The organism is Ruegeria sp. CH6, assembly GCF_056537005.1.
On the sequence record NZ_JBQFQS010000008.1, the window covers coordinates 57,672 to 115,342 of the forward strand.

Consider the following 57,671-nt stretch of genomic DNA (forward strand, 5'->3'; position numbering starts at 1 on the left):
TCAGCTTCTGAATTGCTGATTGAAACTTGGGGCAGACTGTTGGGTATGCTCGACCGTCCAGATGAAATACAAGCGCTTGGACCTCTGTATGAGCAAGAACTTCTGTACAGGTTTCTCGTTGGACCAATGGGTCCATTCTTACGTCAAATTGGCACAGCAGATTCCGATCTATCCCGCATTCGTCAGACGATGGAATTCATACGCCAACATCATGCCGAACGATTGGAGGTCCGTGAATTGGCTGAATTGGCGGGCATGAGCCTTACGACCTTCCACCGTCGCTTTAAGAAAGTCGCAGGTATCAGCCCACTCCAATATCAAAAGCAGTTCCGGCTGCATGAAGCCAAGCGTTATCTGGTCGCCCGTGAAGGCAACGCTGCGTCGGTGGCTTACCGTGTAGGCTATGAAAGCACGTCCCAATTCAGCCGCGAATATCGACGACTATTTGGATTACCGCCGCTTCAAGATGCTGCTGCGGCACGAGAATTGGCGAAGGTTTGCGCAAGTCAGTAAACTTACCTCCGAAGCAAACAAGTGCTTTGGAGGCGTTTTAAGTCTGCCCTTTTGGCCTGATTAGCGCGAAATATGCGAACTAGATTGCTAGATACTCTTCACGGAGATTGGTGTCCTCAAGCACCTCTTTCGCCGTACCATCAAATACAATGGTCCCGGTATCTAGTATGATCGCACGGTCCGCCAACTCCAAAGCGCGTACGGCGTTTTGCTCAACAATGATCGTGGTCATACCCTGTTGCTTAACGTGAATAAGGGTCTTTTCGATTTCATCGACAATGACAGGAGCCAGTCCCTCATATGGTTCATCCAAGAGTAAGACCTTGATGTCCCTCGCCAAGGCTCTGGCGATTGACAGCATCTGCTGTTCGCCTCCTGACAGTGTAATTCCCTCTTGTTTTCTACGCTCACCCAAACGCGGGAACAGTTCGTAAAGCCGTTCCAGTGACCATCCGATTGGCGGGGCAATCTGAGCAAGCTGCAGGTTTTCTTCAACAGTCAGGCCGGGAATAATTCGCCTGTCTTCCGGTACCAGACCAAGGCCTGCCGCGGCGGCTTCGTAGCTAGTCATGTTGTGTAACGGCTTATGGTCAAGCCAGATTTCACCATGTCTTACTTCAGGCTCTCCAACTCTCGCGATCGAACGAAGTGTTGAGGTTTTACCCGCGCCGTTGCGCCCGAGAAGAGCAAGAATTTCACCTTCGTGCACGTTGAAGCTGACGCCTTGCACGATGTAGCTTTCTCCATAGTAGGAGTGCATATCCCAAACGGAGAGAAACGCAGGGGCCGTGCTGGCCAAATTGGCGTTTTTCGAAAAGTCAGGTTTCTCGTTCATAGCTTTTCCTTACGCAGCCTCGCCTAGATAGGCCTCGCGAACCTTGGGGTTACCGCGGATGTTTTCAGGAGTATCTTCAACCAGGGGTGTACCCTGAGCCAGAACAGTGATGCGTTCGGCAAGGCTGAAGACCACATGCATGTCATGCTCGATGATTGCGATGGTGATGTCGCGCTCATCTTTGATCTGTTTCAGCAGGTCGATCGTGTTGTTGGTATCCGCCCTCGCCATCCCAGCCGTGGGTTCATCCAGTAGAAGTAGCCGCGGATTTTGGCTGAGGCACATGCCAATCTCAAGCCGCCGCTTGTCACCGCGCGACAGCGAGGCAGCATGCATTTCGCGTTTGTCTGCCATATTCATCTCTTCCAGCATGGCTTCGGCTTGATCGACGATGTCGCGCTCGTTTGCGATGGTCTCATATGCATGCATTCGGAATGCACCGTCCCGCATTGCAAAAATCGGGATCAACATGTTCTCCATCACTGTCAGCTCACCAAAAATCTCCGGCGTCTGGAACACGCGACTAATACCCATCTGGTTGATCTGGTAGGGTTCACGCCCCAACACCGAGGCGTTGTCGAACAATACGGAACCGGTGTCTGGCATAAGCTTGCCCACCAGACAATTTAGTAAAGTCGACTTGCCGGCACCATTGGGTCCGATGATCGCGTGAACCGAGTTTTCCTCAACACTGAGATTTACGTCCGTTAGTGCCTTGAGACCGCCGAAGCGCTTGCTGACGTCTTTGACTCTTAGAATTGCCATGGCGCGCCCCTTATTCCGCCGGTTCCGTTTTGCCTGACGTTGCATCGTCGGCTTTTGATTTCTTGCGCTTGATCCGGTTAAGCAAACGCTGGCCACCTTCGACAAGACCACCTGGCAAGTAGATAACGACCAGCATGAAAAGGATGCCGAGCGTCAGATGCCAACCTTTTCCAATGAACGGATGGATCACGAACACTACCGCGTCCTCCAAACCGTCAGGCAGGAAAGCAAACCAACTGTGCAACACGTTGTCATTGATCTTCGAGAAAATATTCTCGAAATATTTGATGAAACCTGCACCCAGTACTGGACCGATCAAAGTGCCTGTACCACCCAGGATCGTCATCAGAACGACTTCACCCGAAGCGGTCCACTGCATACGCTCTGCGCCTGCCAGCGGATCCATTGCCGCCATCAGGCCACCAGCTAAACCGGCATACATGCCAGAGATTACAAACGCCGCCAATGTGTACGGCTTTGAATTTAGGCCGGTATAGCTCATCCGTTGCTGGTTTGATTTGACCGCCCGTAGCATCATGCCAAAAGGTGAGCGGAAGATGCGGATGGACAGATAGAATACCATCATCATGATTATCGCACATAGATAGTATCCCGCATTAAAATCAAAGCTCCACGCTCCCACGTCCATTGTATAGGTTGCGCGCATCGGCAGCCCGAATAGATGCGGCAGGTCCGGTGAGTTGGCGCCTTGCAAGATTTGCGGATCGTCTGCGTAAACCTGCAGACCGGTTTCCCCGTTGGTTAGGTTGAACTTGGGGTTCGACAAGACAGAGTAGGCCAACGCAAAACTCATCTGCGCAAAGGCCAGAGTCAGGATCGAAAAGTAGATGCCCGACCGGCGCAGACTGACATAACCAATCAGCAGTGAGAACACCCCGGCAACCACAACGCTGAGTGCGATCGCTGGAATGATATTGTAGCTCAGCAACTTGAACATCCATACCGCTGAATACGATCCGACACCTAAAAAGGCTGCGTGACCGAATGACAGGTATCCTGTAAGGCCGAATAGGATGTTGAACCCGATGGCAAAGATGCCAAAAATCACGAAACGCTGCATCAAGTCCGGATAACCCGCGTTAAATTGCGCCATGGCGCTGCCTTCTGGGAACGGGTTCAGGATGAATGGGGCCAGCAGAGTGAGAAGGCCGACGATGATCAGAAGGCTGGTGTCTTTTTTGTTCAGTCCAAACATCGATTATTCCTCCATCACGCCTTTGCGTCCCATCAACCCGCGTGGGCGTGTCAGAAGCACAATGATGGCAACAAGGTAGATGATGATTTGGTTGATCCCAGGGATTGTCGTGGTGGCCCAGGTTGTTGAAGCAAAACTCTCCAGGATGCCCAGTAGAAAGCCAGCCAGCACGGCTCCGGGCAGCGAGCCCATGCCGCCGACAACAACCACAACAAAGCTAAGAACCAGAAAGTCCATCCCCATGTGATAATTTGGCGGGTTCAGCGGCCCGTACATTACACCGGCCAAACCGGCCACTGCGGCAGCGATACCGAACATGATCGTAAAGCGCCGGTCGATGTTTATTCCCAACAAGCCTACGGTCTCGCGATCCGCCATTCCGGCGCGCACGACCATGCCGAACGTGGTGAATTGCAGGAATGAGAAAACAGCACCGATGATCGCGACGGCAAATCCGAAGTAAACCAGACGCCAAATTGGATAGATTATGGCGTTGGGGTCAAATCCAACCATTGTGCCAAGGTCGATAGAACCGCTCAGCGCGTCAGGCGGTGGAGTTTGGATTGGATTGGCACCGAAGAAATACTTTACGATTTCCTGCAACACGATCGCTAGGCCAAACGTCACAAGGATCTGGTCAGCGTGAGGGCGCTTGTAGAAGTGCTTAATCAACCCGCGTTCCATCACGTAGCCCACTGCCAACATGATCGGGATCGCAAACAGGACAGCCAGTGGAACAGACCAATCGATGATCGCCGCACCGGTCTCTGGGCCGAACCAAGCCTCGACGTAGGGTGTTTCAACCTTCAGTGGGTTGCCCAAGAAGTCGGTCTGGCTCTCGTCGATGGTCACAAAGCTCAGGTTCATGAGCTTTTGCAGAGTAACGGCACAGAACGCACCGATCATGAACAGTGCCCCGTGGGCAAAGTTCACAACGCCCAGTGTTCCAAAAATAAGCGTCAGCCCCAGCGCAATCAACGCATAGGCCGACCCTTTGTCCAGACCGTTCAAAATTTGCAATAGGATGGCGTCCATTGGCCCCACCTCAGGGTTGGTCAGTGTGAATTAAGTGGTTAACAGGATCAGCCCTGTTGAAGGTGTCTGGCCACCTTCCTGGCAGCCAGACTTAGACACGAGGACTTACGCGCCCGGGTTACACTCACCCAGTGAGCCACCGGCGAACATCGGATGCTCGGGGTCGTATTCGACCTGCGCGCGCGGCGTGATCTCGACGATTTCCAGAGTGTCATAGGCGTTGGTCGGGTTCTCGTTGCCACGAACGACCAACACGTCTTTGAAGCACTGGTGGTCCGCACCGCGGTACCAGGTCGGACCGTTGCCCAAACCGTCAAACTCGAAGTCTTCCAGAGCTTCGACAACGCCGCACGGGTTAAATGTACCAGCACGCTCACAGGCATCCGCATAAAGCAGAACTTGTGCATAGCAGGTCTGTGCAGAGTTGGACGGCGGTTTGCCGTACTTTTCACCAAACGACTTCACAAAGGCCTTGGTGCCCTCATCTTGCAGCTGCCAGTTCCAGTTCATCGAACCCAGCACGCCTTTGATGTTCTCGCCTGCACCAGCGGCCATCAGTTCCGAATACAGCGGAACGACGATCTTGAAGTCTTTGCCGTTGGCCACCTTGTCAAGCAGGCCGAACTGAATAGCGTTGGTGAGCGAGTTCACCATGTTGCCGCCGTAGTGGTTCAGAACCAGAACATCAGCGCCCGAATTCAAAACCGGAGTGATGTAGGACGAAAAGTCCGTGGACGCGAGCGGCGTTTTGACAGTGTTGACCGTTTCCCATCCCAAAGCTTCTGTCGAGGCAACAATGGACTCTTCCTGAGTCCAACCCCAGTTGTAGTCAGCCGTCAGGTGATAGGCGCGGCGCTCATTGCCCATCTCGGCGGCCAGCACCGGTGCAAGGGCAGCACCCGACATGTAGGCGTTGAAGAAATGGCGGAAACCATTGGCCTTCTTGTCTTTGCCAGTCGTGTCGTTGGCGTGGGTTAGGCCCGCCATGAAGATCACACCTGCTTCTTGACAGAGGCCCTGCACAGCAACGGCCACGCCCGATGACGAACCGCCATTGATCATGATGGCGCCGTCTTTTTCGATCATCGATTTTGCCGATGCACGCGCAGCGTCTGACTTGGTCTGCGTGTCGCCTGTGACGAACTCGACCTTCTTGCCAAGGATACCGTTGCCCTTCAGTGCCTTCGAGGTGAAGGTGTTCAAGCAACCGCCATCTCCCTCACCATTGAGATGTTCGACGGCCAGCTGTTGCGCCAGCAACTCGTCGTTACCCTCTTCAGCATACGGCCCAGTCTGGGGAACATTGAAGCCCAGGGTTACGGACCCTCCGGTTGGTTCGTTGGTGTAAGCAGCAGCCGACGAAGCCGTGAAGATCGTAGGCAGGGCCAGACCGGTACCTGCGACGGCACCAGACTTCAACACGCCGCGGCGTGTGACAGATTTATTGGTCATTAATTCCTCCCATTTCCCTTTCTTTCGTCATTTGGCTCCTCTTCCAGCAGACGAAAGCGCACTTATGTGCAAATCAATAATGGAAAGCCGAAGGAAAATTTCACAACAAATTGCTGGATTTGAAATAAAATTTTGTAAATTTATTCACCAATTGCAGCTATATCTGTAAATTTTTTGCTGACTGGTAGTGCTAACTAATATGATTCCTGACAGTTAGGTGCAAAAAAGCTATTCCTAGTGCTTTGTCCTGAATGGCTTCGCACGCTTTAGTGGGCAGAAGCTGAGGCTAATTCGCAAGTGCGAGGCAGTATTTTCTGTTTCAGTTTGATACTAGATGTTCACAGAGGCTGGGGTCTGCCGTCAAAGGAGCCTGATTTATCATTTGCCTGTTTTGGGCTCCATGCCGCATTTCGCTGCATTGTTGTTCGGCGACCTGTCACAGCCCGAAGCGGATATTCGCAAGTAAACTTCGCAGATTAAACGATGCGTAAAGAAACTTACCGTACAGCGGCAAAAACCACGTATCGGACGACCAGCGGCTAACGTGATTCATGTCAACAAACGCAAGGATCAGAGAAAGAACTCTGCCCTTTCCACTACCCAAACCATTGCGATTAAACTTGCGCACGCGGCAACGACAGCGCGAGAGCTGACCCAGATGCGACCTGGTTGTTTACGCAGCAACAACACCAGGGGCCAGACCAGTAGAACGATCATGACTTGTCCAGCCTCTACTCCAACATTGAAGGCCAGCAAGCTGTGCCAAACGTTTGGTGCATCAACTCGTAGAATTTGATGCAACATGAAGGAGAAACCAAACCCGTGCAGCAACCCAATCCCGGACGTGATGGCAAAAGCCTTCAGGTCGCCATGTCCTTTCTCTGGTGGCCAAACCGCCATCGCAGCAGCGTAGATAATTGAAAGTGCTATTGCCAGTTCGACAGTTGGGATGAACCACGCTCCGCTCGGCGCGAAGCCGAAAAAACCCAAAATTAGTGTTACCGTGTGGCCCAAGGTAAAGCCTGTGACGCGGGCGAGAAGGCTGTGCAAGTTCAATGCACCGATGATCATGCAAAGCACAAACAGAACGTGATCGGGACCTTCCAAAATATGCCGAATACCTTCGACAAAGAAGGTCGAAGCGGCTGCGGTTGCCGATCCGGAAACTTCGAACGGGGTATGCATCAGGCCCCGCGCACGAAATGTCCGAACATCCTGTCCGTTATAGTCGAGAATCAGGTTCGCCGTTTCTTCTTGTTCAGGAAGTCCCGGATCAGAAGTGTAGGATAAACTGTATGCTCCAACTTCTCCCGTCACAAAGCGCAGATGTACGTCAACCATCACCTCGCCAACATAAATCTCCTCGGTTGTTGGAAACACATCTCTTGGCGCAAGTGCTGAACGCGCCTCATCAAGCGTGGCAAAGCCGGGTTCTTGTCCCGACGGATGCAGTCTTATCGAGACGATTTCTGATGTTTGTTGGTGACCGTCGATAGATAGCACAAAGCCGTTTTCAGCAATACGAGCCAAGCGGGTTGGATCTTTTTGCAACGCGACCTGATCCAAGTAGTGCATCAGCACCCCATCTTCGATCAGATTGTATGTGTAAGGAGCTGGTTCGGGCAAACCGTCCGGGCCTTCGGGACCGACGAGTTCCGCAACCAGATACGGCATCGGAAGGCGCAAATAGACATCTAAGCCATCTTCCGAATGGGCCACATGATGAATGCGGACATTCTGGTTTAGATTGAAATGCGCCTCTGCTCTGCCTGCGCACAAAAAGATCATGGCAAACAGGAACGTGGCAAAAAACAATCTAACCACTACCACAGAATTACCCTCCTGTTTTGGCGCTGATAATCGTCAGCTCATCAAGCATCCAATGGTCGCCATGCTGCGAAACGTCTAGCAAGCCGCGATAAGAAACCGTTTGCCTGTGTAGGTGCCCCCAATGACCTCCGCTTACACGGGCAGTCCAATTGGCGAGGGCCTGATGCTGATGTCTGTCTTCGCCGGGCGAGAAGCTTTCGACGTTCAGGTCTGAAATCGCTTCGACTCGTGCCAAGGCGCCAGAGGGCAGGGTAACCGACAAGCCACGACGCATCTCTGCTTGAACCTTTTCGCGATTGATTGCTTCGACATATGGCTCCATCGCCGCCACGGTATTGTCATCTCGCGTCTCAAGCATCGTGGTTCCGATGTTGGTCAAAAGGCCTTCTACGATTTGATGCGTCGCGATCTCATCCGGCTCAGGCGCTGTCGACAAGTTGTTCAGTGAGTAAGTGACAATCGCAGCGGCACCGAATGCCCCGGTCAGGCCAAGCAAGATCAGACGCTGACCGTTTGCACGTTGCGACGAATAATAGGCGCATACCAAACACAGAAAACCTAAGCCGAACGCAAGCGAAGGCACCTGAGCTACACCTGCGACTTTGACGACGACCGGGCTCGTTTTCGGATTAACCCAAGTTGTCAGATGATTGTTCCAACTTATAACAGGATCGGATGCATAAATCTGCGAGGGAACCGCCCCTGCCGGATCGGAGAGGGTGATCGGAATAACTTCCAGACCATCTGGGAAAAGCTCCCAAGCCAGGTCAACTCGGCTCGGCAAGGTCTCAACCGGATAGGAAAGGACAACACCCAATAGCATCGTCTTTCGGTTAGCCTCTGCTTCATCCGGAAGAGCACGCAAACCTTCGGCACCAACTTTGATACGTGAAACCTGCACCGTTTCCGGTTTCATCGGCTTGTCGTCTACGGCGAGCGGGTTTCTAGTCGCAAGAAAGTCCGATACGCCAGACTTGATCCTGGCGACATCATCTGAGGTTAATCGCTCTGCGCCTTCAAAGTCCAAATCCGCCCAAGTTTCGAAGTCTTTCAAACGCAATATGATCTCGTGCCGGACGACACGCGGTTCCATGGCCAAGAACGACATCATTGGAGACTTGTGGTGGCGGGTGAGGTTTGGGTTCTCAAATTTGCTAAACCAAGGATCATCCCAATCTGGCAGCATTGTCTCAGCCTGAGAAAGGTAACGATAGTCTGTCACCGGAACGCCCATGTGCTCGACCACAACGCCGAGTGAAGCCAGGGGGATCCCGTCTGGACTTAGGGGGGGAATGAATGTGATCCGTTCAGGCTTGCCATTGAACGGAAACTCCATATCCACGAAGACGACATTTTCGCTGCGTGGTCGCGGTCGAAACTGAGCGCTCGCTGCAGTTTGCCGGGAAATTCTGGGGCGTACATCAATCGTATTCGTTGTGCTGGTCAGTTCCTCTTCGTCTGCCCAGATCTGAAGGTTTCGACCCGTACGCTCGGCCAGTGTCGTACCCGAACCATCGTCTGGAATGACGAATATGGGATAGTCGTTCAAATCGACCTCAAGGGTTACTCGCACATGATCGGGCTGCACCGAAAGCTCGACAAAGTTTGGGGCGGTTTCCCCGCCGTAGGGGGACACGAGGTCAGCAATCGATTGGTTCGCGCTAAACGTAAGACTGGCGAGCACCGAGCCCAACCAAACGCATATTGTGCCGCATTCTCCAATCTTAGAAATGGAACGCGACGGCAGCATAGATACCATTCTGGTCAACATCATAGGCAAACTCCCCGCCCGAGCGGTCAGTGGAATAGTCAATTCCATAGAACTGATAGCCAAACCGCAGGGACGTGTTCTCCCAGCCTTTCCAGTCAAAACCAGCCAGAAGCAGATATTGCAGGTCATCGCCATTCACGCCGAAACCACTCAGTTCAGCGCGACTGGCGAAACTCCATTTCTCGTTGATTTCCATCGCATAGCGGAGTGCGATCATTGGCTCGAACCAATCTTCCGTTCCGCCCAGCGTTACGCCGGGTCCGGGGCCTGCAATGTTGATCTCTTGTTTAAGTCGGTTCCACTGAACGCCAATTGCGGCGTCTGCTGCATAGCGTCGGCCCGAAGCAAGGACCCCGTTTGCGAACCGGTAAGCCCCCTGAACGTTTACAAAGGTCTGCCGGACATCAACATCAACGCCTGCTCTTCCGCCCGGTAGAGTTCCGTCTTCACCAAGCCTTACATAGTAGAGTTCAGAGATGATCCCAAAGTCTCCGTTCCAACCTTCGTAGCGCACTGAGGCGGCACCTTGGAGAACATCGAGTACCTCGCTCAGGCTCAGATCCAGATCGACGCTTGTACCATCAATTGTTGATGTACCCGTCGTGCTGAGCGGCAGGAACAGATAGGGCGTAATGGAATGTCGCCACCCGCCTTCATCATCTTCTGAACGCGCAAGAGATTGAGCGCTCGCCGCATGGGATGTCGCTATAGTCAACCAACCCACACAAACCAAATGGCGATAAATCAAAGATGTGTGTCGCATAAGGAAACCCGATCAGATTTAGGTAAAGCCGGCGCGTGTTGCAGTCGCGCCGGTCAAATTTGACTTTATTGATCGCCGGGATACGGGAACTCTTGGCCCAACACCTCTGACGCTTCCTCGTAGATCGGTCGCAAGACGTCATCCACGTCGTCAACACCCCCGAGAGTGAACTCTGAGAACGTGAGAACATCTTGCGGCACACCAGCTTTTTCAGAGAAATTGACTCGATCCTGCATGTCTGGTGCTTGCGCCGGAGCAGCCAATGGAGGTGCCCAAGTTCTTTCTTCGGTTGCGGCCATACGGATGATTATGTCGTCCTTGGTGACGTTCCATACCATAAAGTCGTCTGCCAGACTGAGCGGGCCGTCATAGGTTGATCGAATACGCTGGTAGACCGAGTTGACCGTGTCGAAATCGTTAAAGAAATGATACGCGACGGCCAATCTTGGTTGGATGTCACTCATCACCTTTCCAAAGGCTTCAGGTGCTGTGTGGACTTGGGTTCCGACCAATAGTGCCGATTCAGGTGTAAACTTCATTTTGGTGACCAGTTCAGGTACGGCGATGAAACACTCGTGGATCGCGAGATCTGCATTCTTTGCGTATTCTTTGAACCATTTGTTCGGATAGGTGTCCGAGCTGAACACAAATTTCAGCCCATTCCACTCCAAAGCATAACTAACCGAGCCATCAATTGCGTGGATTGCTGGAAAGGACCGGATCGTTACACCATTGTTCTCGTAGACCACTTGGTTTTCACCTTTGTAGTCGAATTCGTTGATTTCCAAGCTGTATCCGCGAAAATCTGTATTACCGGCACGCGCGGCCAGATCCCAGGTCAACATCCGACGCATATTTTCAAGCGCATAGGCTGTCCCTAACTCTTCCACAGGACCGCTTGGCCCCCAAACCCGCAACGGAACATTTCTGCCCATCAACGCTCCACCGATGAACAGGTCATGCAACGCGCCGAAATGGTCAGTATGCAGATGGCCGATGAAAACCTTGTCCAAATAATTGTACGGGATTTGCAGGGAAGAAATTCGCTCGGCCGATCCCGAACCAATGTCGAACAAGAATTTGTCTCCATTGCCCAGTTCCACAAGGAAACACGCAGCAGCCTGAGCAGCCCGCGTTGTAGGCATTCCGGTTCCGCAGGCAATTACTCGCATCTCGTCTTCGGCGAGATCTTCGGTATTGGGATAGTACACATCGCGCGGGCGATCACGCACCATCGTCGGAGAAACCTCTTCTGTTTCCTGCGCGTATGCTGCCGAGGGGGCAACTACATCAAATACCGCGTCGGTAATCGCTTGAGGGGAGACAGCCCAAGCGCCAAACATCACACCAATTGCGAAGTGCTTGCTAAGACTCCTGTAATTCAGATGTTGAGCCATGTGTCATCCTCCAGTCGCTTGGTGGTTTGGCAAGCTGGAAATGCGGATTTTCGCGCTCCGGCCCGCTGTTTTGGTTACAAGCCTGAGGCTTAGGGAACATACACGTAAGTGACTCACGGTGAATAACGGGGTGACTCACGCACCGATAATTGCAAAAATACGAATATGGTACGGCATCCTGAAATCGTTTCGGACGGTGAGAAACGCGCTGCCTTAGGCAGGTTGCTTGCTGACGCTCATCTAGATGGATCCGATAGACTTCAGGCGTTCCTGACGTACATCGTCGAGGAAGAACTCGCTGGGCGCGGCGAGGAAATCCGCAGCAAGACTATCGCTCAAGATGTTTACGACCGCGATACCTCGGAGGGAACTGATCCGGAGAACATCGTTCGCGTCGATGCTCGGCGGCTTCGCCAGTTCTTGGAACTGCATTACGAAGGTATTGGAAAAGGTGATCCAGTACGACTGTGTATCGATAGCGGTGGATATAGGCCGCGTTTCGAAGCCGTTTCAGGCATCGGTACAGTATCAATCTCGACTGAAGTTAAACGTTTTGGACTACCCATAGGCGCGTTCGCAATAGGGGCTTTCGTTGGTGCATTGGTCGCAGTCGGTCTTGCCCAAGATGGACAGGAAACTGCTTCTGCTGAAGTGGGCGGTTTGCCTGCAGGTGACTCGAACGCGTACTTGCAGCGCGCTGCAATTTACGAAAAATCCCCGGCCGCACTACAAGCGTTCAATTTGGCGCAACAGGCGCGGACAATGATATTTCCGATCTTCGACCAACAGCGCCAGTTATTGGTTCTCACCGTGTTCGAAGGCGTGATCGAAATCGACCCAGAGTATTTCGGCGGATATGCGGGTGCAGCGCAGGCACTCGCGTCCCTTGCGGTGATAACTCCACCGTCCGATGCCAAGACCGAATACGCTGATGCCGCCATGAAGCTGGCGAACCAAGCAGTTAGCCTTGCTCCGGACCAAGCCTGGAGCCAGTCCGCTAAAAGCTGGGCCTTTTTCGCCAATCGCGATTACGACGCAGCTTTGCAACTCGGTAGACGGGCCTCAAAACTTGATCCGAATGATGGAGCGGTTCTCGACTTTCTTGGCGCTGTGGCTTTGTTTTCCGGCGCATTCGAGGAGGCTATCGAGACCGCAGACAGGCTCACGTTGCTGGATCCCAGCAACCAGAGGTTTGCCAATCGAAACATTTCGGGCGCGACGCACTTTCATCTGGGTGAATATCAAACAACGGTAGAGCGCTTTGAAGAGGCTAAGCAACTTGGCGATCCGCTTAGCGCTCCTTCTTTGGCTTATGTGACGGCAGCGCTGTCAGCCATGGGGCAAGACCAAGCGGCTAAAGCCAAGCTGGCTGAACTTGAGCGTGCATGGCCGGACGCGCCAATAGACGCGATACTCAAAAGTATCCACAAAGACGTCGAGAACGCAGAAGCCGTGCTACGCGAGTTACGAAAACAGGGATGGGTAAGCCTTGTCCGATAGGGTGATGAACGACGGCTGATAGCGGTGCCAAGGTCATAGTTTTTCCGTGTGTGGGTGCTCAAGTCGAAACTCACTCCACCTATCCGCCAGCAGCAGAAATTGTTCATGACTGTCCTGATAGCGCAGCCGGTTTGCAAGCGAGCCTGCATAGTGTCCGATGTGAAGCGGCCCCGTGGTGCGGTCACCTGTCAGAATGGTTGGTTTGTTCGTTTGCGTCTTCTCAAGAAAATGGAGGCGGCGCATCGGGAGGCTCGGAAAACAAAAGGCCGCCCATGCGGCGGCCTCGGAATACGTTTGGTAATCCGGCCACCCTGTCAGGAGGCCAGCCACCAAGTCATTGTGATGATCGTAGTGTTTTCCATGGAACACTTACTATCGTCTGTGAGATTACTGGTCAATCAATTGGTAGAGAGGGCTCGGGGCTGACCTTAGATGCGGTGCCGCACGTTCGCTGTAGGGGGCGCTGTGCGATGCAAGTACGGTCCAATGCGGACCTTCACCACATGGTCTCTATGCTGCGGCGCGGCCTGCTAAACCGGACCTTCACTGCATCTGTAACATCGGGATACTTGCGAACTCACAAAACGCAGGACTTCGCAGGTATTCAGGTGTGACAACCAATTGTCAGCTTTGGAAGGTCAGTAGTCAGAATTCGCCACTTCTTTTGGTAGCAAATCGATGCAACCTTTAGCACATCCCAGTGCGCTAACTACGTATTTCCACTGTTTCATTCAGCTATGGGCATAGTAAATGACTTGAAAAACAGTTTTGGACTTAGAATTGACATGAATTAGTCCAAAATTTCGATGACTTGAGTGGTGTTGGAGCCCATGTCAGCCCGCCAAGTTGGCTGCAAACCAGAGAATCTCGAGCAACGAGCACATGATCAGAGTCACGAACTTCAGCAAACAATACAAAGGCTTCACGGCCGTGAAGAACCTTAGCTTTTCGGTTGAACCCGGCCAAATCCTCGGGCTGGTTGGTTCGAATGGTGCAGGCAAGACGACGACCCTACGTGCCTTGTGCGGAATTGTCCCTCCGACCTCGGGGCGCCTCTTGGTTGCGGGCCATGACATCGTACGCGAGCCGATCGAAGCCAAACGGAACATTGGTTATATTCCTGATGACCCACGGCTTTTTGACACCATGACGGTCTGGGAACATCTGGCCTTTACTGCGGCGGCTTACCGACTCGCTGATTTTGAGGAAACCGCCGAAGCGCTTCTTGTGTCCTTCGAGCTTACCCATAAGCGCGATACGCTCGTCCATAACTTGTCTCGCGGTATGCGCCAAAAGGTGGCGATCGCCTGTGCCTTTTTGCACGATCCCAAGGTGATCCTGTTCGATGAGCCTCTGACGGGGCTTGATCCGCAGGGGATTCGGGGCATCCAGCAGGCGATCCGAGAACGTGCGCGTTCTGGTGCCGCCATCATCATCAGCTCGCATCTTTTGAGCCTGTTCGAGAACTTGTGCACGCATATTATGGTGTTGAACCTTGGTGAGTGCCGCAGGTTTGGCACGATGAGCGACGTGCTGAGCGAGGTCGGCGAGACCGACAGTAATTCGGCCCTAGAAGAGGCGTATTTCAGCATCACCCAAGACAAAGAAATGGCTGAAGTTTAAAAATATGGATTCTGCGCTTTTTCGTCTTCTTTTGATGCGCTTGCGTGGCGGCATCCGCCTGCGTCTGATCCAATTGACAACTTTGCGCGGCCTGCTCTTTTCTGTTGCTTTTTGCGGGATCGTTTGGCTGCTGCTGGTTGCAAACGGCTCATCTATGGAAACGGGGTTCTTGGTAGACGCCGCCTTGGATCGGCAAGCTTTAAACACGCAGATCAGCACTTACATGCCGATCGGAATGCTTGCGATGTCCCTGCTGACGGTCGCGCTGTCTGTCGGTCCTACGTTTCATTTTTCGCCGGCAGAGATCAATTTTCTTTTCACCGGGCCATTCCGTCGGCGCGACCTGATCATCTACAAATTCGGCGCCTACGTTGCCGGTGCCACATTAAGCTGTGCGCTCATCACCATCTTTGCACAGGCGCAAACGGGGTCCGCACTGACTGCGTTTATCGCCTCGCTCCTGACGCTCGTCTTCGTTCAGTTGAACAGCGCCGTCATCGGCATGGCTGGGCAAGTACTGGAAGGCAGCAGGTTTGCGCGGCTTCGATGGCCCGCAATTGCGCTGCTTTCCGCCGCTGCGACCGCCACCGCAGTCTACGCTTGGACAACGCCCGAGCGCAGCCTATTCGACTTGCTGTTCGAGTTTCGCCACTCGTGGATCGGCACCATTGTCCTGTCACCCTACATCGTGTTTGCCGAACTCTTCGTAGCGCCATCGCCATTTCCGCATCTGTTCTTTTGGGCCTCAATCGCGGTCCTCATCAACGCTGCACTATTGCACCTTGCAATCAAGCTCGACGCGCGCACGACTGATCGTGCCTTAAAGGAAAACGCCCGACAGAGCGACCGATGGGAGCGCATAAAGCAAGGAGGTTCGTTCTGGGCCACTGAACGGGCCGAAATACCTTCGATCCGTCGTGCGCCGATTGTAAGTGGTTTGGGGCCGATTATCTGGCGTCAGGCCCTCAACGTTGCCCGCAGTTCATTCAGGGTCGTTGCCGTGTTTATTGGTATGGCTGCCTGCGTCGGGCCGGTCCTTTCCGCGGCCGGTATATCAGTCACGGACTCGCGGGCCGTGTTGTTTTTCTACATCTTTTTTGTGTTCATCCTGCCTCGAACACTGGTTTGCGACTTTCGCGGCGACCTGAGCCGGATGGAAGTCTACAAGACCTTGCCCATCCCACCATGGCGGATCTGCACAGGTCAGCTCGTGACTCAGGTGGTTCTGGCCTGTGTCGTTGCTGTGACCATGATCGTCAGCATCGTCGTCTTTCAAGATGGACTCGGCATACCCGATGCACTGGTTCTTGCGGCTTTTGTATTCCCGTTGACCGTGCTTCTCTATACCGTTGAGAACACGATACATCTCTTGTTTCCGACAAAACTCCTCCCGATGGGACGAGCAGACTTCGAATTTCTTGGTCGTTCACTTGTCGAGTTCATCGCGAAGTCGATTGCCATCTTTGCGGCTGTGGCGGCTTCGGCTGCCGTGGGGCTATTCACATTCACAACGATAAGACCCTCTTGGGTTCTATTGGGGTTGGCCAGCTGGATCACATTGACCTTGTTCGGGCTTTTTGCGTTGGCCGCGATGCAATATGCGTTCCGTCGGTTCGCAGTGGCAGAAAACGTCGACTAAAGCGAAGAATGGTAACCGCCGGCCGAGGCCTTCAACCTACTTGAGGCCCCAGCCGTCGGAATGGCGGATTAGGGCCTATTATCTGTAAACATGGTGCGGACTCATTGAAATTAGCCATGTCAAGAATTGCAGTTCACTAAGTTCCGTTCCCAGCACACCATCGAATAGGCGTATCTAAAACCGCACTGCCGATGATCAAAAGTATGGGCCGACAACGAGGACCAACGTGAGTGATAGTACTGGAAATACCTGCCAGCAGCGTAAGCGGACCAATATAGGTTAAGCGCCTCTGAAAAGGGGTTGGCGCATTCACTATTCGGAAACCTCAAGTCGCCGTATTTTCTGGCGCAGGATTTCAGGTTTGAATGCCCACGCAAATATCAAGCGCGCGAGAACAAAATTATTGTCGCGCGCAAAAATACTTGAATTGTTGCATTTTAAGTTCAAGTATTCGAATGCGTGGCAAGTCTGTATTACCTCTGTTGCTCGCGCATTTGCCAGACCTGTCTGGTTAACCTCCTGGAGATGACGTGAGTGGCGTCGCCAGGAGGTTACTTTTTCGTTGAGACAATCTTCCACAGGAACGCCTAATGAAGCTAGCAAGGTTGAAATACCCCACTTGTGAGCGAAGTTCATTTTGTCCGTTTGCCTGCTATTTGTTACCTGGTTCTGAACGTTCGGAATGAGCGGTTTGCGACTTGCCGCACTCGCGAAAGACTGAAGCGTGATCAAAGGCGGCTTTGGGCTCGTTGCAGACATTCGAAGTCAGAAAAAAGTCGACTTATGTCTGGGCTGAGCACGGAGCAGACGTTTGAAGTGCCTTTTTCTGTGCCTTCAAAAGGGGAATGGCTAGGTTTCCCGACTACTCCTCGAATGAGCGTGAGATCGCGTCCATTGCAGCCCACCCCAACGCGATATTCTCCTTGTCTGCACTCACTGGAAGCGATGAGAATTTAACGATTACTGTCCGGGTCGTGGGGTTAATCCAAATGTGCTGACCGTTGACCCCGACGGCGAAGAACGAACCGTGGTCGTCCTTGGTCACATACCACTGATTTCGGTAGAAGCCGTTGGGCCAAGTCTTAGAGTAGATTGTTGGCTGCCAAGCCGCGTTGTCCCCGTTAAAGCGGATATCATCGATCCACCCAGGCGGTATAATCTGTCGATCATTGAAGAAACCATCGTCCAGGACCATTTGCGAGAACCTAGCAAGGTCGCGCAAAGTCAGAACGAATCCGCCGTTTGCAGCGGCAGCGCCCTTGTAGTCGACCGTGATGTGGCCATCGTGGTCGACTCCAAGCTGCGACCAGATCGCGGTGCTCATGTAGTCCGCAAACCGCTGTCCCGAAGCTCTTTCGATTAACCAGCCAAGAACGTCGGTGTTGATCGATGCATATTGGAACTGCTGACCGTGCGGTCGCGACGTTTCTTTTTCAATGGTAGTGGCAAAGGCATAGACCCCTTCCTCGGCCATGGGTGCATTTTCGCCGCGCCAAGCTGTTGAGGCCTCGTGTGCGACAACCTCTGCTTCTGGGTCGGCGTAGTCCTCGCTGAAGACTATAGAGGTTGTCATATCAAGAACTTGCCGAACCGTCGCATCACCAAAACCTGGCGCGCCATCCATCTCCGGGATATAGTCCGTGACCTTCGCTGTCGGGTTCAGTCGTCCGTCATTCACGAGTATCCCGGCCAGAGTACCTGTAACGGACTTCGACACGGACATCAGAAGGTGCCTCGTGTCCGGAGTCATTCCATTGAAGTACTTTTCAAAGACGATATCGCCGTTGTGCAGAACGATGAAACCATCAGTATACGTCCGGACCAGCATGTCCGCGACTGTCATCGGTTGACCGTCCAAGCCGTCAAACTGAAGCCCTGAGAGGTCTTGAGGCGTGAGATTGAGAGGCGCGGCCGGTCCTGAACCACGGCTGATATTTGCAACGTGCAGGAACTCACTGATATGCTGGAACGCCCAACGATTGTCCGGGCCCTTGTCCCAAGCAGAAATATCGATGGTACGTGTTGGAGGATTCCCTTGCATGATCCCCATCTCGGCCGCGGTCATCGGCCGTCCTTCGACAATGTTGTCTTGCGCAAACGCCGCACTGGCAAATGCTAAGGCGCAGAAATAGCATAGTGTTTTCATCGTTCCCTCCCCCATTTCTTCGAATTTATAACGAGAACCCAAAACCACCAAATTTGTGCGAATGTGGCGGTCTGCTTTGTCCGCAGTCCTTCCATCGGCAAAGCGATAGGGAATGTCCGGTTTGCACGGTTCAGAACTTTCTGCACGGGCGAAGCCTCAAAGTGCGGTGAAGGTCTGGTAAGGGCTCCTATCGCCAGTACAAGTGCACTGCTGAAAAAACGTCCATTCTGAGCCCGGAGCTGCCGTTAGTCGCGCTTCGGGCCTATGCAAGTACGGCGCGTAGTGAACGCGTAAAGCGGACATTGAGCGCAATTTTGTGAAAGGCAGGGGAGTGGGAAAGTTGTCGTTGCTGATTTTCGTTACTTGTGAAGGTATTGGCAACGACCATCAGAATTCAACTGAAAGCCAATAGTCTATGTATTCGATACCTACTTTGGAAACTGAGCGCGTCATATTGCGTGTGCCCACGATGGAGGACTGGCCAGAATACTCTGAGTTGATGGTGTCAGAACGCTCGGTTTTCATGGGTGGTCCTTTCTCTCTTGCTGCTGCCTGGGGATTGTTTTGTCACGACGTTGCGCAATGGGCACTGATGGGATTTGGCGCGCTGATGATCGAAGAACGTTGGTCGGGGCAGTGTTTAGGGCAAGTAGGAGTTAATTCCGGTCCTCTGTTTCCAGAGTATGAACTGGGCTGGCTTATCTATTCACACGCAGAGGGTAAAGGATTTGCCTACGAAGCTGCACAGGCGTTGAAACGCTGGGCGTATCATGAAAGGAAACTTGAGACACTGGTCAGTTATGTGGATCCACTTAATATTCGATCCCGTTCGCTTGCAGAAAGGCTCGGCGCTAATCTGGACGCAGCAGCACCTCGTCAAGATCCGACGGATCTAGTTTATCGCCACCCCTTTGAATAGGTCACCTAGGCTCAGGACTCATAGCTAGAACATGATGAGAGCTGCGATGGCGATTGCTGAGAGGAAAACTGTCGGGCACCTGTCGTACCGTGTTGCGCCGCGCCGCCAATCCTTCAATCGACCGAACATGATCTCTTTGCGGTAGCGGCGTTTGTAACGCCACATGTCATACCTCGCGGGTTTCTTGCGGTGCTTTCGACCTAGTATGCAGGGGCGTGCCATTGTCGTACAAAGCTTTCCTGAACCAAACAGCATCATAGCCGCGATCCCGAGCAACCAATCGACATCTGGCAAGCTACTGAGCAAGACGCATGCACCGATGTAATTGCTGACCTATCCGGCGATTACAAAGAGGTTCGGTGGACGACCTCAGCTGTCGCAGATCGCATGCAACTTTGTGTTCATGCCGCCCTTGGTTCAGCCGCCCGCGCGCCCCTGTTTGACGTCAAAACTGGATGCAGTTCGATGAGCCTTCAGGTAAGTCGCATCAATCATCAGAGTTATTTCCTCGCCTTGATAGGCGGCCAGAGCAGCCATCATCTCGCCAAAGCCACCCGTCTTGCAACAAGAAACGTTTTGCTGAAAACCCACAACACCGGTACTGTTTACGCCAATCCAATCACAGCAAACCCAACGCTCATGAATCCACAACCAAACAACGCATCATTTGCACCGCTTGTGCGGGCAAATTTGCGTTCGCGATCCGTGGAAGGGTTTTCTCAAGATCTTGAAAAGGTCTGCGGGCAGTTTGCCGTCGAGTCTGGGTCTGCCTCACGCGGGCGCATTGATGGAGACGTTTCCACATTACCAGTGTCACGATTTGAAACGGCAATTGTATCTCTAGACGCTCAAAGAGTTTTTCGAGACGAGCGTATGATACGGAAGGACCCCGGAGAGCACTTGTTTCTACTCATACAGGACAAGGGAAACTGCCGCATTCACCAGAACGATACGTCGGTTTTGTTGACGCCCGGCGACATGTATCTTGTTGATAGCGCAAAACGCTCCGAGTTTGTCTATGACGGGATGAACTCTCGCCAAATCTCGATCCACCTGCCGCGTGATGAGATGCTGCACAGATTCGGGGCAATTTGCACCGGCGGGATTGGGGTGGACCACAATGATCCCTTGTTTGTGGCAATGCGCGCCGTTCTGGCCAAGATATTTGCGGAAGATAACGCAGTTACACTGCAGCTGGGTGAGGCGTTCTTGAGTTTGCTGGGGGCCTATTTCCGGTGTGTCAGCCATCAGGAAGATCAAAACGGACGAGAGGCTAACGCAGTTCTGTCACGTGCCTTGCAACTGATAGAGCGCAAAGCGACCGACCCTGCATTCGGGCCGCAAGCGTTGGCAGAAGCTTTGCAAGTATCGTCCCGGACCCTTCAGCGCCATTTTGGAACGATTGGTGAAACGGCGAGTAAGCGTATCTTGTCTGTGCGGCTTGAGACCGCAAAAGCCCGACTGAAGGAAGTGAACTCTGACGCCGGACGCGACACGATCGCCGTCGTGGCGTATGATTCCGGGTTCAACGACCTGTCGCATTTTTACAAGGTCTTTCGGGAACGATTTGGTGTCTCCCCGGGGGCTGCGCGAAAGAATATGTCGCCTTGACCCAAATCTTGTGGCGCAAAACCCCAAGACTCGACCGACCGGTCGGCTAAACTTTCTCTCTATGATTGATGGTCGTGTACGAGCATCGAGATTCAGGGAGGACGAGACATGATCGAATACGATCTGACCATCGATGGTCAGCCAATATCCACGGCAACCATGTTTGATGTGCTGAACCCATCGACGGGTGAAGTTGCAGGACGGGCGCCCAATGCGACGACAGCCGAACTGGAGACGGCAGTTGCAGCTGCAAAAACAGCATTTGAAAGCTGGTCGGCCAGATCGGACGAAGAATTACAATCCGCCTGCGAGGCTGTGGCACAGAAGATCGGAGATCATTCCGATGAGCTTGCCAAAATCATTACCGCCGAACAGGGAAAGCCGCTGAGTGGTCTGGGATCGCGCTGGGAAATGGGTGCGGCAGGGGCCTGGGCCGGATATACTGCTGGCCTGTCTTTGCCGATGAAGGTTCTGCAGGACAGTAATGAAGGACGGGTCGAGTTACATCGCAAGCCACTTGGTGTTGTAGGATCGATCACACCCTGGAACTTCCCGGTGATGATTGCGATTTGGCACATCATGCCGGCATTGCGTACCGGCAATACTGTCGTCATCAAGCCATCACCCCAGACGCCATTGTCAACATTGCGTCTTGTTCAGATTATGAACGAAGTTCTGCCTGCGGGCGTTGTGAATGTTATCACCAGCGATGACATGGGTGATAATATCGGTGGCGCGATGTCAGCCCATCCCGATATCCGTAAGATCGTTTTTACCGGGTCTTGCGCCACCGGGCAAAAGGTCATGGCGTCGGCCGCCGAAACCATGAAACGCCTGACGCTCGAACTGGGCGGCAATGATGCGGGCATCGTTCTGCCTGACGCCGACCCACACGCTATTGCCGAAGGTCTGTTCTGGGGTGGATTCATCAACAACGGCCAGACTTGTGCCGCGATGAAGCGCCTATATGTTCATGAAAGTATCCATGACGAGGTCTGCGACGCGCTTGTCGAATTTGCCCGCAATATCCCGGTGGGTGATGGCATGGACGACCATGCAATACTCGGCCCGATCCAGAACAAAATGCAGTTTGACAAGGTCAGCCGCCTGGTCGCCGACGCGAAACAGCGTGGCCGGGTGCTACTGGGTGGCGCACCGGGCGATGGGTTGTTCTTCCCTCCTACGATCATTGCGGGGCTGAATAACGGCGACCCATTGGTTGATGAAGAACAGTTCGGCCCGGCGCTGCCGATCATCAAGTACTCGGACGTGGAAGATGCGATTGCCGCTGCGAATGACAGCCCGAATGGGCTGGGTGGCTCGGTCTGGTCGTCTGACATTGAGGCCGCCAAGGCAGTTGCCAGCCGTATGGAATGCGGATCAGTCTGGATCAACAAGCATGGCGCCATTCAACCCAACGCCCCGTTCGGCGGGGTCAAATCATCTGGGATCGGCGTCGAATTCGCCGATGAAGGTTTGGCCGAATACACCGATATCCAAGTCGTATTCAGCTAAAGGAAGACAGGAGAGGAAAAGATGAAAATCAGGAATATCCTTGCCACAACTGCGCTGGGAGCCGTCTTCGCCGGTGGGGCTCTTGCGCATCCATTGGACGGGCTAACGCCCGACGAGCTTCAGCAGATCAACACGATCCTGAAAGACAGCGGCACCGTCACGGATGAGACGCTGTATCCGTTGATCGACCTGCATGAGCCGTCGAAGGCCGACGTTCTGGCGTGGAAAGAAGGGGATGCGCTGGATCGTAAAGCGATGGTGCAATACACAACCGATCAAGGCTTTAGCGAGGCGATCGTAAACATTACGCAAGGCACTGTCGAAGAGAACTTTGTCATCGAGGGCTCGGGCCAGCCGATGGTTCTGTTCGCCGAGTTTATCGGTGCGCTGGAAGGTGCTCTGGGCCACCCGGACATGATCGCGGGTTTGGAAGCACGTGGTTTAACAAATGAAGACGCGTTCTGTCTGCCTCTCACAGCGGGCAATTTCTTTACCCCCGAATTCGACGGTACACGTCTGATGAAGGTGCCTTGCTATCAAAACCCGACGGGCTCAAACTTCTACGCAAAGCCAATCGAGGGTCTGTTTGCAATCTACGACATCGGCAAGCAGGAAGTTGTTGAGGTCATCGACACCGGTGCGATCCCTTTGCCGCAAGATCCCTGGGGTTACACGCTGGAAGAGGTTGCCGAACGGGCCGAGCTGCGCCCTGAAACCAACAAGGTGCTACTGACTCAGGAAGGTGGACCCAACTACACGCTGGACGGTAATCATCTGGAATGGGATATTTGGCGCATGAACCTGCGCGCGGAAAAGCGTGCTGGTCTGGTTGTCTCAAACATCGATGTGAACGATCAGGGCAAATGGCGTTCGGTCATTTATCAGACGCATTTGTCGGAAGTGTTCGTCCCCTATATGGACCCGACTGACGGCTGGTACTGGCGGACCTATATGGATAGTGGTGAATACGGGTTCGGCCTGTTCCTGACACCGCTTCGCGCAGGCGTTGATTGCCCGGCATATGCGACCTTCTTGCCCGCTGTGATCGCGGATGACGCCGGTATGCCGCTGGAAATTCCGGATGCGATCTGCATTTTTGAGCGTAACATTGGCGATCCTGCATGGCGTCACTTCGAGATCTTCGCTCAGACGCCCGAAAGCTTTGTCCCGACCGAAGGTCGTTCGGAAACCGAACTGGTTGTACGGACGGCATCGGAAGTCGGGAACTACGACTACTTGATCGACTACCGTTTCAAGCAGGACGGTCAGATGTTCATCAAGATCGGCGCAACTGGTCTAGACGCAGTCAAAGGTGTGGTTTCGACCTCGATGAACGACGCGACGGCTGCGGAAGATACGAAATACGGCACGTTGATTGCACCGCATCTGGTTGCGGCCAACCATGATCATTATTTCAACTTCCGTATCGACTTCGACATCGACCAGCCGGTCAACCACATGGGTTTGATGGAAATCATCCCGGCTGAAGTGCCTGCAGACAGCCCGCGCAAATCGATGTGGACCTGGCAGCACGTGATGCCGGACAGTGAGCTGGACGCGCGCTATCGCTTCAGCGCATCCAAACCGCGTCACGTCCATATTTCGAACCCGCAAGCAGAAGGCTATCTGGGCCATACCCCGGGCTGGATGATTCACCACGGCTCGATCGCCTATGGCCCGTTTGACTTTGAAAACGACCCTCCATTCAAGCGAAACGCCTATATCGAGTATTCCTCTTGGACGACAGTGTACGATCAGGAACAGCGCTATGCGGGTGGTAAATACGCGATGCAAAGCGATGGTTCGGACACGCTGGCCGAATGGGTAAAAGAGGACAAACCCCTCATGCACCAGGACATCGTGTCGTGGTTTACTGCAGGGTTCCACCACATCCCGCGAATGGAAGACTGGCCGGTCATGTCGACCGAGTGGAAGACGGTTCATATCATGCCGTTCAACTTCTTCGCTCACAACCCAGCGCTGACGATCCGCGAGTGATTATGGGCAAATGAAACAAAGGAAGGGCGGCCTTGTGCGGGCCGCCCTTCGTTTGTGTGTGATCTTATCGATATCGATTTCTTAAAGTTTGGTAGGGCCGTCCGCTCGACTTTGCAAAGTCGACTTTCTGCGCATTGTCGTCATTGAAATTGATCGCAGCGAAGTTGAAGCGTCCAGCCCCGAATGCCGGATCCAGTGCGATCAGACCTCAAGTGTCGACATAGTTCCTTGTAACTTGATAACAAGCCAATTGAGATGACAACCGCCCGCCGAATTCCCTAATTTTGGCAAAAGTTGCGTTCTCGGCCGTCAAAAGTTGCTTTTGAAGCCGGACAAGTTCCAGTTCACATCGGACGACACATTTAGTGGAAAATGGCTGGGGTGGTAGGATTCGAACCTACGATACACGGTACCAAAAACCGCTGCCTTACCACTTGGCTACACCCCATCGGTGAGCGGCTATCTACGATTGTTGTCTGAGGGGTGCAAGAGCTTTCCTGTAAAAAAGTGTGGCGATCTGAAATTATTTTTAGGACGGTTCAGATTGTCTCGATCAGTACCGCCCCAGAGCGATTTCCAGCTTCGACCGCCTGATGAGCCAGGGCGCAATCCTCTAAAGAATATACGCCCTGAATAGGACAATGCAGTGCATTGGCCGTGAGTGCTTTGTTCAGTCGTAGAGCGGCTGCCGCGCGGATTTCGGAAGGCAACAAGTATACCAGTACCATTTCCAAGGTTACTGATTTGAACATCAGGGGATAGAAGGGCAGCGTAGGGGACATTTCCTGAGCTGAGCCAAAGGCATTGATCCGCCCGTTTTCGGCAACGACTGCTGTGTTGGTTTCAACATTCTGGCCAAATTCGACATCGACGATTCGATTGACCAACTGACCGTTATTCGCAGCAATGATTTGCTCGGGTAGGTCCGGAGCATTGTAGTCAAGTACGATATCCGCACCGGCATCTTTGACCCGATCGAAATTGCGCGGACTGGCGGTCGAGATGACTCGTGCGCCGCCCCATTTCGCCAGTTGGACGGCGAGAAAGCTGACGGTGCCTGCGCCGCCGTGGATTAGTAGGGTCTGTCCTTCGATTTCACCTCCTGAAAACACTGTGTGACTTGCAGTCAGTCCTGGGATTCCAAGTATCGCACCTGTTTGTAGCGAGACTGGGTCGGGTAGATCGACCACCTGTTCAGCAGGCAATGTGATTTGTGTGGCTGCGGTTCCGAATGCACGTTGCCACTGACCATTCCAGATCCAGACGCGCTGTCCGATGCGAGAGTTGTCGACGCCGTCACCAACCGCTGAGATTATTCCGGAGCCGTCGCTATGAGGGACAACAACCGGAAAAGGAGGCTTGGTGACGCCCGGTCGCGCACCAGCACGGGCTTTGACGTCCGAGGGATTCACACCGGAATAGGCAAGATCAACGGTCACTTCACCGGGGGCCGGAGGACGAGCCTCAATCTCCTGAACGTTCAGGACGTCTGCTGCCGGGCCAAATGCGGTGTATGTGACGGCTTTCATGAATTCCCATCCCTTGTGTCGTGACGTTCACTCTACTGTCAGAACAATTGGATGCTAGTCTTTGCGCTATCATGGAGGGAAAATTATGAAAACGCTGCGCACACCAGATGAATGCTTTGCAGGTTTGCCCGATTACGATTTTGCCCCGAACTACATTCAAATTGATGACACCGAAGGTGGCAGTTTGAGGGTGCACTATCTGGATGAAGGGTCTGATGAGGCTGCCCCGGTTCTGCTCATGCATGGAGAGCCCAGCTGGTCCTACCTTTATCGCCACATGGTCCCTCATATCGTGAGCGATGGTCATCGCGTGATTGTCCCGGATCTGGTTGGTTTCGGTAAGTCGGACAAGCCCACACAGCGCAGCGACTATACCTATGAGCGCCACGTGTTCTGGATGGGCGAGGTGCTGCGCAAACTGGATCTGCAGGGCATAACTCTGGTTTGTCAGGATTGGGGCGGCCTGATCGGGCTGCGCTTGTGGGCTGAGATGCCAGAACGATTTGCGCGTGTGGTTGTTGCGAACACAGCATTACCAACCGGCGATCAGCCTTTGGGAGAGGCTTTTGCCGCATGGCGCCAGTTCAGTCAGGATGTACCGGATTTTCGCGCAGGGCGGATCGTGTTTGGTGGCACAGTATCAAAACTGACGGATGCAGAGGTTGCTGCATATGATGCACCATTTCCTGACGATACCTACAAAGCCGGTGCACGGCAGTTTCCCATGTTGGTTCCTGATCGGCCGGATGATCCTTCGGCCGAACCGAACAGACAGGCCTGGAGCGTCATTCGATCTTTGCAAACGCCGATCCTGACGGCATTTGGTGCAGACGACAAGATAATGGCTGGAATTGACCAGGTGTTTCAAAAACTGTGCCCGGGGGCTGAGGGACAGCCACATGTTGTATTGCCGAACGCCGGACATTTTCTTCAGGAAGATGTCGGTCCGGAGCTGGCTGAACTCACCTGCGATTTTATTCGAAGAACGCGGTGAGCGACCCAGATGCGAGTGCTTTTCAGTTGCATCGATTTGGGCGTAATATTATGTAAATTAACAATAAAATACTCTCCTGCTGTTGTGTTTAATGTTCGGAACGCCTAGCTGATTAGTAGACGATAACCTGTCATGTAGGAGCGGCAGATGAAAATGAATGCGAAAGTCGCAGAAGCGCTGAATATTCAAATCAACAACGAGCTTCATGCATCTTACACTTACCTCGCAATGGCAGCCTATTTCGAGGCGCAGGACTTGCCCGGTTTCGCCCAATGGTTCAGAGGGCATTCCGCCGAAGAGGGCGAGCACGCAATGCGGATTTTTGACTTCATCGCAAAGCGGGGCGGGCGCATCGAGCTGGATGGAATTTCCAAGCCACAAACCGACTACGCGTCACCGGTTGAAGCATTGGAACACGCGCTGGCGAATGAAATAACCGTGACCGGCCAGATCAACGCTCTGTTTGAACTGGCGCATGAGGTCAAGGAATACAGCACTCAGAACATGCTGAACTGGTTCCTTGCCGAGCAAATCGAAGAAGAAGATCTGTTTACGTCAATCCTCGACCGGGTGAAGGCGGCCAATGGTGATCGTTGGAATCTGCTTTTGCTTGATCAGGAATTGGGAAAACGCGGAAGCGAAGAATAGCGACGGAAATGGCGGCGTCACAAAGGCGCCGCCCTCATTCGCGGATTTCAGCCGCATCAACGCCCCAAAGGTTGGCCTTTAGCGTCCAGCCGCGATAGCCACCCGCGGAAACCCGGCACCAGTCGATTGAGCAGGTTCCCAGGCGTGCCACGACTCCGGTCTCGAAATGGGCATTGATCTGGGATTTCGTATCCGGGCTGGCATAGACAGGCAGCATGTCGGATTCGATCAGAACGGTGCGGACGCCGGACAGCAGCGCATAGTGAACCCACCCCCCTGCGCCATCACGGTCCTGAACCTTGCGCCAGTTCCCATATTCGGCCGTGATCTGCAGGGGCATTCCGCGCCGTTTGAAAACCCAATCGATTCTGTGGGTCAGTGACGGCCCCCGACGCACGTTCCCTTCTGCGGCTTTCATCGAGACGAACCGTGGCAAAGGCAGATTGGTGACAGGACCACGCTTTTCTTCCGCGTTGGCGGCAAATGTGCCGAACGCGACAATAAATGCGGTCAGGGCCGCCAAGCCTTGGCGTTTCACCGAAAAAATAGCACTCACTGCTGGCCTGCTCTTATGCCTGTTTATTGTGTTTCGAAAAAAGGTTGCGTCAATGCACGTGGGGTTCTTGTGCCCCGCCTGTTCCTGCGCCACGATGCCATGGCGCGCGACTGTTTGCAAAGCAGTAGGAGGGCTGAGGTGCCAAGAGAACGTCTGAGTGTTGTCGTTACGCGACGGTTGCCGGAAGCGGTGGAAACCCGCCTGAGCGAACTTTTTGATGTTCGGTTGCGGGATAATGACACGCCCATGACCCGAGAAGAGCTCGTCTCTGCCGTGCAGGAAGCGGATGTGCTGGTTCCGACAGTGACCGATACGATCGATGGGGGCTTGCTGGGGCAGGCTGGTGAAAACCTGCGGCTGATCGCCAATTACGGGGCAGGGGTGGACAATATCGATGTCGCAACTGCGCGCCAACGTGGGATTTTGGTTTCGAACACTCCGGGTGTTTTGACCGACGATACTGCCGATATGACAATGGCGCTGATCTTGGCCGTGACGCGCCGCATCCCCGAAGGTCTTGGCGTTATGCAAAAGGGTGACTGGTCCGGATGGGCGCCTACCGCTCTGCTTGGCGGCAGAATTGGCGGTCGTCGTCTTGGGATTTTGGGTATGGGGCGCATCGGGCAGGCCGTGGCCCGCCGTGCCAAGGCGTTTGGCATGCAGGTGCATTACCACAATCGTCGCAGATTGCGCCCCGAGGTTGAGGAAGAGCTGGAAGCGACCTACTGGGACAGCCTCGATCAGATGGTCGCACGAATGGATGTGATCTCGGTCAATTGTCCGTCGACGCCATCAACCTTTCATTTGATGAACGCACGCAGGCTCAAGCTGATGAAGCCGTCGGCTGTCATTGTGAATACGTCACGCGGCGAAGTGTTGGATGAAAACGCCCTGACGCGCATGATCCGCGCGGGTGAGATTGCCGGAGCAGGGTTGGACGTCTACGAGCATGGGACCAACGTGAACCCACGTCTGCGCCAGCTGCCAAATGTCGTTCTGCTGCCCCATATGGGTTCGGCCACGCTCGAGGGGCGGATTGAGATGGGTGAGAAGGTCATCATCAACATCAAAACCTTCGAAGATGGCCACCGACCGCCGGATCAGGTTGTGCCTTCGATGATTTAAAATTTTCGCCCGGTCTCGTTCAACGATGAGGCCGGGTATTTTCATGTGGCGGAAATTTGCCTTCGCACGCGCGCATTGCACCTTATGGTTGTGACGCTTTGCCGAGGCATACACTGTTGAAAGCAAACATTGAATTGGAGGAAATCATGCGTTTCAGTCGACTTTCATTTCTACTCCTCTCAGCGGCGGTAATTTCCGCACCTGCAATCGCTCAGGAAACTGCTGATGCCGTCGCGCCCGAAGGTGCGTCCGAAGGACAGGTTCAGGCCCTGACCGAAGAAGTGATTGCAGCGCTCGAGGCAAAGGCAGCTGGTGAACCAGTTACATCCGAGAACTGGATGGTTGCAGCCGCGAACCCATTGGCTGTCGAAGCCGGGGCAAAGGTATTGCGCGCAGGTGGCACCGCAGCAGATGCAATGGTCGCGGTACAGGTCGTGTTGGGGCTGGTGGAACCACAATCCTCGGGTCTTGGGGGTGGAGCATTTCTGGTCTGGTATGACGCTGCGAGCGGCGAGCTGACGACGCTGGATGGGCGTGAAACCGCCCCGCTGGCGGCGACTCCGACCTTGTTTCAGGACGAAAACGGTGAGCCGCTAAAATTTTTTGACGCTGTGGTTGGCGGACTCTCGGTCGGCACGCCCGGCACACCTGCCTTGATGGAAACGGCGCATCGCCAATGGGGGCGCAGCCCTTGGCCTTCGCTGTTCGATGATGGCATTCGGCTAGCGGATGAGGGCTTCCTTGTTTCACCACGTTTGGCAAGTCTGGTCGAGAACGATGCCGAGCGCCTGTCACGTTTTCCGGTGACCGCTGAGTATTTCTTGCCCGGCGGCGAACCCCTCTCGCAGGGGCAGCGCTTGATGAACCCGGCTTACGCCGAGACCCTTCGCACTTTGGCCGCCGAAGGCAGTGCTGGTTTCTATGGTGGAGACATCGCGTCTGACATCGTAAGCACTGTGCGAAACGCACCGGGAAATCCCGGAGTGCTTTCTGGCGTCGATTTGGCGCTTTATCAGGTTATCGAACGCGAGCCCGTTTGCACCGAATACCGAGAGTTCGATGTCTGTGGCATGGGCCCCCCTTCGTCAGGCGCCCTGACCGTTGGACAGATACTTGGGATGCTCAATAACTACGATTTGTCTGCGATGGGTCCAGACAGTCATGAGGCTTGGCGCTTGATCGGAGACGCCTCTCGTCTCGCCTTTGCCGATCGTGGTAGATACATGGCTGACAGTGATTTTGTTCCCATGCCGACAGAAGGGTTAGTGGATTCGGAGTATCTGGCAGAGCGGGCCGCATTGTTGAAAGACAACGCGGCGTTATCCGAGGTTGCCCCGGGAAACCCTGAATTCGACCATGCGTCGAACTGGGCCGATGATATCTCGTTGGAGCTGCCATCAACCTCGCATATCTCGATCGTGGATTCCTACGGCAACGTCCTTTCAATGACGACGACGATTGAAAACGGATTTGGCTCACGGCTCATGACCAACGGTTTTCTGCTGAACAACGAACTGACCGATTTTTCGTTCAAGACACATAGAGACGGTGTTCCAATTGCGAACCGGTTGGAGCCGGGCAAGCGCCCAAGATCTTCGATGAGCCCAACCATCGTGATGAAGGATGGTGCACCGGTACTGGCCATTGGATCGCCGGGCGGCAGCCGTATAATTGGCTATGTCGCCAAGTCGATCATCGCCTGGGCGGATTGGGATATGAATGTCCAGCAGGCCTTGTCGCACCCACATCTGGTAAATCGTTTCGGAACTTACGATGTCGAAGCGGGAACTGCGGCCGAAGGTTATTCAGATGTGCTGACTGAACTGGGATTCGAGGTCAACGCACGCGACCTGACCTCGGGCCTTCACGCCATTGAGATCTCAGATGGGCTGAAAGGGGCCGCTGACCACAGGCGCGAAGGTATCGCGCTGGGCGAGTAAAACATCCGGATTTGTGGGTATTGCCCCAACCATGCGGGCCTTTTAGTCATGTGCTGAATGGCCCGTAAGGTCGGGTAGGGGAGGATGTCATGGTGCAAGCCACTGCTATGCCACGCAACGAGTCCGGAATTGAAACGGCCGTTGGTATTCTGAAGCAAAGGTTTGGGGATCGCTTGCAAACCGGTGCAGCCATCCGGGAGCAGCATGGCCACACCACAACATGGATCGAAAATCAAAGCCCGGATGCGGTGGTGTTTCCGCGTTCGACCAAAGAGGTTTCTGAAATCGTCAAAACCTGTGCCGCGCATAGGGTGCCGGTCATTCCATTCGGGACAGGTACGTCGCTGGAGGGGCATGTTAATGCGCCCGCGGGTGGCGTATCGATTGATTTGAGCCAAATGAACAAGGTGCTGGCCGTCAACGCCAGCGATCTTGATTGTGTCGTCCAGCCCGGCGTAACGCGCGAAGATCTGAATACGCATTTGCGTGATCAGGGCCTGTTTTTCCCCATTGATCCCGGAGCGAATGCATCGCTGGGTGGAATGGCCGCGACCCGCGCATCGGGCACCAATGCGGTGCGCTATGGAACGATGAAAGACAACATCCTTAGCCTGGAAGCCGTCATGCCGGATGGGCAGATCATACGGACGGGTCAAAGGGCCAAGAAGTCATCGGCAGGATACGACCTGACCCGGCTTCTGATCGGGGCCGAAGGTACGCTTGGGATCATCACCGAACTCACTTTGCGTCTGCAGGGCATTCCAGAGGCGATCAGTTCGGCCCGTTGTTCATTCCCAACCGTCGATACCGCCTGTCAGGCGGTGATGATGACGATCCAATACGGTATTCCGGTCGCGCGCATTGAACTGCTAGACGAAATGTCAGTCCGGGCAGCGAATGCATATTCCGGTCTGGATCTGCCCGAAACTCCGTTACTGCTGCTCGAGTTTCATGGGTCTGAGACGGGCGCCGCTGAACAAGCTGCAACCTTTGGTCAAATTGCCGAAGAGTTTGGCGGTACAGATTTCGCCTCAACCACGACCACTGAGGAACGCAACAAACTGTGGCAGGCGCGTCACGACATGTACTGGGCCTGCTTACAACTGCGCCCGGGCGCCCGCGGAATTTCCACGGATGTCTGTGTTCCGATCTCGCGACTGGCAGAATGCGTGACCGCCGCGCAGGATAAGGCAGCAGAGCTTGGTTTGCTTGCACCAATTGTCGGGCATGTTGGGGATGGCAATTTTCATACTTTGCTACTGATCGACATGGACAACGCGGATGAGGTTGCCAAGGCTGATCAGTTCGTCGGCTGGCTGAACGATCTGGCCATTTCGATGGAAGGCACCTGCACAGGCGAGCACGGTATCGGTCAGGGCAAACGCCCCTACCTGGTCAAAGAGCTGGGAGCCGCCACCGACTACATGGTCGCCATCAAAGCAGCTCTGGACCCCAACAATATAATGAACCCTGGGAAGATTCTGTAGCTTCGACAGCATCGCTTCAGCTTTTGGCAGCCGCCCGGCGATCGGGCAAGGTGGCGCAATAGAGATAGCCGCAGGTCGGTTTTGATCTTTTTTGCGTCGGCTGGACATGGCGCTGAAGCCTGTCCTTGGGCATAAACCTTGCCAAACAGACTCAATCCGGAGAGCGGGCAAATGAAAACCCAAGTCAAAGCACTTGTCGTTGGCGGTGGCGCCGTCGGAACATCGATTGCGTATCATCTGGCCAAGGCTGGCTGGGACGATGTGATGCTGATCGAGCGGGACGAGTTGACCTCGGGCTCGACCTGGCACGCGGCAGGCCTGTTGCCGTTGTTCAATATGTCCTATGCGACGACCCACATTCACAAATACTCGGTCGATTTCTACAAGACGCTCGAGGAAGAAACTGGCCTGAACGCGGGGTTTGCTGTCGTCGGCAACCTGCGCATGGCGCAGACGCAAGAGCGTATGGATGAATACATGCTCTACGCGTCCACAGCGGAAACCTGTGATGTCGCATATGAGTGGCTGACACCCGAGCAGATCAAAGAGCGCTGGCCGCTGATCGAGACATCGGACCTGAAGGGCGCGATCTACCACACCGAGGACGGCTATATTAACCCTGCCGACGTGACGCAGGCGATGGCCAAAGGGGCCCGCCAGCGCGGTGTCGATATCGTGCGCAAGATGCAGGCCGATGCCTTCCACTGGAACGGCACCCACTGGGAAGTCACCTGCACCAAGATGGTCGAGAAGGGCGGCAACCTCGTTCCGTCAGATGAGCAGGTGGTCATCACGGCTGAGCATGTTGTGACCGCATCGGGCAACCACGCACAGCGCACCGCCAAAATGCTGGGCATCAAAATGCCCGCGATCCCGGTCGAACACACCTTCATCGTCATGGACAAAGACCCTGAGCTGGTCAAATGGCGTGAAGCTGGTAACCCCGAACACCCTGTTGTCCGGGATGCCGACAACGAATCTTACGCGCGCGAGGAACGCGGCGGCTGGATTCTGGGCATCTACGAACATGGCGCACCCGCGCAGTTCGAACATGGTGTGCCGGACAGCTTCCGTGCAGACCTGTTCCCGTTGGATCTGGACCGGATCGCGGATCAGTACATGGCGATGGCCGAGCGTGTGCCGTCCTGTGCCGAGTCCGGTCTGAAAGACGATTTCAACGGCCCGATCTGCTACACCCCCGACGGCAACCCGCTGGTTGGCCCCGCACCCGGTCTGCGCAACATGTGGCTGGCCGAGGGCTTCAGCTTCGGCATCACCGCCGCAGGCGGCACCGGCTATTATCTGGCGCAGATGATGGTCGACGGCGAAGCCGAGATCGACATGGCGTCGCTGGACCCCAAGCGGTATTCGTCCAACTGGATGACCACCGAGTTCGCGGCGCGCAAGAACGAAGAATGCTACGAACACGTCTACATCCTGCACCACCCGGATGAAGAGCGTGAAGCATGCCGTCCACTGCGTACTGTTCCGGCTTATGACCGGCAGAAAGCCCGTGGCGCTCAGTTCGGCTGGGTCAACGGCTGGGAACGTCCGAACTACTTCGGACCACTGGACGCTCCGGACAACTTTGACAAGGAAAGCCGTTCGTTCCGCCGTGGTGGCTGGTGGCAGTATGCTGTCGAAGAAGCCAAGGCGATCCGCGAAGGCGTTGGCCTGATCGACGCGTCGGCCTTTACCAAGCACGTCGTCAAAGGCCCCGGTGCGACCCAGTTCCTGGATTGGTTCACCTGCAACAAGCTGCCCAAGGTCGGACGCATCAACCTGACCTACGCGCTGACCTCGCACGGCACCACCCGCACCGAATACACCATCGTCCGCAACGGCGAGAACAACTACTACATCGTTTCCGCCGGTGCCTGGACCGAGTACGACGCCGACTATCTGCGTAAGGCGGCTGAGGACAAGATGGAGGAGTTCGGTTATATCGAAATCCAGGATGTGACCACTCAGTGGGGCGTCTTCGCTATCGCCGGACCCAAGTCGCGCGACGTTCTGAAAGAGGTCATCAAAGACGCCGATCCGGAAACCGCTCTGTCCAACAAGCGCTTCCCGTGGCTGTCGGCCCGTCAGATCGAGCTGGGCATGTGCCCCGTGAATGCGATCCGCGTGGCCTATACCGGTGAGCTGGGTTGGGAACTGCACCACCCGATCGAGATGCAGAACTACCTGTTCGACCTACTGGAGAAAGCCGGTGAGAAGCACGGTATGAAGCTGGTCGGTGCCCGCGCCCAGAACTGGCTGCGGCAGGAGAAGTCCTATCGCGCCTTCGGCACCGAACTGGGCCGCGACGCGACACCGCTGGAAGCCGACCTGCCGCGTTTTGTCGACCTGTCCAAGGACTTCTACGGCAAAGCCAAGCTGGAAGAGACCGGCGTGCGCGTGAAGTGCTGTACCCTGCTGATCGACGGTCCGGACGATGCCGATCCGTGGGGCCGCGAAGCGCTGTACACACCGGAAGGTGAGCGTGTGGGTCGTTTGACCTCGGGCGGCTACTCGGTGGCGTTCGAGAAATCCATTGGCATGGGTTACGTGAAGCCCGAAATGGCGGTCGAAGGCACCAAGCTGCAAGTCAAAATTCAGGACAAGCTGTGGGATGCGGTCGTCACCTGCGACAGCCCCTACGATCCGAAAAACGAAACCATCCGCAAGGACGGTTGATCATTCAAAGGCCCCGGAAAAGTCCGGGGCCTTTTCTTCAAAAGCCTGCTAAGCGGTCAATTCATCGTAGCATTCCAGCGCCTTAGCAGCGTACATCATCGACGGGCCACCTCCCATTTGAATGGCCATGGCCAGCACATCCGAGAATTCATCGCGTGCGGCCCCCGCTTTGATCAACGCTTCAGTGTGAAGTGAAATGCAAGGCTCGCAGCGAACGGCAATCGACATGCCTAGTGCAATGAACTCCTTGGTTTTGTAATCCAGTGCTCCGCCTTCTTTGACTGATTTGCCGAGCGCTCCAAACGCACGTGCGGTGTCGGGTATGGCGCCATTGAGATTGCGCAGCCCTTTACGCGTGTCCGAGAGTTTATCCTGCCAGTTCATTCTGCGGCCCTTTCAAAACATAATATAAATGGAATATGTTTTAGGGTGACCGAGCTGACTTTGATCTCGATCAGATGCCCGGCTTTTCAAAAACGAATGCCAGATTGTTGGCAGGCATTTCAGTGATTTGGATCAGTTTCAGGCCATTGGCTCGCAGTAGCTCAAGAATTTCGCTGTCATCTTTATAGCCGATTTCCGGGTCTTGCTGAGTGAGGGCTTCGTGAAACCGTTTGTCACCGTCGCTGGTCAACTCGCCAGAGCGCATAAACGGCCCGTAAAGAACAAAGCGACCAGCCACATTAAGGGACCGAGTGGCTTCAGCGATCAGTGCTTCAGTCTCGGGCCGACTGATAAGGTGCAGAAGGTTGATCAGAATGATCAGGTCCTTTTTACCAAATTCTCTATGCCACCCCAATGCGGTCGCATTCAGCTCCATTGCGGTCGAAACATTCGGCAAAGCAGCGGTATAGGCATCGATGCTGGCCCGGCGTTGGGGGTCGATTTCGCTGGGTTGCCACCGCAGGTCTGGCAAGCACCGGGCAAAACTTGCAACATGTTGGCCAGTACCACTGGCAAGCTCCAACGCGGTGCCAGAAGGTGGTGCAACAAGTTGCACCAAATCGCAAATTGCTTGGGTATTGCGGCTTGCTGCTGGGGCGACAAGCCGCCCCTCTGTGTCTTCGTTTGCCACACTAGCGTTGGGTGGAAGCTGTCGTTTGATCATTGGCGCAACCTTTCTGAGCGCAGCTCGGCAATAGTCTGGGCGGGCAGATCCGGTTCCGCTCCGATCGTCAGATCAGCCACTAGCTTCGAGGCGGCAGGGGCTGTTTGAAATCCATACCCGCCTTGACCCGCAGACCAGATAAACGAGGGATCAGCAGGATCTGGTCCCAATACCAAGGTCCCGTCCGGGGAAAAGCTGCGCAGTCCGGCCCAATTGACCTCGACCCGGGTAACAGGTTCTGTGACCATCTCTTCGTAGCGGGCTAATCCTTCGGCCAGAACCATATCATCCGCGTAGGCATCTTGTGGCGCGACGGGTTCCGCCTCGGCAGGGGAAACCAACAGTTTTCCAGCATCCGGCTTGGCGTACCATGTTTCCCCGACACCCAGCATCATTGGCCAACCGCTGACTTCGAACCCACCTGGCGCGGGTATACGGGCCATTGACCTGCGACAGGGGATAATTCCAATCGGCGGTATGCCTGCCATGTTCGCGATTTTGTCGACCCACGCGCCAGCGGCATTGACAATGTTTCGGGCCTCAAAACTCTGCTGAGCCTCTACATGCCAAAGCTCATCTTTTTGGATACCGATGACCTTTTGACGCGTGAGAACGCTACCACCATTGTGGCGAATGGTACGTGCAAAATCCTGCAGCACGCGATCAGTGTCGATGTCAAAGGCACCTTCGCTGATTGCAGCGTAACCTACGGTTTCCATATTCAGGATGGGTATGCGCGACAAGGCATCCTGAAGGGGGATTTCTCGCATGCGCAAACTGGCCATATCGTAGGAGAACTGATCTTTCTGATCTTTCGCTCCAACCAGCATAAGACCACGTGGTGTCAGATAGTCGCCGGAGAAAAAGAACTCTGCACTGGCTTTGTTCAGCTCAACAACCGATGGCGGGCCATACCCTTCTTCGAACAATGCAGCCGAGCGTCCGGATGCATGGTATCCAAGTGCGTCTTCCGCCTCGAGCACCGTAACTGATCCATGCACTGACAAGCGCGCGCCAGCACTTAGGCCGGCGATGCCACCCCCGATAACTAGGAAATCAATCATGATTGCTCTTCTAAGCGGTCGGTTGCAGGTGGTGGAGTAAGGCTAAGGGCTGTGATCCGATCGTACAGTTCCTCGGGCATTGTCCAGTTCAATGCGGCCAGAGATGGGGCGAGTTGCTCAGTATTTCTCGCCGAAATGATTGGCATTGGCTCAAATGGGCTCGCCGCAACCCATGCAACCGCCAAGGTCACGGGGTCCTGGCCGACCTCGCTAGCCAGATCGCGCAATGCTTCAGCAGTTTCAGACATCCAGTCGGCCCCGTAGCGGGCCGCATATCTGTTGTCCTCGGCCAGCCGCCCTTGACCACCAACTGCATATTTTCCGGTCAGCAAACCGCCCCCAAGGGGCGAATAGGCTGCGACCTTGATACCCTGATCGGCACACATCGGCAGGATTTCAACCTCTGCCTGGCGCTTGACCAGATTGTACATGGGCTGCAGTACATCAATTGTCAGATCAAACTCGGCCGCAACTCGGACAGCTTTCATCACCTGCCACGCAGCGAAATTTGACAGGCCAACGTAACGGATTTTGCCCTCCTGCTTTAGTCGGGCAAAGCAAGACATGGTTTCTGATAGATCAGTGTCAGGATCGAACCGATGAAGATAAAGCAGGTCGACCATGTCCTGATCCAGCCGTTTGCGCGAGATATCGAATTGCTTCTCGATGTTCTCAGCGCCTGCACCACCGCTGTAGCCTGCTTTGGTGGCAATCAGCAGCGCCTCTCTTTCATTGGCAACCATACTGCCCAACAGCGTCTCGGATACGCCGTCGGTATAGACATGTGCCGTATCAAAATGGGTGATCCCCGCTGTGCGACATGCATCATACATCGCGTTGCTTTGCGCTGCATCGGCACGGCCGCCAAATTGCATTGTGCCAAAGGCAAATCGGCTTACTGCGGTTCCATCAAGAGAAGTAAGAATAGAGGTCATTCGCGCGCCTTAATGAGATTGGGGATTCCGTTGAGGATTTGTCAAAGTGTCTGGCCAAACTTTAAGCAGGCTTGAATTTATGCATCAACCCATCCAAAGAGTATCAAACAGAAACAGGAGGGTAGGGTGAATACCGCGGAATTACACCCGATGGCCACAGGACATATTCCATCCTATGTGACCCAGGCGGACGGAAGCGATTTTCTTTTTACGTTCATGGTTGTTTTTACAATTGTCGTGATTGTGTTGATCGGTGTCGCCTACTTCACCCTCCATTCAATCCCGGAAAAAATCGCGCATGAATCCAACCACCCGCAGTTTCAGTTGGTGGGTATTCTGGCATTGTTGGCTTTGTTCACCCACAACGGGCTGTTTTGGGTGGCGGCAATTCTGGTGGCCGGGTTCCAATTTCCTGATTTTGCCGCGCCTTTGCGTGCAATAGCGGATTCCATCCGTTCTCTGGCACCCGAGAACACGCAGCCCCCGGTTGCAGAGGAGCCGTCCGAAATCAATCCTGAAACCGTCCAAGCCGCACCGCAGGAGCAGTAAGATATGCTTGAAACACTGATGTGCGCGCTGGTCACGGTTCTGCCTGACTATCTGTTCCGCCGGTTTGTGCAGGGCAAACGGATCGGGCATGAGATCACACTGTTTACCATGTGGTACGAGCTGCGTTGGGGTCTGACGACCTGTGCGATCCTCGCGCTGACCGTAATCACCACGCTGTTCTACTTCCATCCATCCAGCAAAACCGCTGCCTCATACTTCCGCACGGTTACCATTCTGCCGCAACTGGGTGGTCGCGTTTCGGAAATCTATGTTCAAAACAACGAGCAGGTTGTTGCAGGCCAACCGATATTCCGCATCGAGGATTTCACTCAGACAGCACAAGTCGAAGCCGCACATGCTCAGATCGCGCAGGTTCAGGCATCGCTGAAGGTTGCTCAGACTGATCTGGCCGAGGCTGAGGCCGGGATTGCCGGTGCACGCGCAGCGCTGGATCAGTCTTTGGAGGATCTTGAACGCAATACGACTTTGCGAGATGAAGGCTCCAGCGCCGTACGATTGGCCGAGATTGAGCGTCTCGAAAATCTGGTCGAAGAGCGCGAAGCTCAGGTGGTAGCAGCACAGTCCCGAAGGGCAGCAGTCATTCAACAGATCGAAGAACTGATCCCCGCACAACTGGCTAGCGCCAATGCAAAGCTGGACGCAGCCCTGACCGAACTCGACAAAACCGTGATCAGTGCAGGAGTAACCGGACGGATAGAGCAGTTCGGTCTGCAAGTTGGGGACTATGTCAGCCCGCTACTGCGCCCTGCGGGCATTCTTGTGCCGTCATCCTCTGGCCACGACCGGTTTCAGGCTGCATTCACGCAGCTGTCTGCGCAAGTTATCAAGCCAGGTATGATTGGTGAATTGGGTTGCATGACCAAACCGTTCACCGTCATTCCGGTCGTGGTGGTCGAAGTGCAGGATGTCATCCCGTCTGGTCAAATTCGACCCAGTGATGAATTGCGGGATGTTCAGGTCAACAAAAATCCTGGATCGATTTTGGTCTATCTCGAGCCACTCTACAAAGGCATGGCAGACGACATTCCACCCGGAAGTAATTGTCTGGCCAACGTCTACACTGACAACCATGAAAAGCTTGAGGATGAGAATCTCGGGTTCTGGGAAAAGGCTTTCCTGCATGTGGTCGACACGATCGGCGTGGTTCACGCTGCCGGATTACGCCTTCGTTTGATCCTGATGCCGGTCAATACGCTGGTTCTGAGCGGACACTGATGCGAATAGCTTAATTCGTTTGCTCGCTATGACTTACTCGGGTTTTTCAGAGGAAGCTTTAACAGGCTTCCTCTCCAACGAAACGTAAGAGTAGGCAAAAACACAGCCAGCGAAAATGGCGATCAGCCAAAACACCAATGGAAATGACCCGGTGATGGCAAAGGTTGTGCTTGCCAGAGCCATCCCGACAGTTCCGCCGAGTAATTGGAACGTCATGGATATTCCACTGGCCTGACCATGCAGTGCGACTGGAACTGACATCATGACAGCGCGTCGTGGTGGAACGAACAGAAAAGGGGCGCAGCATCCCCAGATCAGAAATGCTGCCATGATCATTTGGCTGTTCCCGACCCGCATACCTAAGGCGACCAGTGCAACTCCGATAGTTCCGCAGCCGACACCGATCAGTGAGGGTGTTCTTGCTCCAAAGCGATCCGCAATCTTTCCCGCCAGTGGTGCGATGAACACCTGCGGAATTGCGACCGGCAACAGTGCCGCACCTGCGGCGAGTGGCGAAAACCCAAGCTTTGATTGAAAGTAGAGAGCGCCGAACACAAACATCACGATCTTCACGAATTGGGCAGTGAATACGATCATGTTCGCCGATGCAAAACTTGGGTTGGTAAAAAGGGACACCGCGATCAACGGGTTAGGCGCCGAGCGCTCGATCGGTATGAAGAGAGTTAAGAGAAGAAGTCCCGATACTAACGCAATAACGACTTCGGGTTGCGCCCATCCACGGTCCGGGCCTTCCATTATGCCAAAAACGATTGAGGCCAAGCCAATGACCAACAAAAGGAAACCTTTCCAATCGAATGTCGGTTCTGGCAACTGTGCAGGATCTCTCCAACAGACCAAGGCTATCGCGGCCACGATCAGAACGATCGGTGGGTTGACCCAGAATATCCATCGCCACGAAATGTACTCTGTCAATACACCGCCAATCAGCGGACCCATTGACAGGAATATGGTTCCAATCGCCCCATACAAACCAAGCGCCAGACCGCGTTCATGTTCTTCGAATGAACGTATCAGTATTAGCAGGGACAACGGAAATATGAGCGCTGCGCCCAGACCCTGGATTGCGCGCGCCAGCAGTAAATCCAGCCCGCTTTCTGAAAAGCCACCCGCAGCGGAGGCCAGCCCAAAGATCAAAAGACCCGCGCTTAGCAACCAGCGTGCACCGAGAATATCGCCGAGCCGCCCTGCAGCCCCGGCAAAGCAAGCCAGAACCAGAAGATAAATGTTGACGGTCCAATGCGATTGAAGCCGGGTCAGGCCCAGATCTTTTTGGATTGTCGGCAGTGCCACGCTGATCACTGTTTCGTCCAACAGGATCACGCCCAGAATGGCCCCCATCGCAGCAAGCAACCACCAACGCGTGTTTCCCTGAGTGTCAGCCACCATAATACCGTCTTGATGAAACCAATGGTTCATACATCAGTTCGATTGCACGGCCATTCGTCAAGGAAATCGTGACGATAGCAGTTACTGCGTGTATTCTCGCCAAACGAAAAAGGGCCAGCCAAATGGCCAGCCCCTCATTTGCTACTTGTTAGAGCTTACTGCGGGATTTCGCCTTCCAGCCCTTCAACATAGAAGTTCATACCTGCCAGCGTTCCGTCATCGGCGGTTTCGCCTTCGGCCAGCCAGTCGCTACCGTCCTGCTTCTTCAGCGGGCCGGTGAAGGGGTGGTATTCACCCGCTGCCATGGCAGCCTTCAGGGCCAGAGCTTCTTCTTTAACATCGGCCGGAACAGCGTCTGAGATCTCACCGATTGCGACCATGCCTTCCCGGATACCATCCCATGTGTTGGCGCTTTCCCATGTTCCGTCCATTACAGCCTGGGTCCGTGCAATGTAGTAAGGAGCCCAATCGTCAATGATCGAAGATACGCGCGGGAACGGCGCGTATTCGCTCATGTCCGAAGCCTGGCCAAAGGTGACAACGTTTCCTGCCTCTTGCGCAGCCGCTTGCGGTGCGGTCGAGTCAGTGTGCTGTAGGATCACGTCCGCGCCCTGTTCGATCAGAACGGTGGCGGCGTCAGCCTCTTTCGCCGGGTCGAACCAAGTGTAGGCCCAGACGATCTTGAACTCGACATCCGGGTTTACCTTCTTGGCGTGGACATAGGCCGAGTTGATGCCGCGGATCACTTCGGGGATCGGATAGGAACCGATATAACCGATGATGTTCGACTTAGTCATGTTACCCGCGATGTGGCCCTGAACGGCGCGACCTTCGTAGAAACGTGCCGAGTAGACCGAAACGTTATCGGCTGTTTTATAGCCTGTGGCGTGCTCGAACTTCACGTCCGGGAATTTCTTGGCCACGTTGATGGTCGGGTCCATATAGCCGAACGAGGTGGTGAAGATCAGATCCGCACCTTCCAACGCCATCTGGGTCATCACGCGTTCTGCATCCGGTCCTTCAGGCACAGATTCAACGAATACGGTTTCGACCTTGTCGCCAAAGTGCTCTTCGACCGCCAGACGGCCTTTGTTGTGCTCATAGGTCCAGCCGCCGTCGCCCACTGGGCCGACATAAACGAAACCGACTTTGGTTTTGTCTTCGGCCATGGCGCCTGTCGCCAGACCCAGCGCCATTGCGGCACTTGTCAGAAGTGATGTGAATTTCATGTAGTTACTCCCCAAGTTGGTTCAGTTGGCCCCATCTAGTGCGAGGCATGGAAGGTCCGGCCCAGTGAGGCAGGTGCGCTGCTCTTGTCGGCCGAAAGGATCACAAGCACAAGGATCGTGATGATATAGGGCGACATTGCCAGATACTCGACGGGAATGGCAACGCCTGCTGCCTGCAGATTAAGCTGCAACACTGTGATTCCGCCAAACAAATAAGCACCTAATAAGGCACGCCATGGTTTCCATGAAGCAAACACCACCAGCGCAAGGGCGATCCAGCCAACGCCTGCGGTCATGCCTTCGGTCCACTGCGGGACGCGGATCAGGCTGATATATGCCCCGCCAAGGCCCGCGCAGGCACCACCAAACAAGATCGCCAGGATACGGATCTTGATGACCTTGTAGCCAAGGGCATGCGCTGCGTCGTGGTTTTCACCAACCGCGCGCAGGATCAGTCCGACGCGTGTGTACTTGAGCACGGCCCAGACTGCTGCTGTCAGAGCAATGCCGACATAGAGGATCGGATCATGCTGGAACAGGATTGGGCCTATGACAGGAATATCGCTGATCAGCGGGATGTGGATATCACCCATGCTGGGTGGTTTGATGCCCACATAGCTTTGCCCCAGAAGGGCGCTGAAGCCGAGGCCAAACAAGGTCAGTGCAAGTCCGCTTGCCACTTGGTTGGCAAGTGCCACCTGCGTCAGCAACACAAACAACAGGGACAGTACCGCGCCTCCAATGGCTGCAGCAACAAAACCCAGCCAGGGTGAGCCTGTTTCGACGGAGATCGCAAAGCCGCTGATTGCACCTACAATCATCATGCCTTCGACGCCGAGGTTAAGAACACCTGCTTTCTCAACGACTAATTCTCCGATCGCGGCCAGCAGCAGGGGGGTCGCGGCCACCATCAGCGAAGCGACCAAGAGTACGGGATTGATTTCACCTAGGTCCATGGGTCACGCCACCTCGCTACGGGCCGCACGAATGCGGTAGTTTGTCAAAAGATCGAATGCCAGCAGGAAGAACAGCAGCATTCCCTGGAACACCTGAATGGCCGCGGCAGGCAGGCCCAGCTGAGACTGCGCGATTTCGCCACCGATGTAAGTCAGGGCCATCAGGCCACCGGCCAGCAGGATGCCCACCGGGTGCAAGCGGCCCAGAAAGGCCACGATGATCGCGGTAAAGCCATAGCCGACATTAAAGTCGATGCTGACAACGCCTGAGGGGCCGGAGACTTCGAACATCCCCGCCAGACCGGCCAGAGCGCCGGACAGACCCAGGCAGAACAGGATCAGTCGGGCCGGGTTCACACCGGCGAACTTCGCGGCACGTGGGGCTTCACCAGTCAGGCGGATATGGAAGCCCAGCATATGGCGGTTCAGCAGGACATAGGCAAAGATCACTGCGATCAGAGCGGTCACGACGCCCCAGTGCATTCCCGACCCGGCGATCAACTCAGCATTATAAGCGCTTTCATAGGATTGCAGGTTGCGCGAACCGGGAAAGCCGAACCCTTCGGGGTTCTTAAGTAGGCCCAGCGAAACCGAGGCCAGCATCTGCTCGGCCACGTATACCAGCATCAGGGACACGAGGATTTCGTTCGTGCCAAAGCGTACTTTCAAAAAGGCCGGGATCATCGCCCACAGCCAGCCGCCAAACGCGCCCGCGATCACCATAATCGGGAAGATATAGAATGCATCCAGAGGGTAGAATGCCAGACCGGCACCCGCGCCAAAGATGGCGCCCATGATGTACTGGCCCTCAGCCCCGATGTTCCAGATGCCCGCACGAAAGCCCAGCGATAGACCGATGGCGATAAGCACCAGTGGCGCACCTTTCACCAGCAACTGCGGGCGATAATAGAAAGCGAACTCACCAAAGAGAGGTTCCCAAAAAATGGTTCCGATGGCCTGCAATGGGTTTTTACCCAGTATGGCAAACAAAAGCCCACCAAACACCATCGTCGCCAATACCGCTACCAAAGGGGTCGCATAGGACCACGCCTTGGACGGCTGAGGCCGTTTCTCCAACACAATCATCTGCTCATCCCCCCGTTTTTACATTCTTTTTGAGTGTTTTTCCTGGCTTACACATGGGCCACCTCCATGCCATGTGCGCCGCCCATCATCAGGCCGATTTCGTCTACTGTCAGGCCGGTCGTGGGCCGCGGAGCGCTCAGCCGGCCTTCGTTCAGGGCAGCAAAGCTGTCCGAAATCTCCATAAGCTCGTCGAGATCCTGAGAGATGCAGATGACCGCAGTACCTTTTGCGGCCAGATCAAGAATGGCCTGCCGGATCGCGGCAGCGGCGGCGGCGTCCACGCCCCATGTCGGCTGGTTCACAACCAGCACATCGGGGTCTTGCAGTACCTCCCGACCAATCACGAATTTCTGCAGGTTTCCACCCGACAGGGACCGCGCCGCATTCTCAGGTCCGGGTGTCCGAACATCAAAGGCTTCGATGATTTTCTCAGCAAAACTCTGAGTTTCGGCCCATTTCAGAAACCCTTTGCTTTCCAACCCTTCACGCACTGAGCCTGTCAATAAGGCATTTTCAGTGAGGCTCATGTCCGGCGCAGCAGCGTGGCCCAGTCTTTCTTCCGGCGCGGTCAGAACGCCAAGCTTGCGGCGGGCCGTGGGCCCCAATTTACCAATCGCCTGCCCGTTGAACTTGATCGCGTCGGCAGTGGTTTGAATCTCACCCGACAATACGCCCAGCAACTCATCCTGTCCGTTGCCGGCGACACCACCGATGCCAAGAACCTCACCCTTGCGAACTGTCATGTGAACGTTCCTCAGGGCGGTCCCGAACTCGGAAGGCGAAGGAACCGACAACCCACTGACATCCAGAGCAACGTCGCCAAACTCGCGCCCCGAACGTTCGGGGGTCTGCAGGGTCGATCCGACCATCATCTCTGCCATGTCACGGGCCGATGTTTCACTCGGAACACATTCACCAACGTTCTTGCCCAGACGCAGGATCGTGGCGTGGTCGCAAAGCGTACGGATTTCCTCAAGCTTGTGCGAAATATAGAGGATCGACGTGCCTTCGGACCGCAGTTTATTCAGTGTCTCGAACAGGATTTCGACTTCTTGTGGAGTCAGAACCGAGGTCGGCTCATCCATGATCAGCAGCTTGGGATCCTGCAGCAGACAGCGAATGATCTCGACCCGCTGACGCTCACCCGCAGACAGGTCACCGACGGTGCGGTAAGGATCCAGTGGCAGGCCATAAGTCTCCGAAACTTCGCGGATACGTGCGGCCAGATCGCCCATGGCCGGAGGGTTCTCCATCCCCAGTGCGATGTTCTCGGCCACGTTCAGCGCGTCGAACAATGAGAAGTGCTGGAACACCATCGCAATGCCGTCGGCCCGCGCTGCGCGCGGTTCGGGTGGCGCAAAAGGTTGGCCACGCAACAACATTGTACCGCTGTCGGGTTTCACCAGCCCGTAAATCATCTTCACCAGTGTGGATTTGCCGGCACCGTTTTCGCCCAGCAGGGCGTGAACTTCGCCTTCACCGATGTCGAAAGACACCTGATCATTGGCCACGACGCCGGGATAGGCTTTGGTCAGGCCTTGCAAGCTTAGGAGTGGAGTGGTCACGCGCTCAGGTCCTTCTTCAATTCATTCTGCCGGGCAGGGCGCAGGATTTGCGCCGCGACACCAACTGCGATCATCTGCGGGTGTTTGCCCAGGGACGGGTCCCCGATTGGGCAGGTGATCCGGCCAATCCGTTCGGGCGTATGCCCCAATGCGGCCAGCCGGGACCGGAATCGCGCCCATTTCGTAGCCGAGCCGATCAGGCCAGCAAAGCGGAAATCATGCAAAAGCAGCCTGTTGCACAGTTCCAGGTCCAAATTGTGTGAATAAGTAAGCACAAGATGTTCAGCATCGCGCGGTGCGTGACGGATCAGTTCGGCCGGTTTGGCCGCCGGAACAATGGTCACACCGTTCGGCACCTCATCCGGAAAGCGTTCTGGCCCGGTATCAACCCAGGTAATCGCCAGATCGGGCAGGGGCGATAGGACATCGACCAGAGCCCGGCCGACATGACCCGCGCCCCAGATCCAGAGATTGCGCGTGGGCTCGTGAACCGGCTCGATCATCCATCCGTCAATCAGCTGCGGGTCGGGTTTTACACCTTGACCGCGGGCCTGTGCCAGCAAGCGCTTGACCGACAGTGGCATTTCACCGCCCGAGGCCGAGCGCGCGATGATCGTGTCATTCAGCTGTTCTACCGCCTCAAGGTCAAAGATTTCGCTAAGCAGGGTTACAGCCCCGCCGCAGCACTGACCCATGTCTGGGCCAAGCGCGTGGTGTGTCTGGCGAGCAGGCGCAGTCTGGGACCGTGCCGCCTCGGCCGCCTGAAACTCCAGGGTACCTCCGCCGATGGTACCTGATTGCCCGTCCTCCCAAACAAGCATCGCGGCACCGACTTCGCGAGGGGATGACCCCTTGATCCCGGCGATGACCACCCGGACCACTTTGCCGTGGGTTTTGACCGCCTCCCTCAAAGCCTCTCGATCAAATCCCATCAGATGCCTCCCTTCATCCTTTGGACACCGTGCCAGACCTCTTCGGCCGTGGCGGGTGCATCCAGTGACGGATAACTGTCTCCGCAAGCAGCCACCGCATTCGACAGTGCCAACCAGGCAGAGATACCCAGCATGAACGGCGGCTCTCCCACCGCTTTCGAGCGATAGATCGTGTCCTCGCGGTTTTCACCGTTCCACAAGGCGACATTGAAGATGTCGGGCCGGTCCGAGCAGGCCGGAATCTTGTAGGTCGACGGCGCGTGCGTGCGCAGGTTTCCTTTGTCGTCCCAGACCAATTCCTCAGTCGTGAGCCAGCCTGCGCCCTGGACGTAGCCACCTTCAACTTGTCCGATATCCAACGCAGGGTTCAGCGACGCGCCTGCGTCATGCAGGATGTCGGTGCGCAGGATGCGGTTCTCACCGGTCAGCGTATCGACTGCGACCTCGGTGATCGAGGCGCCGTAGGCGAAGTAAAAGAACGGACGGCCACGGCCCTTGATCCGGTCCCATTCGATCTTGGGCGTTTTGTAGAACCCTGTAGCCGACAGGCTGATGCGGCCTTGATAGGCCAGCGCGGCGGCTTCAGCGAAGGTATAGCGTTCCTCGCCGATCGCGACATGGCCATCCGAGAACGTCACCGTTGATGGATCGGCCTGATGCCGTTCGGCCAGATAATCGGCCATCCGGTCGCGGATCGTGTCGCAGGCTGCTTTTACCGCCATTCCGTTCAGGTCACTGCCGGAAGATGCCGCAGTCGCCGAGGTATTGGGTACCTTTGCGGTGTCGGTGGCGGTGATCTTAATCATCTCCAGTGGAATGCCAAGGCGCGAGGCTGCAACCTGTGCGACTTTCTGGAACAGGCCCTGACCCATCTCGGTACCACCATGGTTAAGGTGGACAGAGCCGTCTTGATAAACATGCACCAGCGCACCCGCCTGGTTCAGGTGGGTCAGCGTGAAGGAAATGCCGAACTTGACCGGGGAGAAGGCGATACCCTTCTTGATCACTCTGTTCTCGGCGTTCCATTTCTCGATGGCTGCCTTGCGTGACGCGTAGTCGCTGGTTTTCAGCAGCTTTTCGGTCATGCCGTGCAGTTCGAAGTCGCTGACTTCCATACCGTAGGGCGTGGTATTGCCACCTGCTGGCAGAGGACGCACGGGCGTTTCTCCCATCTCCACCGCGCCACGGCTGGTCAGGTCTTCATGCGGATCGGGGTGGCCCAGAGGCTTTTCCGTAGGAACAGGGTCCGCAACCGCATGAGCCGGTTCGTAGTAGTTCCGGCGGCGCAGTTCGACCGGGTCGAGCCCCAATTCATAGGCCGCGTGGTCCATAACGCGTTCGATACCAACCATACCCTGCGGGCCGCCAAAGCCACGATAGGCGGTGGCGGATTGGGTGTTGGTCTTCAGCCGGTGGCTTTCGATCCGCGCATTCGGCAACAGGTAGGCGTTGTCCGAGTGCAGCATCGCACGGTCCGCGACGGGCAGGGACAGGTCCTGCGCCCAGCCGCAGATCGCGTAGTGATGGAAGGACACGCCTTGAATGTGGCCGTTCTCATCGAACCCGGCCTTGTACGCGATGCGGAAGGCGTGGCGTTTGCCGGTGATGATCATGTCATCGTCGCGGTCATAGCGCATCTTGCAGGCCTTGCCGGTTGCCCGCGCAGCGACAGCGCAGGATACGGCCAGAGCGTTGCCCTGACTTTCCTTACCGCCAAAACCACCGCCCATGCGACGAGTCTCAACACGTACGGCATGCATGGGAACGCCCAGGGCATCGGCCACTTTGTGCTGAATCTCGGTCGGGTGCTGGGTTGAGCTATGCACCAGCATATCCGCGCCCTCATTCGGCACAGCCAGTGCGGCCTGTCCTTCCAGATAGAAATGTTCCTGCCCGCCGATCTCGAACGTGCCTTCGATGACACGCGCGGACCCGGCAATAGCTGCATCGGCGTCACCTTTGGCGTAGATGCGAGGACCATCCTCGAACCGGCTGTCAGCGGCCAGCGCCTCCTCGACCGTGAGGATCGGGGTTTCTTCGGCATACTCGATGTTGCCCAACCGGGCAGCCTTGCGCGCGGCCAGATGGCTGGTTGCGATCACAAGGAAAACGGGCTGTCCGATGTAGTGAATCGAACCATCCGACAGCAGCGGCTCGTCATGGATCGACGGAGAGACGTCGTTTGCAAAGGGCAGGTCGTCGGCGGTCATGACCATGACGACCCCATCGGCAGCTTTTACGGCTGACAGATCCATCGACGTAATCGTGCCATTGGCAATCGGGCTTAAGCCAAAGGCCAGATGCAGCGAGCCTTTTGGTGTTGGAATGTCATCGACATAGCGCGCAGTGCCGGAGACATGCAGCGGCGCCGCGTCATGTGGGAGGGGTTTAGTCACGCTCATGCCGACACCTCCAAAACGTTTGTGACTTCACCCTGATCTTCGAGGAAGTACCTCTCGAGCATCGCTTTTGCGGTCTCCAATCGGTAGTGGGCCGAGGCGCGCATATCTGTCATCGGCGTGAAGTCGTTGGCAAAGGCCGGGATCGCCGCTTGAACGGTTTCGTTAGTCCAGGGTTTGCCCTTCAGCGCTGCTTCGACATTCGAGGCGCGCTTTGGAATGCCGGCCATGCCGCCGAACGCGATACGCGCATCAGCAACGACACCGTCCGCCACAATGATGTTGAAGCACCCGCAAACGGCCGAAATATCCTGATCAAACCGTTTGCTGAGTTTGTAGGCTTTCAGACGATCTTCCTGACGTGCGAAGCTGACCGCTTCGACGAATTCGCCCGGAGCGCGGTCCTGCTTGCCGTAGTCGATGAAGAACTCTTCCAGCGGGATCGAGCGACGCGCGTCACCCTTGCGCAGATGCAGCGTTGCACCCAAGGCAATCAGGGCGGGTGGGTTGTCCCCGATGGGCGATCCGTTAGCGATGTTGCCACCGACCGTGGCCGCGTGGCGTACTTGTACACTGGCGTAACGACGGATCATTTCAGCGTAGGAAGGATGCAGGTTGGCCAGCGCTTCGCCCATACGGTTCATGTCGACCATGGCACCAAAGCGGATTTCGTTATCCGTGATGGTGATCTCTTTCAGATCATCGCAACGGTTCAGGAATATCACCGGGTCGAGATCCCGAAGTTGCTTTGTCACCCAAAGACCAACATCTGTTGCGCCGGCAACCAGTGTAGCGTCCGAATGCTTGGCATAAACAGTCGCCAGTTCATCCGATGACCCAGGCAACATGGGCGATGTCACCCGTGTTGCTACCGGCTTGTCTTTAACCCAAACCGGGACCGGTTGGGCCTCGGCGGCCTCGGCCGCCCGGATGATCGGTGCGTAACCAGTGCACCGGCACAGGTTTCCGGCAAGCTGTGTATCGTGATCCTTGGCACCATTGGCGTGGCTTGCTACCATCGACATGACGAAACCGGGGGTACAGAAGCCGCATTGCGATCCGTGCAGATCCACCATTGCTTGCTGAACAGGATGCGTCTCGCCATCCGGCCCGCTGGCACCTTCGACGGTGCGCACCGCTTTGCCGTGTAGTTGAGGCAGGAACAGGATACAGGAATTCAGCGCTTTGTGTCCGCCCTCGTCCGTGACCATGACGGTGCAGGCCCCGCAATCGCCTTCGTTGCAGCCTTCCTTGGTGCCGGTCAGGCCGCGATCTTCGCGCAGCCAATCCAGCAAGGTCGCCGTCGGATCAACATCCGCCAGCTCCACAGTCTCTCCGTTCAGAAGAAACGTGATATTCATGAGTGAAACCCGTCGCCTTACCCGGTTGCGCCCTTGGGTGCTCTCCTTCGATGCGACGTAGAAAGAGTAGCGGGCGAATAGCTTGCCGTCAGATGTTAGAAACAGCGCAGGTTGTCTGGCAAGAAAAACTACCTATGTGATACACCATTGGGCACTGACGCTGCGTGATTGTGCTGTTCGTTTAATAAGTAGATGATTGAAACTAAAGCGCTTTTTGCCTTTGGTTGCTGCTGAACTCCGAAGCACCTTCTGGAAAACCCGAATAATCAACGCTGATTTTTAAGGCATTCCAAAGCGACGGTTCCTGCTTTTGCCCCGTGTCGGACTGAGATAGCGTGGCGGTTATGAGCAGCACTCCTCGATTCATTCACCTCCGCGTTCACACAGAATATTCCCTTTTGGAAGGCGCCGTGCGGCTGAAAAAGCTGCCCGGCTTGTGTGAAAAGATGGATATGCCCGCCGTCGCGGTAACCGACACCAACAGTATGTTCTCTGCGTTGGAGTTTTCGGTGACGGCCAGCGGGGCCGGAGTGCAACCGATCATGGGCTGTCAGGTCGATCTGACCTATGTGCAGGCGCAACCGGGGGAAAAGCCCAAAGCGCCAGCGCCGCTGGTCCTGCTTGCGCAGTCCGAGATTGGATATGAGAACCTGATGAAGCTCAGCTCTTGCCTGTACGTGGATAAGGGCGGGCAGTTGCCGCAGGTTACCTTGGAAGAATTGGCCGAGCGGTCTGATGGCCTGATCTGTCTGACCGGTGGGCCGGATGGTCCGGTTGGCATGCTTTTGCAGCAGGGTCAGCGCCCGGCAGCTGAGGCTTTGGTGGATCGTCTGGCAGCGATGTTCCCTGATCGATTGTACATAGAATTGCAGCGCCATCCCGGTGAGGGCGGTCAGCCCGAAGCGGAACGCCTGACCGAGCGCGGCCATGTCGAGATGGCCTATGCCAAGAACCTTCCGCTGGTCGCCACCAATGACGTCTATTTTCCGACCACCGATATGTATGAGGCGCATGATGCGCTGATCTGCATCTCCGAGGGCGCTTATGTCGATCAGCAGGAAGGACGCCGTCGCCTGACTGCGCAGCACTATTTCAAGTCGCAGCAAGAAATGGTGACCCTGTTCGCCGACCTGCCCGAAGCGATTGAGAACACGGTCGAGATCGCCAAACGCTGCGCCTTCATGGCTTATCGCCGTGATCCGATCCTTCCGAAATTCGCAGATGATGAGGTGGCCGAGCTGCGGCGTATCGCCAACGAAGGCCTGCAGAAACGTCTGGCCGTTATTCCGCATGCGGTGACGCCCCAAGAGTATCAGGAACGGCTGGATTTCGAGCTTGGTATCATCGAAGGCATGGGGTTCCCGGGCTATTTTCTGATCGTTGCCGACTTCATCCAATGGGCCAAAGACCACGACATTCCAGTGGGGCCGGGGCGGGGTTCGGGTGCGGGCTCGCTGGTGGCCTATGCGCTGACGATTACCGACCTTGACCCACTGCGGTATTCACTGCTGTTCGAACGCTTCCTGAACCCGGAACGTGTCTCGATGCCGGACTTCGACATCGACTTCTGCATGGACCGCCGGGAAGAAGTGATCCGCTATGTTCAACAGAAATACGGGCGCGACAAGGTAGGGCAGATCATCACCTTTGGTGCGTTGCTGTCAAAGGCCGCTGTACGCGATATCGGGCGGGTGCTGCAGATGCCTTACGGGCAGGTCGACCGCCTGTCCAAGATGATCCCGGTCGAGGGAGTTAAACCGGTCTCGATCGAAAAGGCGTTAAAAGATGAACCTCGCCTGCGCGAAGAAGCGCGAAACGAAGAGGTCGTTGATCGTTTGTTGACCTATGGCCAGCAGGTCGAGGGGCTATTGCGGAACGCATCAACCCACGCGGCGGGGGTTGTGATCGGGGATCGTCCGCTTGATGCTCTGGTGCCGCTGTATCAGGACCCGCGCTCTGACATGCCTGCGACTCAGTTCAATATGAAGTGGGTCGAACAGGCTGGGCTGGTGAAGTTCGACTTTCTGGGCCTGAAGACGCTGACCGTGATCCAGAACGCGATGGATCTGATCTTTAAATCTGATCGCCCGTTGCATATCGCCGCTGATGGTACTGAACTTTATGAACCCGCGGAGGGAGCCGAGAACCAGATCAACGCTATCCCACTGGATGATGAGGCGACGTACAAACTCTATTCGGCAGCCAAGACAGTAGCTGTGTTCCAGGTGGAATCCTCGGGTATGATGGATGCGCTCAAGCGCATGAAGCCTACCTGTATCGAGGATATCGTGGCCCTCGTGGCGCTGTACCGTCCGGGCCCGATGGAGAACATCCCGACCTATTGCGAGGTCAAGAACGGGCTGCGGAAAATTGAATCCGTCCACCCGCTGATCGACTACATCCTTGAGGAAACCCAAGGCATCATCGTTTATCAGGAACAGGTGATGCAGATCGCGCAGGTCATGGCTGGCTATAGCCTCGGCGGCGCTGACTTGCTGCGCCGTGCGATGGGTAAAAAGATCAAAGAGGCGATGGATGCCGAGCGCCCGAAATTCGAAAAGGGTGCTGGTGAAAATGGTGTCGACGCCAAGAAGGCATCTGAGGTCTTCGACCTGCTCGAGAAATTCGCCAACTACGGCTTCAACAAATCCCACGCAGCGGCCTATGCGGTCGTCAGCTACCAGACCGGCTGGCTAAAGGCGAACCACCCGGTCGAGTTCATGGCCGGTGTCATGAACTGCGATATTCACCTGACCGATAAGCTGGCCATCTATTTCGAAGAAGTCCGCAAAGGGCTGGAATTGCCCTATGTGCCGCCCTGTGTGAATCGCTCTCTTGCGACATTCGATGTGGTCGATGGGCACCTGGTCTACGCGCTGGGCGCGCTCAAGAACGTGGGTGTCGAGGCGATGAATCTTGTCGTCGAAGGGCGCGGTGACAAGCCCTTCGTGAACCTGTTCGACTTTGCTCGTCGGGTTGACTTGAAGAAAGTCGGGAAACGCCCGCTGGAGATGTTGGCGCGGGCAGGGGCCTTTGACGAGCTTGATAAAAACCGTCGCCGCGTATTCGAAAGCCTCGATCCGCTCGTCCAATACTCGGCAGCAATCTATGATCAGAAGAACTCGAACCAGGTATCCTTGTTCGGTGAAGCTGGCGATGACCTGCCTGAACCACGGCTGTCTCCATCACCAGATTGGCTGCCTGCTGAACGTCTGAGCGAAGAATTCAAAGCTATCGGCTTTTACCTCTCCGGGCACCCATTGGACGACTATATGCCAGCGCTTAAGCGCAAGCAGGTTTTGACGCTGGACGAGGTGATGGAAAAGGCACGCTCGGGCCCATTGATTGCCAAGATGGCCGGGGTTGTGGCCGGAAGGCAGGAGCGTAAATCCGCACGCGGAAACCGGTTTGCTTTTGCTCAGCTTTCAGATCCCACCGGGGCCTATGAGGTCACCTTGTTTTCGGAGACGCTGGAGAAAAGCCGCGAGTTTCTGGAAACTGGCGCGCAGGTGGTTCTGACCGCCGAAGCGACGATGGAAGCTGATCAGCTGAAACTATTGGGTCGGTCAGTAGGGCCAGTGGACTCGGTTGTGGCCGAAGCGGGTGCCACCGGATTGCGTATCTTTGTTGACGAGGCTGGCGTCCTGCCCACGGTTGCCAAGGTTTTGGAAGATGCAGCCAATGCCGCCAAAGGGACTTCAAAGGGGCCAATTCAGCTTTGCCTCCTTGACCCGGGTCTGCCCGGAGATGTCGAAATGGATCTGGGGCAGAGCTTTCCCATCAATCCGCAAATCAAAGGTGCTATCAAATCGCTGGACGGCGTTATGTCGGTCGAGGAAATCTGAACAGTCATTGGTTTGTTGCCAGAGGGTTAGCGCACGGTTAGGCTGAACGTATAAGTAATTCATTGGGTCACGTCATAGGAGGGCACCCAGATGACGATTGCTGGTACTGGATTCAGATTTTTCACTATCGCTGCGGCAACCTCGCTGATTTTGGCATCTGCGACCGCAGGATATGCGGACAACAAAAAGAAAAAGAATACAATTGAAGGCGCCCTGATTGGCGCAGGTGTTGGGGCGCTGGTTGGCGATGGCAAAGGTGCAGCGATCGGCGGTGTCGCTGGGGCCATTATCGGACATAACTGGAAGTGATTGCGATGCGGTTAAGTAAACTCAGAATGTCCGCTTACGCCGTGATCTTTGCGGGTCCCAGTGTGGCGATGGCCGATGATGCAGCAGATCAGATGGTGCAGGATGCATTGCCCCTGATGCACTATACGTGCGCCTCGATTGCTGAAGAGGCGGATGGCGACGAAGAATTTGTAGTGGCGGTTGTTCAGAAGATGACGGCTTTGTCGCTCTACAATCGTCAGGTCAATATCGAAGATCATGCGACCACGGATGAAGAAAAAGCACAGCTGCGTGAAGCATTCATAGCCGCGCTGTCGGATGGATGCGCCGCGGACAAGAACGCCCTGTTGGGTGGAGTGGTCGACAACGCGGTGAAAACAACGCTGGGGTTTTGAACCGTCAGTAGTGAGGCGGGCGTTCGTCTCCGATGACAACGCCGCCTGACCCTTCCTGTGCCCGTTCAGCCTCGCGCTGCAGCAGCATTTCGACGCGACGGGTCAGGCGATCGATTTCGTCTTGTTGGCGTGTGACGACCGTGTTCAGCTCTTCGACCGTGCGGGTCAGATGGGCGATCTGTTCTTCCAGATGCTGCATTCGGGGCTCCTCTGCTTGGGCCGGTCATAGCGGCCCTGCAATCTCATGACCAGAGAAACCATGCCCTGCGACAGAGGCTTGGCTTGCCCCGATCAGGGCCATGGGATAGACCGCGCGCGGAACATAAACCTCCCAAGGACGCCCCAAAATGGCCAAGCCCAAGAAACAGCCCCGCCCCAAGGCAATCACGCCGAAAGGGTTCCGCGACTATTTCGGCTCGGAAGTCTCGCAGCGAACTGAGATGCTGCGGACCATTGCTGGCGTCTATCATCGATACGGTTTTGATGCGCTGGAAAGCAGCGCTGTGGAAACCGTCGAAGCGCTGGGCAAGTTCCTGCCAGACGTGGATCGCCCGAATGAGGGGGTCTTTGCATGGCAGGAAGTTGACGAAAACGACAAGGGCGACTGGATGGCCCTGCGCTATGACCTGACCGCACCACTGGCACGGGTCTATGCGCAGCACCGCAACGATCTGCCGACGCCTTATCGCCGCTATGCGATGGGGCCGGTCTGGCGCAACGAAAAGCCCGGACCAGGTCGCTACCGCCAGTTCTATCAGTGCGATGCCGATACGGTGGGTACGGCCTCGATGGCCGCGGACGCCGAGATTTGCGCGATGCTGTCTGATACGTTGGAGACCGTCGGCATTCCGCGCGGCGATTATCTGGTGCGCGTCAACAACCGCAAAGTTCTGAACGGCGTGCTTGAGGCGATGGGCCTTGGCGATGACCTTGCCGCTCGTGACAATGTCCTGCGCACCATCGACAAGTTCGACAAGGTGGGCGAGCAAGGTGTGCGTGAGTTGCTGACCAAAGGCCGTTTGGACGCATCGGGTGCGTTTATTGACGGAGTTGGTCTCAGCGACGATCAGGCAGAGCCGGTGATTGCTTTCCTGACCTCGAAGGCCGCGGATACCGCTGGAACGCTGGCCAATCTGCGTGCCGCTGTGGGTAATAGCAAGATCGGCGTGGACGGAATTGCCGAGTTGGAGCAGATCGGCGCACTGCTCGATGCAGGTGGGTACGGAGCGGACCGGATCGAGATCGATCCTTCGGTTGTGCGCGGTCTGGGCTACTATACTGGCCCGGTTTACGAGGCTGAACTGACCTTCGAAATTTTCGACGAGAAAGGCCGCAAGCGGCAGTTTGGATCAGTCTCGGGCGGTGGACGTTATGACGATCTGGTCAAGCGATTCACCGGACAGGAAGTTCCCGCGACGGGTATTTCTATCGGCGTCGATCGACTGCTGGCCGCACTGCGTGAGAAGGGCAGGATCGCCGCGCAAGCGACCGGCCCTGTGGTCGTTACCGTAATGGATCGCGACCGGATGGCGGATTATCAGGCGATGGTGGCCGAGCTGCGTAACGCGGGTATTCGGGCCGAGGTTTATCTGGGTAACCCCAAGAACTTTGGCAATCAGCTGAAATATGCGGACAAGCGGAACTCTCCGATCGCGGTGATCGAAGGCGGTGACGAAAAGGCCAACGGGATCGTGCAAATCAAGGATCTGATCCTGGGCGCGAAAATTGCCGAAAGTGCCACGCTGGAGGAATGGAAAGAACGCCCCAGCCAGTTCGAAGTGGCACGTGGTGATCTGGTCGCCAAAGTGCGTGAAATTCTGGACAGTCAGG

The 57,671-nt window shown here is 55.4% G+C and carries 46 protein-coding genes, 1 tRNA gene and 1 pseudogene (2 of these 48 cut by a window edge); 20 read left to right on the forward strand and 28 right to left on the reverse strand.

All coding sequences use genetic code 11. From position 1 onward, the window contains the following. Positions 1-513: the 3' portion of an AraC family transcriptional regulator gene (locus ACR0CW_RS15885; protein ID WP_480788550.1), read on the forward strand. The gene continues 366 nt to the left of window position 1, outside the view; 513 of the gene's 879 nt are visible here — the last part of the coding sequence; the start codon falls outside the window, past its left edge; its stop codon occupies positions 511-513. A gap of 79 nt (positions 514-592) precedes the next feature. Here the strand turns inward: ACR0CW_RS15885 and ACR0CW_RS15890 are convergent, their stop codons facing one another. The 9 genes from ACR0CW_RS15890 to gntH all read right to left on the reverse strand — a co-directional run bounded on the left by ACR0CW_RS15890 (position 593) and on the right by gntH (position 11,577). Further along, positions 593-1,348: an ABC transporter ATP-binding protein gene (locus tag ACR0CW_RS15890; protein WP_155147989.1), complete on the reverse strand. Its 756-nt coding sequence runs from the start codon at positions 1,346-1,348 to the stop codon at positions 593-595. 9 nt (positions 1,349-1,357) lie between these two features. Further along, positions 1,358-2,113: an ABC transporter ATP-binding protein gene (locus ACR0CW_RS15895; RefSeq protein ID WP_155147991.1), complete on the reverse strand. Its 756-nt coding sequence runs from the start codon at positions 2,111-2,113 to the stop codon at positions 1,358-1,360. A gap of 10 nt (positions 2,114-2,123) precedes the next feature. Then, positions 2,124-3,329: a branched-chain amino acid ABC transporter permease gene (locus tag ACR0CW_RS15900; protein ID WP_155147994.1), complete on the reverse strand. Its 1,206-nt coding sequence runs from the start codon at positions 3,327-3,329 to the stop codon at positions 2,124-2,126. 3 nt (positions 3,330-3,332) lie between these two features. Continuing rightward, positions 3,333-4,364, reverse strand: a complete 1,032-nt coding sequence (locus ACR0CW_RS15905) for a branched-chain amino acid ABC transporter permease (protein WP_480744404.1) — start codon at positions 4,362-4,364, stop codon at positions 3,333-3,335. Positions 4,365-4,469: 105 nt separating this feature from the next. Further along, entirely contained in the window at positions 4,470-5,816 is a 1,347-nt protein-coding gene (locus ACR0CW_RS15910) for a substrate-binding protein (RefSeq protein ID WP_155147997.1), read from the reverse strand. Between the two features lie 570 nt (positions 5,817-6,386). Then, positions 6,387-7,646, reverse strand: coding sequence for a HupE/UreJ family protein (locus ACR0CW_RS15915; RefSeq protein ID WP_480788551.1), 1,260 nt, complete (start codon positions 7,644-7,646; stop codon positions 6,387-6,389). Positions 7,647-7,650: 4 nt separating this feature from the next. After that, positions 7,651-9,282 carry a hypothetical protein gene (locus tag ACR0CW_RS15920; protein WP_480788552.1) on the reverse strand — a complete coding sequence of 544 codons (1,632 nt, stop codon included), beginning with the start codon at positions 9,280-9,282 and terminating at the stop codon, positions 7,651-7,653. A gap of 88 nt (positions 9,283-9,370) precedes the next feature. Next, positions 9,371-10,132, reverse strand: coding sequence for a hypothetical protein (locus ACR0CW_RS15925; RefSeq protein ID WP_480788553.1), 762 nt, complete (start codon positions 10,130-10,132; stop codon positions 9,371-9,373). Positions 10,133-10,245: 113 nt separating this feature from the next. Next, positions 10,246-11,577 carry a guanitoxin biosynthesis MBL fold metallo-hydrolase GntH gene (gene gntH / locus ACR0CW_RS15930; RefSeq protein ID WP_480788554.1) on the reverse strand — a complete coding sequence of 444 codons (1,332 nt, stop codon included), beginning with the start codon at positions 11,575-11,577 and terminating at the stop codon, positions 10,246-10,248. A gap of 165 nt (positions 11,578-11,742) precedes the next feature. On the opposite strand from gntH, the gene ACR0CW_RS15935 reads away from it, so the two are divergent. Continuing rightward, entirely contained in the window at positions 11,743-13,077 is a 1,335-nt protein-coding gene (locus tag ACR0CW_RS15935; protein WP_480788555.1) for a tetratricopeptide repeat protein, read from the forward strand. 33 nt (positions 13,078-13,110) lie between these two features. Here ACR0CW_RS15935 and ACR0CW_RS15940 read toward each other — a convergent pair whose 3' ends face one another. After that, a complete protein-coding gene (locus ACR0CW_RS15940; protein ID WP_480788556.1) occupies positions 13,111-13,446 on the reverse strand; it encodes a hypothetical protein in 336 nt (111 codons plus the stop codon). Positions 13,447-13,959: 513 nt separating this feature from the next. On the opposite strand from ACR0CW_RS15940, the gene ACR0CW_RS15945 reads away from it, so the two are divergent. Together ACR0CW_RS15945 and ACR0CW_RS15950 are read left to right on the forward strand one after the other, a co-directional pair. Further along, positions 13,960-14,700 carry an ABC transporter ATP-binding protein gene (locus tag ACR0CW_RS15945; protein ID WP_480788557.1) on the forward strand — a complete coding sequence of 247 codons (741 nt, stop codon included), beginning with the start codon at positions 13,960-13,962 and terminating at the stop codon, positions 14,698-14,700. 4 nt (positions 14,701-14,704) lie between these two features. After that, entirely contained in the window at positions 14,705-16,339 is a 1,635-nt protein-coding gene (locus tag ACR0CW_RS15950; protein ID WP_480788558.1) for a hypothetical protein, read from the forward strand. 862 nt (positions 16,340-17,201) lie between these two features. On the opposite strand, the gene ACR0CW_RS15955 is transcribed toward ACR0CW_RS15950, so the two are convergent. Next, a complete protein-coding gene (locus tag ACR0CW_RS15955) occupies positions 17,202-18,485 on the reverse strand; it encodes a serine hydrolase domain-containing protein (RefSeq protein WP_480788559.1) in 1,284 nt (427 codons plus the stop codon). A 433-nt stretch (positions 18,486-18,918) separates the two neighbouring features. On the opposite strand from ACR0CW_RS15955, the gene ACR0CW_RS15960 reads away from it, so the two are divergent. Further along, a complete protein-coding gene (locus tag ACR0CW_RS15960; protein WP_480788560.1) occupies positions 18,919-19,404 on the forward strand; it encodes a GNAT family N-acetyltransferase in 486 nt (161 codons plus the stop codon). A 24-nt stretch (positions 19,405-19,428) separates the two neighbouring features. Here ACR0CW_RS15960 and ACR0CW_RS15965 read toward each other — a convergent pair. Next, positions 19,429-19,959, reverse strand: a pseudogene (locus ACR0CW_RS15965) (IS5 family transposase); the annotation flags it as partial. Between the two features lie 84 nt (positions 19,960-20,043). On the opposite strand from ACR0CW_RS15965, the gene ACR0CW_RS15970 reads away from it, so the two are divergent. The 3 genes from ACR0CW_RS15970 to ACR0CW_RS15980 all read left to right on the forward strand — a co-directional run bounded on the left by ACR0CW_RS15970 (position 20,044) and on the right by ACR0CW_RS15980 (position 24,528). After that, on the forward strand, positions 20,044-21,015 hold the full coding sequence (locus ACR0CW_RS15970) for a helix-turn-helix domain-containing protein (protein WP_480788561.1): 972 nt from the start codon (positions 20,044-20,046) through the stop codon (positions 21,013-21,015). A 108-nt stretch (positions 21,016-21,123) separates the two neighbouring features. Beyond that, a complete protein-coding gene (locus tag ACR0CW_RS15975) occupies positions 21,124-22,530 on the forward strand; it encodes an aldehyde dehydrogenase family protein (protein ID WP_480788562.1) in 1,407 nt (468 codons plus the stop codon). Positions 22,531-22,551: 21 nt separating this feature from the next. Continuing rightward, positions 22,552-24,528 carry a copper amine oxidase gene (locus ACR0CW_RS15980; RefSeq protein ID WP_480788563.1) on the forward strand — a complete coding sequence of 659 codons (1,977 nt, stop codon included), beginning with the start codon at positions 22,552-22,554 and terminating at the stop codon, positions 24,526-24,528. 373 nt (positions 24,529-24,901) lie between these two features. Here the strand turns inward: ACR0CW_RS15980 and ACR0CW_RS15985 are convergent. After that, positions 24,902-24,976, reverse strand: a tRNA-Gln gene (locus ACR0CW_RS15985). A gap of 91 nt (positions 24,977-25,067) precedes the next feature. Beyond that, positions 25,068-26,057 carry an NADPH:quinone reductase gene (locus tag ACR0CW_RS15990; protein WP_480788564.1) on the reverse strand — a complete coding sequence of 330 codons (990 nt, stop codon included), beginning with the start codon at positions 26,055-26,057 and terminating at the stop codon, positions 25,068-25,070. 85 nt (positions 26,058-26,142) lie between these two features. On the opposite strand from ACR0CW_RS15990, the gene ACR0CW_RS15995 reads away from it, so the two are divergent. Further along, positions 26,143-27,051, forward strand: coding sequence for a haloalkane dehalogenase (locus ACR0CW_RS15995; protein ID WP_480788565.1), 909 nt, complete (start codon positions 26,143-26,145; stop codon positions 27,049-27,051). A gap of 147 nt (positions 27,052-27,198) precedes the next feature. Then, entirely contained in the window at positions 27,199-27,699 is a 501-nt protein-coding gene (locus ACR0CW_RS16000; protein ID WP_155148046.1) for a ferritin, read from the forward strand. A 34-nt stretch (positions 27,700-27,733) separates the two neighbouring features. On the opposite strand, the gene ACR0CW_RS16005 is transcribed toward ACR0CW_RS16000, so the two are convergent. Then, complete coding sequence (locus ACR0CW_RS16005) at positions 27,734-28,255, reverse strand: SH3 domain-containing protein (protein WP_209016277.1); 522 nt, start codon at positions 28,253-28,255, stop codon at positions 27,734-27,736. A 138-nt stretch (positions 28,256-28,393) separates the two neighbouring features. On the opposite strand from ACR0CW_RS16005, the gene ACR0CW_RS16010 reads away from it, so the two are divergent. The 4 genes from ACR0CW_RS16010 to ACR0CW_RS16025 all read left to right on the forward strand — a co-directional run bounded on the left by ACR0CW_RS16010 (position 28,394) and on the right by ACR0CW_RS16025 (position 35,486). Further along, the gene (locus ACR0CW_RS16010; protein ID WP_480788566.1) at positions 28,394-29,380 is read left to right on the forward strand and encodes a 2-hydroxyacid dehydrogenase; all 987 of its coding nucleotides are present in this window, start codon (positions 28,394-28,396) and stop codon (positions 29,378-29,380) included. Positions 29,381-29,526: 146 nt separating this feature from the next. Continuing rightward, positions 29,527-31,320, forward strand: a complete 1,794-nt coding sequence (ggt, locus tag ACR0CW_RS16015; protein ID WP_480788567.1) for a gamma-glutamyltransferase — start codon at positions 29,527-29,529, stop codon at positions 31,318-31,320. A gap of 89 nt (positions 31,321-31,409) precedes the next feature. After that, a complete protein-coding gene (locus tag ACR0CW_RS16020; RefSeq protein ID WP_480788568.1) occupies positions 31,410-32,807 on the forward strand; it encodes an FAD-binding oxidoreductase in 1,398 nt (465 codons plus the stop codon). Positions 32,808-32,978: 171 nt separating this feature from the next. Then, a complete protein-coding gene (locus ACR0CW_RS16025; protein WP_480743602.1) occupies positions 32,979-35,486 on the forward strand; it encodes a GcvT family protein in 2,508 nt (835 codons plus the stop codon). A 48-nt stretch (positions 35,487-35,534) separates the two neighbouring features. Here ACR0CW_RS16025 and ACR0CW_RS16030 read toward each other — a convergent pair whose 3' ends face one another. From ACR0CW_RS16030 to ACR0CW_RS16045, 4 genes are all read right to left on the reverse strand, one after another. Further along, complete coding sequence (locus tag ACR0CW_RS16030) at positions 35,535-35,870, reverse strand: carboxymuconolactone decarboxylase family protein (protein ID WP_480743604.1); 336 nt, start codon at positions 35,868-35,870, stop codon at positions 35,535-35,537. Between the two features lie 70 nt (positions 35,871-35,940). Beyond that, positions 35,941-36,594, reverse strand: coding sequence for a DUF938 domain-containing protein (locus ACR0CW_RS16035; protein ID WP_480788569.1), 654 nt, complete (start codon positions 36,592-36,594; stop codon positions 35,941-35,943). Then, positions 36,591-37,658, reverse strand: coding sequence for an NAD(P)/FAD-dependent oxidoreductase (locus ACR0CW_RS16040; RefSeq protein WP_480788570.1), 1,068 nt, complete (start codon positions 37,656-37,658; stop codon positions 36,591-36,593). The genes ACR0CW_RS16035 and ACR0CW_RS16040 overlap by 4 nt, the downstream gene beginning before the upstream one ends. After that, positions 37,655-38,593: an aldo/keto reductase gene (locus ACR0CW_RS16045; RefSeq protein ID WP_480788571.1), complete on the reverse strand. Its 939-nt coding sequence runs from the start codon at positions 38,591-38,593 to the stop codon at positions 37,655-37,657. The genes ACR0CW_RS16040 and ACR0CW_RS16045 overlap by 4 nt, the downstream gene beginning before the upstream one ends. Positions 38,594-38,743: 150 nt before the next feature. Between ACR0CW_RS16045 and ACR0CW_RS16050 the strand changes: the two genes are divergently transcribed. After that, entirely contained in the window at positions 38,744-39,142 is a 399-nt protein-coding gene (locus ACR0CW_RS16050; protein ID WP_155148219.1) for a hypothetical protein, read from the forward strand. Positions 39,143-39,145: 3 nt separating this feature from the next. Next, positions 39,146-40,378, forward strand: a complete 1,233-nt coding sequence (locus ACR0CW_RS16055) for an HlyD family secretion protein (RefSeq protein ID WP_155148061.1) — start codon at positions 39,146-39,148, stop codon at positions 40,376-40,378. 33 nt (positions 40,379-40,411) lie between these two features. Here ACR0CW_RS16055 and ACR0CW_RS16060 read toward each other — a convergent pair whose 3' ends face one another. The 8 genes from ACR0CW_RS16060 to xdhA all read right to left on the reverse strand — a co-directional run bounded on the left by ACR0CW_RS16060 (position 40,412) and on the right by xdhA (position 51,313). Then, positions 40,412-41,815: an MFS transporter gene (locus ACR0CW_RS16060; RefSeq protein WP_480788572.1), complete on the reverse strand. Its 1,404-nt coding sequence runs from the start codon at positions 41,813-41,815 to the stop codon at positions 40,412-40,414. Between the two features lie 125 nt (positions 41,816-41,940). Further along, complete coding sequence (locus ACR0CW_RS16065) at positions 41,941-43,014, reverse strand: BMP family ABC transporter substrate-binding protein (protein WP_155148066.1); 1,074 nt, start codon at positions 43,012-43,014, stop codon at positions 41,941-41,943. A gap of 35 nt (positions 43,015-43,049) precedes the next feature. Further along, the gene (locus ACR0CW_RS16070) at positions 43,050-43,970 is read right to left on the reverse strand and encodes an ABC transporter permease (protein ID WP_480788573.1); all 921 of its coding nucleotides are present in this window, start codon (positions 43,968-43,970) and stop codon (positions 43,050-43,052) included. A 3-nt stretch (positions 43,971-43,973) separates the two neighbouring features. Then, a complete protein-coding gene (locus tag ACR0CW_RS16075; protein WP_155148070.1) occupies positions 43,974-45,056 on the reverse strand; it encodes an ABC transporter permease in 1,083 nt (360 codons plus the stop codon). 47 nt (positions 45,057-45,103) lie between these two features. Next, entirely contained in the window at positions 45,104-46,621 is a 1,518-nt protein-coding gene (locus tag ACR0CW_RS16080) for an ABC transporter ATP-binding protein (protein ID WP_480788574.1), read from the reverse strand. Beyond that, positions 46,618-47,553: a xanthine dehydrogenase accessory protein XdhC gene (gene xdhC / locus ACR0CW_RS16085; protein ID WP_480788575.1), complete on the reverse strand. Its 936-nt coding sequence runs from the start codon at positions 47,551-47,553 to the stop codon at positions 46,618-46,620. Before xdhC ends, ACR0CW_RS16080 begins: the two co-directional genes overlap by 4 nt. After that, complete coding sequence (gene xdhB, locus ACR0CW_RS16090; RefSeq protein WP_480788576.1) at positions 47,553-49,955, reverse strand: xanthine dehydrogenase molybdopterin binding subunit; 2,403 nt, start codon at positions 49,953-49,955, stop codon at positions 47,553-47,555. The genes xdhC and xdhB overlap by 1 nt, the downstream gene beginning before the upstream one ends. Beyond that, positions 49,952-51,313: a xanthine dehydrogenase small subunit gene (gene xdhA, locus ACR0CW_RS16095; protein ID WP_480788577.1), complete on the reverse strand. Its 1,362-nt coding sequence runs from the start codon at positions 51,311-51,313 to the stop codon at positions 49,952-49,954. The genes xdhB and xdhA overlap by 4 nt, the downstream gene beginning before the upstream one ends. Before the next feature lie 344 nt (positions 51,314-51,657). Here xdhA and dnaE point away from each other — a divergent pair, with 344 nt between their 5' ends. From dnaE to ACR0CW_RS16110, 3 genes are all read left to right on the forward strand, one after another. After that, positions 51,658-55,158: a DNA polymerase III subunit alpha gene (gene dnaE, locus ACR0CW_RS16100; RefSeq protein WP_480788578.1), complete on the forward strand. Its 3,501-nt coding sequence runs from the start codon at positions 51,658-51,660 to the stop codon at positions 55,156-55,158. A gap of 90 nt (positions 55,159-55,248) precedes the next feature. Then, complete coding sequence (locus tag ACR0CW_RS16105; RefSeq protein ID WP_155148081.1) at positions 55,249-55,467, forward strand: hypothetical protein; 219 nt, start codon at positions 55,249-55,251, stop codon at positions 55,465-55,467. Between the two features lie 26 nt (positions 55,468-55,493). After that, positions 55,494-55,841: a hypothetical protein gene (locus ACR0CW_RS16110; RefSeq protein WP_209016279.1), complete on the forward strand. Its 348-nt coding sequence runs from the start codon at positions 55,494-55,496 to the stop codon at positions 55,839-55,841. A gap of 4 nt (positions 55,842-55,845) precedes the next feature. Here the strand turns inward: ACR0CW_RS16110 and ACR0CW_RS16115 are convergent, their stop codons facing one another. Beyond that, positions 55,846-56,040, reverse strand: a complete 195-nt coding sequence (locus tag ACR0CW_RS16115) for a SlyX family protein (protein WP_155148085.1) — start codon at positions 56,038-56,040, stop codon at positions 55,846-55,848. 148 nt (positions 56,041-56,188) lie between these two features. Here ACR0CW_RS16115 and hisS point away from each other — a divergent pair, with 148 nt between their 5' ends. Further along, positions 56,189-57,671: the 5' portion of a histidine--tRNA ligase gene (hisS, locus tag ACR0CW_RS16120; protein WP_480788579.1), read on the forward strand. The gene runs 5 nt beyond the window's last position; only the first 1,483 of its 1,488 coding nucleotides appear in the window; the start codon lies at positions 56,189-56,191; its stop codon lies beyond the right edge, outside the window.

Bases quoted from the DNA above. Each gene is read 5' to 3' on its own strand.
- ACR0CW_RS15890 (WP_155147989.1), bottom strand. From the start codon at position 1,348: ATGAACGAGAAACCTGACTTTTCGAAAAACGCCAATTTGGCCAGCACG.
- ACR0CW_RS15895 (WP_155147991.1), bottom strand. From the start codon at position 2,113: ATGGCAATTCTAAGAGTCAAAGACGTCAGCAAGCGCTTCGGCGGTCTC.
- ACR0CW_RS15900 (WP_155147994.1), bottom strand. From the start codon at position 3,329: ATGTTTGGACTGAACAAAAAAGACACCAGCCTTCTGATCATCGTCGGC.
- ACR0CW_RS15905 (WP_480744404.1), bottom strand. From the start codon at position 4,364: ATGGACGCCATCCTATTGCAAATTTTGAACGGTCTGGACAAAGGGTCG.
- ACR0CW_RS15910 (WP_155147997.1), bottom strand. From the start codon at position 5,816: ATGACCAATAAATCTGTCACACGCCGCGGCGTGTTGAAGTCTGGTGCC.
- gntH (WP_480788554.1), bottom strand. From the start codon at position 11,577: ATGGCTCAACATCTGAATTACAGGAGTCTTAGCAAGCACTTCGCAATT.
- ACR0CW_RS15935 (WP_480788555.1), top strand. From the start codon at position 11,743: ATGGTACGGCATCCTGAAATCGTTTCGGACGGTGAGAAACGCGCTGCC.
- ACR0CW_RS15945 (WP_480788557.1), top strand. From the start codon at position 13,960: ATGATCAGAGTCACGAACTTCAGCAAACAATACAAAGGCTTCACGGCC.
- ACR0CW_RS15950 (WP_480788558.1), top strand. From the start codon at position 14,705: ATGGATTCTGCGCTTTTTCGTCTTCTTTTGATGCGCTTGCGTGGCGGC.
- ACR0CW_RS15955 (WP_480788559.1), bottom strand. From the start codon at position 18,485: ATGAAAACACTATGCTATTTCTGCGCCTTAGCATTTGCCAGTGCGGCG.
- ACR0CW_RS15970 (WP_480788561.1), top strand. From the start codon at position 20,044: ATGAATCCACAACCAAACAACGCATCATTTGCACCGCTTGTGCGGGCA.
- ACR0CW_RS15975 (WP_480788562.1), top strand. From the start codon at position 21,124: ATGATCGAATACGATCTGACCATCGATGGTCAGCCAATATCCACGGCA.
- ACR0CW_RS15980 (WP_480788563.1), top strand. From the start codon at position 22,552: ATGAAAATCAGGAATATCCTTGCCACAACTGCGCTGGGAGCCGTCTTC.
- ACR0CW_RS15990 (WP_480788564.1), bottom strand. From the start codon at position 26,057: ATGAAAGCCGTCACATACACCGCATTTGGCCCGGCAGCAGACGTCCTG.
- ACR0CW_RS15995 (WP_480788565.1), top strand. From the start codon at position 26,143: ATGAAAACGCTGCGCACACCAGATGAATGCTTTGCAGGTTTGCCCGAT.
- ACR0CW_RS16000 (WP_155148046.1), top strand. From the start codon at position 27,199: ATGAAAATGAATGCGAAAGTCGCAGAAGCGCTGAATATTCAAATCAAC.
- ggt (WP_480788567.1), top strand. From the start codon at position 29,527: ATGCGTTTCAGTCGACTTTCATTTCTACTCCTCTCAGCGGCGGTAATT.
- ACR0CW_RS16020 (WP_480788568.1), top strand. From the start codon at position 31,410: ATGGTGCAAGCCACTGCTATGCCACGCAACGAGTCCGGAATTGAAACG.
- ACR0CW_RS16025 (WP_480743602.1), top strand. From the start codon at position 32,979: ATGAAAACCCAAGTCAAAGCACTTGTCGTTGGCGGTGGCGCCGTCGGA.
- ACR0CW_RS16030 (WP_480743604.1), bottom strand. From the start codon at position 35,870: ATGAACTGGCAGGATAAACTCTCGGACACGCGTAAAGGGCTGCGCAAT.
- ACR0CW_RS16035 (WP_480788569.1), bottom strand. From the start codon at position 36,594: ATGATCAAACGACAGCTTCCACCCAACGCTAGTGTGGCAAACGAAGAC.
- ACR0CW_RS16040 (WP_480788570.1), bottom strand. From the start codon at position 37,658: ATGATTGATTTCCTAGTTATCGGGGGTGGCATCGCCGGCCTAAGTGCT.
- ACR0CW_RS16045 (WP_480788571.1), bottom strand. From the start codon at position 38,593: ATGACCTCTATTCTTACTTCTCTTGATGGAACCGCAGTAAGCCGATTT.
- ACR0CW_RS16050 (WP_155148219.1), top strand. From the start codon at position 38,744: ATGGCCACAGGACATATTCCATCCTATGTGACCCAGGCGGACGGAAGC.
- ACR0CW_RS16055 (WP_155148061.1), top strand. From the start codon at position 39,146: ATGCTTGAAACACTGATGTGCGCGCTGGTCACGGTTCTGCCTGACTAT.
- ACR0CW_RS16060 (WP_480788572.1), bottom strand. From the start codon at position 41,815: ATGAACCATTGGTTTCATCAAGACGGTATTATGGTGGCTGACACTCAG.
- ACR0CW_RS16065 (WP_155148066.1), bottom strand. From the start codon at position 43,014: ATGAAATTCACATCACTTCTGACAAGTGCCGCAATGGCGCTGGGTCTG.
- ACR0CW_RS16070 (WP_480788573.1), bottom strand. From the start codon at position 43,970: ATGGACCTAGGTGAAATCAATCCCGTACTCTTGGTCGCTTCGCTGATG.
- ACR0CW_RS16075 (WP_155148070.1), bottom strand. From the start codon at position 45,056: ATGATTGTGTTGGAGAAACGGCCTCAGCCGTCCAAGGCGTGGTCCTAT.
- xdhC (WP_480788575.1), bottom strand. From the start codon at position 47,553: ATGGGATTTGATCGAGAGGCTTTGAGGGAGGCGGTCAAAACCCACGGC.
- xdhB (WP_480788576.1), bottom strand. From the start codon at position 49,955: ATGAGCGTGACTAAACCCCTCCCACATGACGCGGCGCCGCTGCATGTC.
- xdhA (WP_480788577.1), bottom strand. From the start codon at position 51,313: ATGAATATCACGTTTCTTCTGAACGGAGAGACTGTGGAGCTGGCGGAT.
- dnaE (WP_480788578.1), top strand. From the start codon at position 51,658: ATGAGCAGCACTCCTCGATTCATTCACCTCCGCGTTCACACAGAATAT.
- ACR0CW_RS16105 (WP_155148081.1), top strand. From the start codon at position 55,249: ATGACGATTGCTGGTACTGGATTCAGATTTTTCACTATCGCTGCGGCA.
- ACR0CW_RS16110 (WP_209016279.1), top strand. From the start codon at position 55,494: ATGTCCGCTTACGCCGTGATCTTTGCGGGTCCCAGTGTGGCGATGGCC.
- ACR0CW_RS16115 (WP_155148085.1), bottom strand. From the start codon at position 56,040: ATGCAGCATCTGGAAGAACAGATCGCCCATCTGACCCGCACGGTCGAA.